At 70.2% G+C, this 55,370-nt stretch carries 48 protein-coding genes and 2 pseudogenes; 28 read left to right on the top strand and 22 right to left on the bottom strand.

The window, feature by feature from the left end:
- Positions 1–63 precede the first annotated feature (63 nt).
- The gene (locus tag ACIRP7_RS41970; protein ID WP_403671151.1) at positions 64–612 is read left to right on the top strand and encodes a TetR/AcrR family transcriptional regulator; all 549 of its coding nucleotides are present in this window, start codon (positions 64–66) and stop codon (positions 610–612) included.
- A gap of 197 nt (positions 613–809) precedes the next feature.
- On the opposite strand, the gene ACIRP7_RS41965 is transcribed toward ACIRP7_RS41970, so the two are convergent.
- The 4 genes and pseudogenes from ACIRP7_RS41965 to ACIRP7_RS41950 all read right to left on the bottom strand — a co-directional run.
- Positions 810–1,007 carry a hypothetical protein gene (locus ACIRP7_RS41965; protein WP_403671149.1) on the bottom strand — a complete coding sequence of 66 codons (198 nt, stop codon included), beginning with the start codon at positions 1,005–1,007 and terminating at the stop codon, positions 810–812.
- A 142-nt stretch (positions 1,008–1,149) separates the two neighbouring features.
- Positions 1,150–2,187 carry a hypothetical protein gene (locus ACIRP7_RS41960; RefSeq protein ID WP_403671146.1) on the bottom strand — a complete coding sequence of 346 codons (1,038 nt, stop codon included), beginning with the start codon at positions 2,185–2,187 and terminating at the stop codon, positions 1,150–1,152.
- 265 nt (positions 2,188–2,452) lie between these two features.
- Positions 2,453–3,271, bottom strand: coding sequence for an SDR family NAD(P)-dependent oxidoreductase (locus ACIRP7_RS41955; protein ID WP_403671143.1), 819 nt, complete (start codon positions 3,269–3,271; stop codon positions 2,453–2,455).
- A gap of 135 nt (positions 3,272–3,406) precedes the next feature.
- Positions 3,407–3,958 (bottom strand): annotated as a pseudogene (locus ACIRP7_RS41950) (oxidoreductase); the annotation flags it as partial.
- A gap of 18 nt (positions 3,959–3,976) precedes the next feature.
- On the opposite strand from ACIRP7_RS41950, the gene ACIRP7_RS41945 reads away from it, so the two are divergent.
- On the top strand, positions 3,977–4,483 hold the full coding sequence (locus tag ACIRP7_RS41945) for a TetR/AcrR family transcriptional regulator (protein WP_403671140.1): 507 nt from the start codon (positions 3,977–3,979) through the stop codon (positions 4,481–4,483).
- Between the two features lie 294 nt (positions 4,484–4,777).
- Here ACIRP7_RS41945 and ACIRP7_RS41940 read toward each other — a convergent pair whose 3' ends face one another.
- Positions 4,778–5,569 (bottom strand): hypothetical protein, encoded by a 792-nt coding sequence (locus tag ACIRP7_RS41940; RefSeq protein WP_403671137.1) that lies wholly within the window; start codon positions 5,567–5,569, stop codon positions 4,778–4,780.
- Positions 5,570–5,824: 255 nt separating this feature from the next.
- Between ACIRP7_RS41940 and ACIRP7_RS41935 the strand changes: the two genes are divergently transcribed.
- Both ACIRP7_RS41935 and ACIRP7_RS41930 read left to right on the top strand, forming a co-directional pair.
- On the top strand, positions 5,825–7,312 hold the full coding sequence (locus ACIRP7_RS41935; RefSeq protein ID WP_403671134.1) for a hypothetical protein: 1,488 nt from the start codon (positions 5,825–5,827) through the stop codon (positions 7,310–7,312).
- Between the two features lie 5 nt (positions 7,313–7,317).
- Entirely contained in the window at positions 7,318–8,256 is a 939-nt protein-coding gene (locus ACIRP7_RS41930) for a YbhN family protein (protein WP_403671156.1), read from the top strand.
- 213 nt (positions 8,257–8,469) lie between these two features.
- On the opposite strand, the gene ACIRP7_RS41925 is transcribed toward ACIRP7_RS41930, so the two are convergent.
- The gene (locus ACIRP7_RS41925) at positions 8,470–9,297 is read right to left on the bottom strand and encodes an ABC transporter permease (RefSeq protein ID WP_403671131.1); all 828 of its coding nucleotides are present in this window, start codon (positions 9,295–9,297) and stop codon (positions 8,470–8,472) included.
- Between the two features lie 293 nt (positions 9,298–9,590).
- On the bottom strand, positions 9,591–10,337 hold the full coding sequence (locus ACIRP7_RS41920) for a response regulator transcription factor (protein ID WP_403671129.1): 747 nt from the start codon (positions 10,335–10,337) through the stop codon (positions 9,591–9,593).
- Between the two features lie 574 nt (positions 10,338–10,911).
- Here ACIRP7_RS41920 and ACIRP7_RS41915 point away from each other — a divergent pair.
- Together ACIRP7_RS41915 and ACIRP7_RS41910 are read left to right on the top strand one after the other, a co-directional pair.
- A complete protein-coding gene (locus ACIRP7_RS41915) occupies positions 10,912–12,228 on the top strand; it encodes a histidine kinase dimerization/phospho-acceptor domain-containing protein (protein WP_403671126.1) in 1,317 nt (438 codons plus the stop codon).
- 370 nt (positions 12,229–12,598) lie between these two features.
- Complete coding sequence (locus ACIRP7_RS41910; protein ID WP_403671123.1) at positions 12,599–14,188, top strand: alkaline phosphatase family protein; 1,590 nt, start codon at positions 12,599–12,601, stop codon at positions 14,186–14,188.
- Positions 14,189–14,590: 402 nt separating this feature from the next.
- Here the strand turns inward: ACIRP7_RS41910 and ACIRP7_RS41905 are convergent, their stop codons facing one another.
- Genes ACIRP7_RS41905 through ACIRP7_RS41895 form a run of 3 tightly spaced genes read right to left on the bottom strand, consistent with a single transcriptional unit; the run spans position 14,591 to position 17,469 of the window.
- The gene (locus ACIRP7_RS41905) at positions 14,591–15,679 is read right to left on the bottom strand and encodes an ABC transporter substrate-binding protein (protein ID WP_403671120.1); all 1,089 of its coding nucleotides are present in this window, start codon (positions 15,677–15,679) and stop codon (positions 14,591–14,593) included.
- 51 nt (positions 15,680–15,730) lie between these two features.
- Positions 15,731–16,612 (bottom strand): ABC transporter permease, encoded by an 882-nt coding sequence (locus ACIRP7_RS41900; protein WP_403671117.1) that lies wholly within the window; start codon positions 16,610–16,612, stop codon positions 15,731–15,733.
- Positions 16,609–17,469 (bottom strand): ABC transporter ATP-binding protein, encoded by an 861-nt coding sequence (locus ACIRP7_RS41895; RefSeq protein WP_403671114.1) that lies wholly within the window; start codon positions 17,467–17,469, stop codon positions 16,609–16,611. Before ACIRP7_RS41895 ends, ACIRP7_RS41900 begins: the two co-directional genes overlap by 4 nt.
- Before the next feature lie 233 nt (positions 17,470–17,702).
- Here ACIRP7_RS41895 and ACIRP7_RS41890 point away from each other — a divergent pair, with 233 nt between their 5' ends.
- Together ACIRP7_RS41890 and ACIRP7_RS41885 are read left to right on the top strand one after the other, a co-directional pair.
- On the top strand, positions 17,703–19,391 hold the full coding sequence (locus ACIRP7_RS41890; protein ID WP_403671111.1) for an ATP-binding protein: 1,689 nt from the start codon (positions 17,703–17,705) through the stop codon (positions 19,389–19,391).
- The gene (locus ACIRP7_RS41885; protein ID WP_403671107.1) at positions 19,388–20,077 is read left to right on the top strand and encodes a response regulator; all 690 of its coding nucleotides are present in this window, start codon (positions 19,388–19,390) and stop codon (positions 20,075–20,077) included. The genes ACIRP7_RS41890 and ACIRP7_RS41885 overlap by 4 nt, the downstream gene beginning before the upstream one ends.
- Positions 20,078–20,113: 36 nt before the next feature.
- Here the strand turns inward: ACIRP7_RS41885 and ACIRP7_RS41880 are convergent, their stop codons facing one another.
- Complete coding sequence (locus ACIRP7_RS41880; RefSeq protein ID WP_403671104.1) at positions 20,114–21,190, bottom strand: sodium-dependent transporter; 1,077 nt, start codon at positions 21,188–21,190, stop codon at positions 20,114–20,116.
- 169 nt (positions 21,191–21,359) lie between these two features.
- Here ACIRP7_RS41880 and ACIRP7_RS41875 point away from each other — a divergent pair, with 169 nt between their 5' ends.
- Both ACIRP7_RS41875 and ACIRP7_RS41870 read left to right on the top strand, forming a co-directional pair.
- Positions 21,360–22,199, top strand: a complete 840-nt coding sequence (locus ACIRP7_RS41875; RefSeq protein ID WP_403671101.1) for a hypothetical protein — start codon at positions 21,360–21,362, stop codon at positions 22,197–22,199.
- A gap of 152 nt (positions 22,200–22,351) precedes the next feature.
- Complete coding sequence (locus tag ACIRP7_RS41870; RefSeq protein WP_403671098.1) at positions 22,352–23,236, top strand: hypothetical protein; 885 nt, start codon at positions 22,352–22,354, stop codon at positions 23,234–23,236.
- A 6-nt stretch (positions 23,237–23,242) separates the two neighbouring features.
- Here ACIRP7_RS41870 and ACIRP7_RS41865 read toward each other — a convergent pair whose 3' ends face one another.
- From ACIRP7_RS41865 to ACIRP7_RS41835, 7 genes are all read right to left on the bottom strand, one after another.
- Entirely contained in the window at positions 23,243–24,619 is a 1,377-nt protein-coding gene (locus ACIRP7_RS41865) for a sensor histidine kinase (RefSeq protein WP_403671095.1), read from the bottom strand.
- Positions 24,616–25,278 (bottom strand): response regulator transcription factor, encoded by a 663-nt coding sequence (locus ACIRP7_RS41860; RefSeq protein WP_403671093.1) that lies wholly within the window; start codon positions 25,276–25,278, stop codon positions 24,616–24,618. Before ACIRP7_RS41860 ends, ACIRP7_RS41865 begins: the two co-directional genes overlap by 4 nt.
- The gene (locus ACIRP7_RS41855) at positions 25,232–25,963 is read right to left on the bottom strand and encodes a phosphatase PAP2 family protein (RefSeq protein ID WP_403671091.1); all 732 of its coding nucleotides are present in this window, start codon (positions 25,961–25,963) and stop codon (positions 25,232–25,234) included. The genes ACIRP7_RS41860 and ACIRP7_RS41855 overlap by 47 nt, the downstream gene beginning before the upstream one ends.
- Positions 25,960–26,565: a phosphatase PAP2 family protein gene (locus tag ACIRP7_RS41850; protein WP_403671089.1), complete on the bottom strand. Its 606-nt coding sequence runs from the start codon at positions 26,563–26,565 to the stop codon at positions 25,960–25,962. The genes ACIRP7_RS41855 and ACIRP7_RS41850 overlap by 4 nt, the downstream gene beginning before the upstream one ends.
- Positions 26,562–27,230 carry a DedA family protein gene (locus ACIRP7_RS41845; RefSeq protein WP_403671086.1) on the bottom strand — a complete coding sequence of 223 codons (669 nt, stop codon included), beginning with the start codon at positions 27,228–27,230 and terminating at the stop codon, positions 26,562–26,564. The genes ACIRP7_RS41850 and ACIRP7_RS41845 overlap by 4 nt, the downstream gene beginning before the upstream one ends.
- 445 nt (positions 27,231–27,675) lie before the next feature.
- Positions 27,676–28,398, bottom strand: coding sequence for a polysaccharide deacetylase family protein (locus tag ACIRP7_RS41840; RefSeq protein WP_403671083.1), 723 nt, complete (start codon positions 28,396–28,398; stop codon positions 27,676–27,678).
- Entirely contained in the window at positions 28,395–29,675 is a 1,281-nt protein-coding gene (locus tag ACIRP7_RS41835) for a glycosyltransferase (protein WP_403671080.1), read from the bottom strand. Before ACIRP7_RS41835 ends, ACIRP7_RS41840 begins: the two co-directional genes overlap by 4 nt.
- Positions 29,676–29,923: 248 nt before the next feature.
- Between ACIRP7_RS41835 and ACIRP7_RS41830 the strand changes: the two genes are divergently transcribed.
- The 3 genes from ACIRP7_RS41830 to ACIRP7_RS41820 all read left to right on the top strand — a co-directional run bounded on the left by ACIRP7_RS41830 (position 29,924) and on the right by ACIRP7_RS41820 (position 32,756).
- The gene (locus ACIRP7_RS41830; protein WP_403671078.1) at positions 29,924–30,349 is read left to right on the top strand and encodes a BlaI/MecI/CopY family transcriptional regulator; all 426 of its coding nucleotides are present in this window, start codon (positions 29,924–29,926) and stop codon (positions 30,347–30,349) included.
- Positions 30,324–31,361, top strand: a complete 1,038-nt coding sequence (locus ACIRP7_RS41825) for a M56 family metallopeptidase (protein WP_403671075.1) — start codon at positions 30,324–30,326, stop codon at positions 31,359–31,361. Before ACIRP7_RS41830 ends, ACIRP7_RS41825 begins: the two co-directional genes overlap by 26 nt.
- Positions 31,362–31,637: 276 nt before the next feature.
- Entirely contained in the window at positions 31,638–32,756 is a 1,119-nt protein-coding gene (locus ACIRP7_RS41820) for a substrate-binding domain-containing protein (protein ID WP_403671073.1), read from the top strand.
- Here ACIRP7_RS41820 and ACIRP7_RS41815 read toward each other — a convergent pair.
- Positions 32,713–33,192 (bottom strand): MarR family winged helix-turn-helix transcriptional regulator, encoded by a 480-nt coding sequence (locus ACIRP7_RS41815; protein WP_403671070.1) that lies wholly within the window; start codon positions 33,190–33,192, stop codon positions 32,713–32,715. The two genes, ACIRP7_RS41820 and ACIRP7_RS41815, sit on opposite strands and share 44 nt — an antisense overlap.
- A 406-nt stretch (positions 33,193–33,598) precedes the next feature.
- Here ACIRP7_RS41815 and urtA point away from each other — a divergent pair, with 406 nt between their 5' ends.
- From urtA to ACIRP7_RS41750, 13 genes are all read left to right on the top strand, one after another.
- The gene (urtA, locus tag ACIRP7_RS41810; RefSeq protein WP_403671067.1) at positions 33,599–34,852 is read left to right on the top strand and encodes an urea ABC transporter substrate-binding protein; all 1,254 of its coding nucleotides are present in this window, start codon (positions 33,599–33,601) and stop codon (positions 34,850–34,852) included.
- A 93-nt stretch (positions 34,853–34,945) separates the two neighbouring features.
- The gene (gene urtB, locus ACIRP7_RS41805; protein ID WP_403671064.1) at positions 34,946–35,833 is read left to right on the top strand and encodes an urea ABC transporter permease subunit UrtB; all 888 of its coding nucleotides are present in this window, start codon (positions 34,946–34,948) and stop codon (positions 35,831–35,833) included.
- Positions 35,830–36,945: an urea ABC transporter permease subunit UrtC gene (gene urtC, locus ACIRP7_RS41800; RefSeq protein ID WP_403671061.1), complete on the top strand. Its 1,116-nt coding sequence runs from the start codon at positions 35,830–35,832 to the stop codon at positions 36,943–36,945. The genes urtB and urtC overlap by 4 nt, the downstream gene beginning before the upstream one ends.
- A complete protein-coding gene (gene urtD, locus ACIRP7_RS41795) occupies positions 36,942–37,724 on the top strand; it encodes an urea ABC transporter ATP-binding protein UrtD (RefSeq protein ID WP_403671058.1) in 783 nt (260 codons plus the stop codon). The genes urtC and urtD overlap by 4 nt, the downstream gene beginning before the upstream one ends.
- Before the next feature lie 5 nt (positions 37,725–37,729).
- Complete coding sequence (urtE, locus tag ACIRP7_RS41790; RefSeq protein WP_403671154.1) at positions 37,730–38,422, top strand: urea ABC transporter ATP-binding subunit UrtE; 693 nt, start codon at positions 37,730–37,732, stop codon at positions 38,420–38,422.
- 682 nt (positions 38,423–39,104) lie between these two features.
- Positions 39,105–40,172 (top strand): ABC transporter substrate-binding protein, encoded by a 1,068-nt coding sequence (locus tag ACIRP7_RS41785; RefSeq protein ID WP_403671055.1) that lies wholly within the window; start codon positions 39,105–39,107, stop codon positions 40,170–40,172.
- Positions 40,173–40,174: 2 nt separating this feature from the next.
- Positions 40,175–41,761 carry a sugar ABC transporter ATP-binding protein gene (locus ACIRP7_RS41780; protein WP_403671052.1) on the top strand — a complete coding sequence of 529 codons (1,587 nt, stop codon included), beginning with the start codon at positions 40,175–40,177 and terminating at the stop codon, positions 41,759–41,761.
- Positions 41,754–42,707, top strand: a complete 954-nt coding sequence (locus tag ACIRP7_RS41775; RefSeq protein ID WP_403671049.1) for an ABC transporter permease — start codon at positions 41,754–41,756, stop codon at positions 42,705–42,707. Before ACIRP7_RS41780 ends, ACIRP7_RS41775 begins: the two co-directional genes overlap by 8 nt.
- Positions 42,704–43,669, top strand: coding sequence for an ABC transporter permease (locus ACIRP7_RS41770; protein ID WP_403671046.1), 966 nt, complete (start codon positions 42,704–42,706; stop codon positions 43,667–43,669). The genes ACIRP7_RS41775 and ACIRP7_RS41770 overlap by 4 nt, the downstream gene beginning before the upstream one ends.
- A complete protein-coding gene (locus ACIRP7_RS41765) occupies positions 43,666–44,985 on the top strand; it encodes a M20 family metallopeptidase (RefSeq protein WP_403671043.1) in 1,320 nt (439 codons plus the stop codon). Before ACIRP7_RS41770 ends, ACIRP7_RS41765 begins: the two co-directional genes overlap by 4 nt.
- Positions 44,976–45,713 (top strand): MBL fold metallo-hydrolase, encoded by a 738-nt coding sequence (locus ACIRP7_RS41760; protein ID WP_403671040.1) that lies wholly within the window; start codon positions 44,976–44,978, stop codon positions 45,711–45,713. The genes ACIRP7_RS41765 and ACIRP7_RS41760 overlap by 10 nt, the downstream gene beginning before the upstream one ends.
- On the top strand, positions 45,710–46,528 hold the full coding sequence (locus ACIRP7_RS41755) for an IclR family transcriptional regulator (protein WP_403671037.1): 819 nt from the start codon (positions 45,710–45,712) through the stop codon (positions 46,526–46,528). Before ACIRP7_RS41760 ends, ACIRP7_RS41755 begins: the two co-directional genes overlap by 4 nt.
- Positions 46,529–46,608: 80 nt before the next feature.
- Complete coding sequence (locus ACIRP7_RS41750; RefSeq protein WP_403671034.1) at positions 46,609–47,895, top strand: hypothetical protein; 1,287 nt, start codon at positions 46,609–46,611, stop codon at positions 47,893–47,895.
- 806 nt (positions 47,896–48,701) lie between these two features.
- Here ACIRP7_RS41750 and ACIRP7_RS41745 read toward each other — a convergent pair.
- Complete coding sequence (locus tag ACIRP7_RS41745; protein ID WP_403671031.1) at positions 48,702–51,725, bottom strand: MGH1-like glycoside hydrolase domain-containing protein; 3,024 nt, start codon at positions 51,723–51,725, stop codon at positions 48,702–48,704.
- A 187-nt stretch (positions 51,726–51,912) separates the two neighbouring features.
- On the opposite strand from ACIRP7_RS41745, the gene ACIRP7_RS41740 reads away from it, so the two are divergent.
- A complete protein-coding gene (locus ACIRP7_RS41740) occupies positions 51,913–52,104 on the top strand; it encodes a hypothetical protein (protein ID WP_403671028.1) in 192 nt (63 codons plus the stop codon).
- Positions 52,105–52,175: 71 nt separating this feature from the next.
- On the opposite strand, the gene ACIRP7_RS41735 is transcribed toward ACIRP7_RS41740, so the two are convergent.
- Complete coding sequence (locus ACIRP7_RS41735) at positions 52,176–53,600, bottom strand: glycoside hydrolase family 43 protein (protein WP_403671025.1); 1,425 nt, start codon at positions 53,598–53,600, stop codon at positions 52,176–52,178.
- Between the two features lie 450 nt (positions 53,601–54,050).
- Here ACIRP7_RS41735 and ACIRP7_RS41730 point away from each other — a divergent pair.
- Positions 54,051–54,958: pseudogene (locus ACIRP7_RS41730) on the top strand (zinc-binding dehydrogenase).
- On the opposite strand, the gene ACIRP7_RS41725 reads toward ACIRP7_RS41730, so the two are convergent.
- A partial coding sequence (locus ACIRP7_RS41725; RefSeq protein WP_403671022.1) for a helix-turn-helix domain-containing protein occupies positions 54,868–55,370 on the bottom strand: 503 nt, incomplete at its 5' end. The pseudogene ACIRP7_RS41730 and the gene ACIRP7_RS41725 overlap by 91 nt on opposite strands.

Raw genomic sequence — 55,370 nt, 5'->3', positions numbered from 1 at the left:
GGAGGGCCGGCCCACTATAATCGGGACAGTTGTCCCGATTGGTCGGAAGCCTGAGGGTCTTTGATGCGTGCTGATGCCGAGCGCAACCGCAAGCGTGTCCTGGAGGTGGCGTTGGAGACGTTCGCCGCCGAGGGGCTGTCGGTGCCGGTGGCGGAGATCGCCCGGCGGGCTGGTGTGGGCACAGGGACGGTCAGCCGGCATTTCCCGACGAAGGACTCGCTGTACGAGGCGATCGTGCTGCGTCTGGTGGCTGAAATCGTCGACCGGGCCCGGCAACTGGCCGCGACCCGTGATCCGGGCGCAGCGTTCTTCGAGTTCTTCGCCCTGATGGTCGAGCACTTCGCGGTCAATCTCGGTCTTGCGCAGGCGATGAGCGGGACAGGCTTCGACGTCCACTCGGTGGCCTTGGCCCCCGAGCACAATCTGCTGGCCGTGGAAGAGGAGCTGCTCGCCGGTGCGCAGAAAGCCGGTGCCGTGCGGCCGGACGTCGTGCATGCCGACGTCAAGGCGCTCATGGTCGGCTGTCTGGCCCGGGAGCAGCAGGGCCCCGACCCGGAGGCGCGCAAGCGCATGATCGACCTGGCGTGCGCGGGGCTGCGCGCCCAGCGGTAGCGGCGTCTGCCGACCGCTTCGAGGATCGGGCCGAGCGGAGCCTGTGCGGCGAAGCTTGACGCCGTGTCCGCTCACACGGTCGGTCGTGTGGGTGGGGGGTCGGTGAGAGGCTGAGTCTTCTCTTGCCGTGAAAGATCCCTGCGCATGCCGGACTTCGCGCCAGGACCAGGCCCTACGCGCCGCAGGCCGACCCTGCCTCAGTACTCCGCCGCCCGGGGGGGATGCGCGACGGCGGTCATGGAAGCGGTGAGTGCGAGGTTCAGTCGCAGGGTCGCGATCAGTGTGTCACCGCGCGGGACGCGGCCCGGGACCCTGGTGTACAGGTCGGTGCGGAGGTGGTCGCCGAAGGCGTGGGCCGACTGCGCGAGAGCCGGTGAGAGCGTGCCGTGAGGCAATGGTTCAGCGGCACGGTGTCGCGCTGGCTCTTGAGGGCGCGAGCAGAACAGGTACGGAGGCGGGCCGCATCGGCCCGCCTCCATACCTGTTCCGTCTGTTCGCCCGTGTCGTCGGCTGCCTGGTCGGCACATGTGGTCGTGGCTACGCGCTCGCGTGCTTGCCGCTGGTCGGGCGGGCAGCGGGGCTGTGGGTGAGGATGCTGCGGAGTTTGGCGGTCTGCTTGTCGATGGCCTGCGGACCGTTGCCGGTGAGCAGCCGCACGGACGGCTCGTAGGCCAGTTTCGGGGCGGAGATGTTGGGGGAGGACGCGACGGCGAAACCGGCTTCCTTGATGGCCACATCGACGAAGTAGGGGAGTCGGGTCGCCTTGCCCGGGACGCGCGGGTAGAGGAACCGCAGCGCGAACCGCTCGCCGATCTTGGGGACGGTCGAGATGGTGGCGGCGAGGAACGGGTTGTCGCTGACGAGGTAGGAGCGGCCCTGTGCGTCGATGCGCTGGCGGGTGGAGATCACCGCCACGGGCGCGTGGCAGATCAACGAGATGGTGACGTCGTTCTCCCGGGCCACGTGGAGGGTTTCGCCGAGCCACGCATCGTCACGGAAGTCGACCATGGGGGCGTGACCGCCCGGGGCGTGAATGAAGTCGAAGTCGGCGAAGGTGAACGGGTCGGCCGCATCGCGGTGGCGCAGGACGAGCTCCTGCAGCGAGTGGAAGGTGCCCTCGGGCAGCTTGTCGAGGCGGCGGATCAGTTCGGGGCGGTACTCGGCGAGCTCCGGTTCGCTGTTGGGCAGTAGTTCGGAGACCGGGATCCGGCCGATGTGCCGCTCCAGCAGCCGGACTTCCTGCTCGCGGCGGGTGACCAGCTCGGGGTGGCGCTGCCGGAAGCTGCTGACGTCGAAGGAGCGGCGGCGCTGCTGCATGCGCAGGGGGAGGGTCTTGGCGCCGGTCTTCTCGATGGAGTGCACGGACAGGGCCATGCCGTTGATGTCGAGTTGCGGGGCGTTGCCGTCGGGGGTGGCGAAGGTGAACTCGTAGTCGTTCTCGAACTCCTTGAGCACCTGAGCCATCTCGACCAGGAAGAACCCGGTCGAGATCGACTTGACCTCGGCCGGCTCGACCAGCGGCAGCTGGCGGCCCGACGAGATGAGGATCAGTGCGCGACGCTTGGTGGTGGGCATGACGGGAGCTCCTTCAGTGGGCCAAGGCGGTGTGGGACGAGTGGGCCCGGTCGGCCCGCTCCTGGGTTGCGCTGCTGTTGGTGGTGCGGGACGAGTTGCCCGGGCTGCCGGACGGGAGGCATCCGAAGGTGCTTCGCTGGGGAAGGAACTGCCGCCTCCCGGTGAGGGGGCCCGGGCGGGTGTGCCGCCCAGGCTCTCTCAGGCGCCGGCGGTACGGGTGCACGCCGTGGAGTGGGCGTGTCATGGCCCGAGGGCCGAAAGTTCTTCACTTGCCTTCCGCGGCCTTGGACACGTGCGCCCACTCGGCCCAGGTCTCCAGGCGCTGCTGGTACACCGCGGGTACCCACTGGGTGGGCTGCTCGCCGAACAACACGCGCAGAGGCGGCTCCTCGGCGTCGACAAGCTGGAGGATCGCACCGCCGACACCCTCGGGGCCGGGCATCTGAGCGGCGGCGCTCATCTCGGTCAGCGACGCGTGCAGGGGGCCGTAGGCGTCCTGGCGGTGCGTGGTGAAGACCGACGAGTTCTTGAAGTCGGTGGCGAAGCCGCCGGGTTCGATCACGGTGACCTTGATGCCGAAGGGCGCGACTTCCTGGGAGAGTGCCTCGCTCAGGCCTTCCAGCGCCCACTTGGAGGCGCTGTAGCCGCCCGCGCCGCCCATGGTGGTCAGCCCCATGACCGAGGAGATCTGGACGATGTGGCCGCTGCCCTGCGCACGCAGGACGGGCAGTACCGCCTGCGTGACGTGGAAGACGCCGAACACGTTGGTCTCCAGCTCGTCGCGCAGTTCCTGCTCGCCGAGTTCCTCCACCGCGCCGACCAGGGCGTAACCGGCGTTGTTCACCACCACGTCCAGCCGGCCGAACCGGTCCTTGGCCGTCGCGACCGCCTCGAACACCTGCGCACGGTCGGTGACGTCCAGACGCAGCGGCAGCACCGCGTCACCGAACCGATCGACCAGGTCGGTCAGTGTTTCGGTGTTGCGGGCGGTGGCCGCGACCTGGTCGCCGCGTTCCAGGGCGGCGAGGGCGAACTCGCGGCCGAAACCGCGCGACGAACCGGTGATGAACCAGACCTTGCTCATGACGTAAACCTCTCCTGGGTATGGACGGCCCACCCCGTAAGCGGGATGGCTATCCCGATTAACTATACGGGACGAGTATCCCGCTTTCGGGTTCGTTGTGGAGGTGGGCGGCGGAAGCGGCCCGCAGCTCCACGGTCAGCGGCCTTGCACTGCCCACGCCGTCCACAGACGGCGGGCGGCCAGCGTGTCGCCGGCCGCGGCCGTGCGGTCCATGAGGGTCGGGGCGCCCTTCGCTCGCCGCGACCGTCGGGGCCGGCGTGGCTCGCGCCCGGAAGGTCCTGCGTCGCCGCGTACAGGGTCGGCAGGGCGCCGTCCTTGTCGTCCTGAGCGAAGAACTTGTTCGTGATCGGCACAATGGGGCGGGCGACCGGATCCTCGCTGTGTGGGTCGCGAGGACGCGAGCGTGACCACCCGGTCCGTGACGTACGGCAGCGGCAGGTCCGTCAGGGCGAAAGGGCCCAGGTGGTTGGTGCCGAACTGCATCTCGAAGCCGTCCCGCGTCTGCTGCGGCAGCGTCATCACACCCGCATTGTTGATCGGCAGGCTCAGCGGGCGGCCCTCCCGGGCGCCCGCGAATTCCCGTACGGAGGACAGGTCCGCCAGGTCCAGGCGGCGCACCTCGGTGCTGCCGCGCACGGAATCCGCCGCCGCCCGGCCGCGTTCCGGGTCCCGTACCGCGACAAGCACACCCTGCGCGAGAAAGGGGTGGGGTCACTGTCGCTGCGTGAGCTGGCCCGGGACATCGGTGTCAGTCACGCGGCGCCGGGGCGCGACTTCAAGGACAAGCAGGCGCTGCTCGACGCCCTGGCGCTCGACGGCTTCGAGCGGCTGACGCAGACCCTCGAAGGCGCAGGCGATCCCACCTCCCGGTCCAGCCTCGCCTCACCGTCCTTGTGCGGGTCTACGTCACCTTCGCCACCGAGAACGCCGTGTTGGTGGAGCTCATGTTCGCCCGCCGGCACAGCCCTGACGCCCCCGAGGAAGTCGTCGGCCTCGCCCATCGGATCGCAGCCCTTCGAGCGGGTCATGGTGGACGCCCAGGGATGTGGCGAGATCATCGAGGGGGACCCCGCCCGTCTCACGCTCGCCGTGTGCGCCGCCCTGCACGGCACCGCCGCGTTCGCGACCCAGGACGCGGCCGACCCGCAGGCGGCACTCGGCGGCATCGAGGACCTGGTGCATCTCCTGCCGCACGGTCTCCAGCCCCGCTGACCTCTCGGAAGCCCTTCGCGCCATCCCGCCAAAACCACGTAGACCCTGAAGCGGGCGTTCTCGACCCTGCAAGTAGCGGCCCGCCGTCGAGGCGGCAGGTGACTGCGAGAATCACAGGCCCCCATTGTGACGTCCGCCGGCTGGACGCGAGGAATCGCAAGTGTCGTCTGATGATCTTCGAGTCCCGCCTCTGTCCGGGGTGGCGTGGGGGTGCGGCGGTCCGTGCGAGGGGGCTGTGGCCGAGGTGTGCCGGGATAACGGCCCGTACAGGAAACGGCCCAGCGCGTCCTTGCCTCATGCCGCGGCGTGCACGCCCCTGTCGCGTTGTGACACGGCGAGGTAGCCGACGAAGCCGATGATCGCGGCCGTCCAGGCGAGGGTGACCGGTGCCAGGCCGAGGTCGAGGCCGCCGCGGGTGTGGGGGAGGGCCATCCAGTCGGCGAGGGAGGCTCCGAGGGGGCGGGTGATGACATAGGCGGTCCAGAAGGCGGTCACCGCGCCGAGGGCCCCGAAGCGGTGGGCCAGGGCGGGTGCGCAGATGGCGGCTGCGAAGAGGGCGACCGAGCCCAGGTAGCCGAAGCCGGCGGTGGCGGTGAGGTCGCCCGTGGCGGTGCCGAGGGCGAAGGTGGCGAGGACGGCCGCCCAGTAGAAAGCCTCGCGGCGCCGGGTCCGGATCGTGTGGATGGAGAGGGTCTGCTCGCTCGCGTACCAGAGGGCGAAGACCGCGGCCAGTACGGCGAGGAACGCAGGCGTCGAGACGGCGTACGGCACGCCGAGGCCGACGTGCAGGACATCGGCGGCCATGGTGCCGAAAACGCTGACCATGACGACGGCGGTCCAGTAGACCCAGGCGACATACCGGCGGAGCGTGAACTGCACGGCCAGGGACGCCACCAGGGCGAGGCCGCCGAGCGCCACCGCCGGGATCGGGCCGAGCGTGCGGGCCAGGAAGTCCGACGCCGTCTCGCCCATGCCGGTGGTCAGCACCTTGATGATCCAGAAATAGACGGTCACCTCCGGCACCTTGTTTGCCAGTTGGCGTACGGGGGTGAGGGGGTGTTCGTCGAGGACGGGCTTTGCGGTCATGATCCGCACGATCGCACCTCGAGCATGAACGCAACCTGAACGGTGCACGGGCAACCGAGGTTGCTCGAGCTCGTCGGCACTACGCCGTTCGGGCCTCTCGCGTGGGCTGCAGCCCGCCATTCCCTCACCTTGGACAGGAGCGAGGGAGACGACTTGTTCTCACCCGTCTCTAACCGACGAGCCGTACGGTGAAGTGGCCTTCTACGAAATGTAGGAGAATATGGCTCCGGGGCGCGTGACGACGAAAGGTGCAAGATGGCCGACGGCTCGAACGTCACGGTGACCGGTGCCTCTCGCACCGGCTTCCCACCGCGGACGGCTTGGCCCCGGCGCCGGTGGGGTGAACCTTGGCTCGCGGCCGTCGCGGGGGCTTTCACGCTCGCCCAGCTCGTCCTCGTACGACCGGATCTCGGTCTCGGCTGGGACGAGACGGTCTACGTCAGTCAGGTCAGCGGCCAGGTTCCCGCCGCCTTCTTCAGCGCGCCCCGCGCCCGCGGCATCTCTCTGCTCGCCGCGCCGATCGCGTCGTGGTCCGACTCCACCGCCCTTCTGAGGGTCTACCTGGCGGTCCTCTCCGGTCTGGGCCTCTACTTCGCCCTGCGCATCTGGCGAGCCCACCTCATGCCGCGCGTCCTGGCGCTGGCGGGTGCCCTGTTCGCCTCCCTGTGGGTGACCCTGTTCTACGGCCCGCAGGCCATGCCCAACTACTGGGTCGCCGTCGGCGCCCTGGCCTGTGTCGGCTGCTTCTTGCGCGTCCGCGCGAACGCGGGGGACCGGTCAGCCTGGTGGGGCGTGTTCGCGGGCGCGGCACTGATGGCATGGATGCGCCCGATGGACGCCGTGTACGTGGTGCTTCCCCTGCTCGCCCTCGCCCTGCGCCGCCCCCGCCTCCTCGCCGTACTGGCCGCCGGCCTGCTGGCCGGCGCCGGTGAGTGGGTGATCGAGGCCTACATGAGCTACGGCGGCCTCGCGCAACGCCTCTCCGACGCCTCCCGCATCCAGGGCGGTCTCGGCCGGCACCTGGCGGTCGTCGACCAGTTGCACAGTCTCGGCGGGCGTACCCTCTGCCGCCCCTGCACCGGACCGGCCCCCAACCCGGTGTTGACCCTGTGGTGGTTCGCGCTGCCCGTCCTCGCCGCGCTCGGCGCGGTCACCGCCGTCCGCGCCCGGCGCGCCCTGCCCGTCCTGCTGCCGCTGGCCTGCGCGGTCACGGCCGCCGTCCCCTACCTGTTCCTCATCGGCTACGCAGCCCCCCGCTTCCTGCTGCCCGCCTACGCCCTGCTCGCCCTCCCCGTCGCCCATGGCCTCTCTCACCTGGTCAGCGCCCCGACTCGGGGGACCGCGCGCACCGTCGCCGTGAGCCTGGTCGCGGCCTGCCTGGCGGCTCATCTGGCCGTGCAGTACGTCGTCCTGGAACACACTCTGCACAGTTCCGCCGCCAACCGTGACAACTGGTCCCGCACCGCCTCAGCCCTCCACACGCTCGGCGTGCGGCCGCCGTGCCTGCTCAGCGGCTACGAGGCCGTGCCCATCGCCTTCTACACCGGTTGTGGCTCGGCACAGACCGACGGCCACGACACCAGCACCACCACGGCCGCACTGGCCCGGGCCGCCCACCGGACCACCGTCGCCGTCCTCGCCCAGCCCGGCGACCGTCCGCCCGCCTACGCGCGCACATGGTCCATGGAGCGGGCCGGCGTCCTCCACGCCTACGTCGCTCCCTTCGTCCGACAGGGGCGGTGACCGTGGTGACCGTGTCCGACAGCGTGGCCCTGCCCGCGGGCAGGCGCCACTACCTCCGGCTGGGGATCACCCTGGCGGCGCTCGTCACCGCCGGCGGCATGCTCGTGGCGCATCGGGCCACCCTCGACAGCGGTACCGACCAGCTGGCCGCCGCCGACGGGGAATGGCTGGTGCTCGCCTGCTTCGCCACCGTCGCCACGTGGGTGTGCGCGGCTGTGGCGCAGCAGGGGGCGGTCATCGAGCGGCTGCCGAAGGGACGGCTGGTGGCCGCTCAGTTCGCGGCGTGCGCCGCCAACCACCTCCTGCCCGCAGGGGCCGGGGCGAGCTTGGTCAACCTGCGGTTTCTGACGCGGTGCGGCCTGTCCACCAGGCGCTCGGCGACCGCGCTGGCTGTGAAGGCGGCGGTCGGCGGGATCGTCCGGTGCATGCTGGGTGTCGTCCTGCTGGTGGCATCACCGGGCGCTGTCCCGCTGTCGGCGCGGGTCCCGCACGTGCTGGTCCTGGCGCCGGTGGCGGCGGCAAGCGTCGTGCTGGCGGTGGTGGCCAGCGGTCGGCTCAGGCGGGCGCTGGGGCGGGCAGTGACCGACGTGCGGGAGGTGCATCGCTCCCGAGGGCGGGCCTGCGCACTGTGGGGCGGCTCGGTCGCGTTCGCGTTGCTGCACGCGGGCGTGGTCGTCGCTGTGGTCCACGCCCTCGGTCTCGCACTGCCCACGAGCCATGTGGTGATGGCCTACCTCGTTGCCAGCGGCGCGGCGGCCCTGCTCCCCACGCCCGGTGGACTGGGGTCGCTGGATGCCGCGCTCGCCTTCGCGCTCACGGCCGCCGGGGCACCGGGGCACACGGCGATCTCGGCGGTCATCGGCTACCGCCTGCTCACCGGATGGCTGCCGATGGCACCGGGACTGCTGGTCCTGGGATTGCTGGCCCGCCGTTCGGCGCTCTGAGCCGGTGGCGGTCTCGCTGCCCCTCTCCCTTGTCAGGTGACCGGCATGATGGGTGACGGTCGACGCGCGAGGCCCCAAAAGTGCAGCTACGGCACCTACCTGCTCACCGTCCGCCATCGAGCCCGGTGGCGGAAGGACCGTCCGCCGGATCAGCAGCACCGCCTTGGCGACGTAGGTGCTCGATGCTCCGACCTTGGGCAAGTCCTGAACGGCTCATGGACGTTTCCTCGGCCGCCTTGCCCTGCGTGGCGAGCCGGTCGGCGCGCCGGGTACCGGGCGGTGCAGGTGGTGGCGGGCGACGAGTTCGAGCGTCACCGCGACCGCGACGGACTGCACTGCCATGAGCGCGATCAGGACGAACAACTGCACCGCCCCGGCCATCACGGGACTCGCCCCTCCCATCAGCATGCCGACGAAAGCACCGGGCAGGGTGACCAACCCCACCGTCCGGGTCTGGTCGAGGCCCGGCAAAAGGGCCTCTGATGCCGCGGCGCGGGCGATCTCCATCCGTGCGTCCCGGTCCAGGAAGCCCAGGGCCATCGCGGCTTCCACCTCCCCGTGGCGCTGGGCCAGTTCGTCCAGGGCACGACGTCCGGCGAGGACGGTCACGGTGAGTGCGCCGCCGATGAGGATGCCCGTGATCGGGATCAGTGCTATGCCTCGCAGCGGGACGAGCCCCGTCATCAGCAGTGCCGCGACGACCGGCACCACACCGGCGGCGATCGGGGCGGCCGTGAGCCACCAGGTGTGGTCGCTGGTGATTCTCCGTCCGGCTGTACGGACCGCCACCCCGAACATGACGCCGAGGAAAGCCAGCAGGCCTGGCACGGACTTGACGGCCCACGCGATGACCACCGAAACGACGGCGAGCTGGGCCGCGGCCCTCAGTCCGGCGACGAGGATCTCCCGGGCTCTGCTCTTGTAGGGGTGCGGATCCAGATGGAACCGCCCCGCGACCGCCGCCGCTCCCAGGAGCAGAGCAGCGAGGAGGACGCCGAGGGTGGTGTTGACCGGTACGAGGGATGCCGCACTCGACGTCACGTTCCCCACCTCAAGGAGCCGCTGCCTGGGCCGGGTGGTGCCGTGCAATCAGCCAGGCCGCGCACCTGTTGCCGACAACGGAGTCTACGTCGACGCTGCGCGGGCCGAGCCCTCGCTCTTCCGGCCGGATGATCAGTGGAAGGCGCTCCCCTCCAGCCAGGCATCGCTTGCGGCCGTGTTCTCGCGCGCGTCGTAGCCGCGCGTGGCCGAGGCGACGGTCTCGGCTCAACCGACGCTCTGCGCGTCACCGTCACGGTCTGGGTGTCCATGCTCGGGCACACGTCAGCCGCTTCTCAATCCACTGGATCCGGCTGCCGTTCCAGCCGGTATCCGTGCCCGCGCAGCGTGGTGATCTCCGGCAGGTGGACAGGACCGCCCCCGGCCTGCACTGCCTCGGTCAGTCTGCGTCGCAGGCCCGCCATCGTCACATCGAGAGTCTTGGTGGGTCCGAACCAGTTCTCGTCCCACACCTCGGCCATCAACGTCTCTCGCGACACCGCCTCGCCGACCCGCTCGGCCAGAACTGCGAGCAGGTCGAACTCCTTGGCCCGCAGGGGGATTTCGACACCGTGCAGCGCGCATCGTCGGGCGGAGAGGTCGACGACCAGATCGCCCAGCCGCACCGGCTCCCGGACCGGGGCAGCCACTGCCTGCCGCCGCAGATGCGCTCGCAGCCGGGCGAGGAGCACGGTCATGCTGAACGGTTTGACGAGATAGTCGTCGGCCCCGGCATCCAGTCCGGCGATGACGTCGATGTCCTCGGTCCGTGCGGTCAGCACGACGATCAACAGATCAGGAAGGCGGCCCCGCAGATCCCGGGCCACGTCCAGGCCGTCCATGTCGGGCAGCCCCAGGTCCAGCAGCAGAACGTCGTACGGTGCCCGCGCGGCCTCGGTCAGCGCTCCCGCCCCCGTACGGCACCATGTCGGCGCGTAGTCGTGGCCGCGCAGGCCGGCTTCCAGATGGCGGCCGATGGTGTCGTCGTCCTCGACGACAAGGACACGGTGGCGGTAGCGGTCTGGTGCGGCGGGCGTGCGCATGGACGACAGCCTAGGAGCGGACAGGGTGGCGAGCCCGTCGTGCGCGCAATGAGTGTTCACAGGTCGCGGAGCTCCTCCACGGCGGGGCGGCGGGTGTTGCGGATGCCGTTGAGGGCCGCGGCGAGGATGGCGGCGACGGCGGCGACGGCGGCAGTGCCGGTGAGTGCGAGGTAGGTGCCGGGGACCGAGAGGCCGGCGGGTGGCGGATCGAGGACGCCGGTCAGGGTTGGACTCGGTGGGCGCCGCGTTGTTCTGCCCGCCGCTGCCGCCTCCGCCTCCGGAGGAGGAACCGGCCGTGGGAGCGGCCGGGGACGTCGTCGAGCCGGAGCCCGAGCCCGAACCCGTCCCGGAACAGCCCGCAGTCACCGCTGCCGCGAAGGCCGGTCCGACGACGCGTACGTCTGTGTGCGTGCTGCCATGACCACTGCCCTCCAGGGGAGTCCTCGGACCGGACGGTCCACAGCGCCAACGCTAGGAAGAGGCCGGTTAACGCCCTGCCCGCTGCGGGTTAGAGGACGGCAAAAGCGTGTGGCGCAGCGCGTCCGCCCAGGTGAACGGCCCGCATGATGGGGTCATGAGACAGCGCGTGGTGCGAGTCGCCCTGACCGCCGCTCTGGTCGCCGTCGTCCTCCTCGCCGTCCCGCTCGCCCTGGCCATCAGGTCGTCCCTGTACGCCGACCAGCGCGACACCCTGGAGCGGTCCGCCCTGGCCGCGGCCGTACGCGTGAGCCCGGACTACACGACCGGCGACCCGGCGGAACTGCCGGGGCCCCCGGCAGGCGGGCGCCTCGGCCTGTACGACCCGCACTCGCGGCTGCGGGCGGGCAGCGGGCCCCGTTCGGGCGACGCCCCGGTCCGTCGCGCCCTGGGCGGAGACGCCGTACGAGGCCACTCGGGCGGCGACCTGGTGGTCACCGTGCCCGTCTCCCACGCCGAGCAGGTGATCGGCGTCGTACGGGCCTCCTCCCCGGCCGACGCGGTGCGCAACAGAGTCCTCGCTGTGTGGGCGGTGCTGCTGGGAGTGGCTGCGCTGGCGCTGGCCGTCGCGGTCGTCGTGGCCCGCCGTCAGGCACGGTCCCTGGCAGCCCCGTTGGAGGATCTGTCCCGCCACTGCCGGGCGGTGACCGAGGGCGACCTGAACGCCCGCGCCGCCCCCAGCAGCATCGCCGAGGTCGACCAGGTCGCCCGTACCCACAACGAGATGCTGCACAGCCTCTCCGAACTCCTGCGCCACGAACGCGACTTCACCGCCAACGCCTCCCACCAGCTGCGCACCCCCCTCACCGGCCTGCAACTCGCCCTGGAGGGGGGCCTCGCCCAGGACGACGACGCCCGGCTGCGACCCGTGCTGGCCGAAGCACTGGCCACCACCCACCGCCTGCACCACACGGTGGAGGAGGTGCTGCGCCTGTCACGCGCCGGGGAGGTGTCCCTCTCCGCCGCCGGGAAGATCACGGTAGGGCAGCTGCTGCGGGAGGCCGAGGAACGCTGGCACGGCCTGTTCGCCCAGGAAGGCAGGCGCCTGGAGTGCGCCTCACGGGACACACCGACCGATGCCATGGTCCCGGGGGCGCCCGTGTCGGAGGTACTCGGCATCCTGCTGGACAACGCCCGCGTGCATGGGCGCGGAACCGTCCGGGTCACCGTGCGGGACCTGGAGGACGTCCTCGCCTTCGACGTGAGCGATGAGGGTGCCGTGGCGGGCGAGTCAACCCGGCTGTTCGACCGGGGGCACACCGGGGGCGGACAGGGAGTGGGCATCGGCCTGGCTCTCGCCCGGGACCTGGCCGTCTCGCTCGGCGGCAGGATCTCCCTGGCCAGTGCTCGCCCCGCCACCTTCACCTTGCTCATTCCCGTCGACCAGGGCGGGGCACAAGAGTCGTCTGGGTGAGATGGCCGTCTTGCGTCGCCCTCTCGGGGGGTGCGCATGCCGAAGTGGCCCGGCGGTGCCGAACTCGAAGCCTGGCCGGAACGGACGCCGGCCTCGTGCGGTTCACGGCGTCCGCCCGGGTGGCGAACGGACCGGGCTGTTCGCCGGGTCTGTGGACGTCCCTCGGTCTTGGCGAAAAGCAGACCTGCTTGATGAAGACACGACCGCTTCTTCCGTGTGCGTTCACACATGCGCCGTTTCCGGTACGCAACGCGCGACTCTGATGGGCCCGGCGCTCGCAAATCGCCTCAAAGACCCGGGAGATACACAGATGTCCAGAAGTTACGTCAGACTCGCAGCCGTTTTCGCTGCTGCCGGAGCCCTGACCGGCGTGACTGCCGTCCAGCCCTCGGCGTTCGCCGCCTCTCACCACCAGGCCCCCGCCAAGCACGTCCTGCTGGTCTCGGTCGACGGGCTGCATCAGGCGGACCTGGCCTGGTACATCTCCCGGAACCCGAACTCGGCGCTGGCCCGGCTGGTCGGAGGCGGCGTGGAGTACACCCACGCCAGGACCACCTCGCCGTCCGACTCCTTCCCCGGCATGGTCGCCCAGGCGACCGGCGGCGGCCCCGGCACCACCGGCGTCTACTACGACGACACCTACAACGCGGCGCTCCTCCCGGCGGGAACCACCCGTTGCAAGGGCGTCAAGCCCGGTGTCGAGGTGGACCTCACCGAGGACCTGGACAAGAACCAGGCCTCCCTCGACGCCGGTCAGGGCCTGGCGGGCCTGCCGGACAGCATCCTGTCGATGACCGGAAACCCCGCGAGCCTGATCAACGCCTCCAAGCTGCCGGTCGACCCCAGGACCTGCAAGCCGGTCTACCCGCACTCCTACCTCAAGGTGAACACCGTCTTCGAGGTGGCCCGCGGCGCGGGCCTGCGCACCGCGTGGTCGGACAAGCACGCGGCGTACGAAATCCTCAACGGGCCCTCGGGCACCGGCGTCCAGGACCTGTTCACGCCCGAGATCAACAGCGACGCCCTCGGTTACCCCGCCGGCGACGACTGGACCAAGGACAACGAAGCGACCGAGCAGTACGACGCCTACAAGGTGAAGGCCGTCCTCAACGAGATCGACGGCTACGATCACAGCCGCGCCCACAAGGTCGGCACCCCGGCGATCTTCGGCCTCAACTTCCAGTCGGTCTCCACCGCGCAGAAGCTGCCCGCCTCCGACGGACTCAAAGGCGGCTACACCGCCAAGAACGTGCCCGGACCGCTGCTGGCGAAGAACCTGGACTTCGTCAACGCGAAGATCGGTGCCCTGACTTCTGAGATCGCCAAGCGGCACCTGGCCGACAACACCACGGTCATCCTGTCCGCCAAGCACGGTCAGTCGCCCACCGACCCCACCGCGCTCAGCCGGATCGACGACGGCCCGCTGCTTGAGGGCCTCAACGCCGCCTGGAAGAAACTCCATCCCTCCGCCGGCGACCTGGTCGCGCACTCCGTGGACGACGACGCGATGCTGCTCTGGCTGAGCGACCGCTCGCAGGCCGCCGCCGAGTTCGCCAAGACCTACCTGCTGGCGCAGAACGGCACCGGCACCGACATCAACGCCGCGCCCAAGGCCTTCACCCGCGGCGGGCTCAGCAAGGTCTACGCCGGGAAGGCCGCGGCCCGCTACTTCCACGTCGAAGCCGGCGACGCCCGTGTCCCGGACGTCTTCGGCCTCGCGCAGTACGGCGTCGTCTACACCGGCGGCACCAAGAAGATCGCCGAGCACGGCGGCGCCCACTCCGACGACCTCGACGTTCCGCTGGTGGTGTCGGGCGCCTCGGTTCCGGACGGCGTGCGCGACTCCGCGAGCGTACAGACCAAGCAGATCGCACCGACGATCCTGAGCCTGCTCGGCCTGAACCCCCGCTCTCTGCAGGCCGTGCGGGAGGAGCACACCACGGTGCTGCCGGTCTGCTGACCAGTCCGGCGCGCCCCGGCCTGACGCGGGCGGGGCGCACCGGCGCGTGGTCGGCAACGACCGAGCAACAGATCAGCCGACCCCGCTCGTCTGGGGGCCACCGAACCTTCGAGAGGACGACCGCTCGGCGGCCAGCAGTGCAGGGAACGCCTCGTGCAGGGCCCTGCGTCAGTCGCAGATCTCTCGGTCCCGACGGCAGGCCGGCGGTCGTGACCGGGGACGCTGTAGGCAGGTCGTGGGGCCGGGCGGGCGTAGGCGGCGCTCGTGGTCGGACGCGCCCGCTCACGGTCCGCGCCGAGCAGTCGGCCATGACGTCGAGGTCGCGGCCATGACTCGCAGCGGGCGTGCGGGGCCGCCCAGGTGGATGTCACCTGGGCGGCCTCGTGCCGGGTGGGAGTGAGTTCAGCCGGTCGGTCCTGCCGGGGCCGTGGTGGTCTTGAAGCCCTCGGTCTTGTTGGCCTGGAGGGCGAAGTCGTTGGTGAACGTCTTGCCGAGGTTCACCGAGCCCTTCACGTTGCCGACCAGTTGCTCCGTGGCCAGAGAGGTCTTCGGACCGCCGGCGGGCATCAGGCCGTCCGGGAGGAACTGGCCCTTGTCCTGGGTCAGGGCCGAGATGTAGTCGGCCTTGGTCACCAGCTGGTTCGACACGTACGAAGCCGGCAGTTTGTTCGCGATGTCGGCCGCGCTGTGCGTGTTGATCCAGTGCATGGTGGCGACGAGCGCGTCGACGACCTTCTGCACGGTGTCCTTGTGCGAGTTCACCCAGTCGGTGCGGGCGAGCACGCTGGCCGCAGGGTAGGCGCCGCCCATCGCCGCTGTTGCGCCCTGCGTGGTGGCCAGGTCGATCGCGGACGTACCCACGCCCTTCTTCTCGATCGCGGCGACCGTCGGCTGTGTCGTCATGACACAGTCGACCTTGCCGTTCTGCAGCGCGGCGATGGCCGTGGAGCCCGCGCCGACCCCGATCCGGTGGAACTGGCTGGTCTTGACGCCCTTCTTGGCGGCCAGGAACTGGGTGAGCGTGTCGGTTCCCGAGCCCAGGTCGGTGACGCCGAGGGTCTTGCCCTTGAAGTCGGCGCCCGAAGTGACGCCCGACTTCTTGGTGCACATCTCGCGCTCGCCCGGCGCGCCGGAGAGTTGGACGACGTCCTCGACCGCCTTGCCCTTCGCCTGGAACTCGATCGTGTGGTTGTACCAGGCGCCCGCCATGTCGACCTGCCCCGAGGCCATGGCTTCCTCGGCGCCGACACCGCCGTCCTGCTCGGTGCTCAGCTGGACGTCGACGCCGTACTTCTTGTAGAAGCCGAGCTGCTGGGCGAGTTGGTACGGCAGGTAGATCTGCTTGTCGAGGCCGCCGGCCATCAGCTTGACGGTCGGTACGGAACCTGAACTGCTGGTCGAGGCGGACGAGCTGCCGGAACAGGCGCTGAGGGCGCTGAGGGCGAGGACGGTGAGGACGGACGCGGCGACGGCGGCGGGTCGTCTGGACATGGCTGGCCACATTCCTTTGCTGAGGTGGAGCAGTGGAGGGGAGAGAGGGGGTCAGAGGGCGTTCGAGGCCTCGGAGGGGGCCGGCGGCCGCCAGGACAGCAGCCGGCGTTCGAGCTTGCCGATCAGCCACTCGGCGCCCAGCACGATGACCGAGATGACGAGCATCGTGGCGAACACGCCGTTGGGGTCGAAGTTGTTCTGCGCGGTCTTGATGACCAGGCCCAGGCCGCTCTGCGCGCCGAGCACCTCGCCGACCAGCGCGCCGACGATGGCGAAACCGAAGGCGCTGTGCAGGCTGGCGATGATCCAGGTCAGCGCGGACGGCACGATGACGTGCCGGATGATCTGCATCTGCGAGGCGCCGAGCACCTTGGCGTTGGCCAGGATGTTGCGGTCGACCTCGCGCACGCCCTGGAAGGCGTTGAAGAAGACGATGAAGAACACCAGTACCGCGGCGAGCAGGATCTTGGGCAGCACGCCGATGCCGAACGCGACGATGAAGATCGAGCCGAGGACGATACGCGGGATCGCGTTGACCATCTTGATGTAGGGGCCGAGCACGTCGGCGAGGAAGCGGCTCTGCCCGAGTGTGACGCCGAAGACCACGCCGGTGATGGCTCCGAGGGCGAAACCGGCGAGCGCCTCCTGGATCGTGGTCCAGATGTTGGCGTAGAAGGACCCGAACTCGGTGCCGTTCTGGAAGAGGTCGACCAGCCGCTTCGCGATGCCGGACGGCTGTCCGAAGAAGAACGGGTCGACGATCCCCCAAGTGGTGAACGCCTGCCAGCCGCCGATGACGAGGACCGCGAGGCCGATACGGCCCGCCCACACCAGGGCGATGCGGCGCCGCAGAGCGCGCTTGGCGGCGGACGCGCCGGAGCCCGGCGTGCCGACCTTGACGGGAGCGGGCGAAACAGCGGACGTCGTGCTCATGGCGTACCTCCTGCGGTGCGTGCGTAGGCGCGCTCCACCTCCTCGCGCAGCGAGTCCCAGATCTGGTGCTGGAGTTCGATGAACCGCGGCTGGAAACGGATCTCCTGGACCGAGCCGCGCGGACGGGGCAGGTCGATGTCGAAGACCGCCTTGACCGAGCCGGGGCTGGACGTCATGACGACGACCCGGTCGGCGAGCGCCACGGCCTCGTCGAGGTCGTGGGTGATGAAGATGACCGACGGACGGATCTGCTCCCACAGACCGAGCAGTTCGGTCGACATGATCGCCTTCGTCTGCACGTCGAGGGCGCCGAACGGCTCGTCCATGATCAGGATCCGGGGTTCGTTGATCAGCGCCGCGGCCATCGCCACGCGCTTGCGCATGCCGCCGGAGAGCTGGTGCGGGTAGCGGTCCTCGAACCCCGACAGACCCACCCGCCGCAGCCAGTCGCGCGCCGAGGCCTGGGCCTGCTGCTTGGGCACCCTGCGGAAGACCGGGCCCATCAGCACATTGCCCAGGACGGTCTTCCAGGGCAGCAGCGCGTCGGCCTGGAACATGAAGCTGACGCCGTCGGTGACGCCGTTCACCTCACGGCCGCCGACCTTGACCGAGCCCTCGCTGGGCCGGTCGAGCCCGGACACCATGCCGAGCGTCGTGGACTTCCCGCAGCCGGTCGGGCCCACCACCGCGCAGAACTGGCCGGGCTCCACAGTGAACGAAACGTCCTGCAGTGCCGTGAACACCTCACCCGCGGGAGTCAGAAATCGTTTGGTGAGTCCGGAAATCTCGACTCGCGCGCTGTCCTGGCCGGCTTTCTCGGCGACCGGGCTCACTGCCACATCGTTTCGCGAAGCCATCTGAGGCTGTCTCCTTCCTGACCTCGGAGGTCGAGGAAGGCAGACGCTAGAGGGCGGCGGGTGTTACGTCGCTGTTTCATCCGTATCTCGCGTTAGCCGTGTTAGCCATGCTTTTGCTCGTTCTGCTCAGCCGGCCGGGGTGGGCAGAAGGCCGGTGCCGGGGGCACAATCACGCCACCACGGGTACGGCACAGGGGCCGCGCCCGGGCCCCGTACGACAGGCAGAGACACCCGTGACACGCACCCGTATCCCGATCGGCCGCGGTGGGAAGGGGAGGCTTTCCGCGCGGATTCTGGCCAACCAGCTGGCCATCCTGGCGCTGACCGGGGTGATCGGTTTCGTGCTGTTCGCCTTCGCGCAGCGAGGCGAGATCGACCGTGCCTACGAGAAGCGGGCCCTGGCCATCGCCGAGACCACGGCCGCGGAACCGCAGATACGCCACGCCATGCAGTACGGGGGCGGCGGCGACGTGGTGCAGACGGTGGCGGAGCGGATCCGCGAGGCGTCGGGCGCGTCGTACGTGGTCGTGCTCGACCTGCGCGGTATCCGCCACTCGCACCCCGACGCGGCGCTGGTCGGTGAACCGACGGGGGACCGGATCGTGGTGCTGGACGGCAGGACACACGTCGGCACCGACCAGGGCGCGACAGGGCGTTCCGCCAACGGCAAGGCTCCGCTGTACGGGCCCACCGGCAAGCTGGTCGGCGAGGTGTCCGCGGGGATCCCCGAGCACTATGTGCTGGGTGAGCTGTGGCGCGAACTGCCCACCTTCGGCCTGTACAGCGCCATCGCCGTCGCACTCGGCTCGACGGCCGCGTTCCTGCTGGCCAGACGGCTCAAGCGGACGACGTTCGGGCTGGAGCTGGAAGAGATCGCCGGGCTGCTGCAGGACCGGGAGGCGATGCTGCACGGAATCCGCGAGGGAGTCGTCGCCTTCGACCCCGACGGCAGGATCACGCTGGTCAACGACGAGGCCCGCGACCTCCTCGGACTCGGCACCGCGCTCGGCAGCACACTGGCGGAAGTCCTGCCTGACGGGCGACTGCGCCGCGCCCTGGACGGCACCCTGACGGGCGGCGACATCAGCGTGCTCACCGACGACCACTGCCTGGTCGTCAACCGGATGCCGGTGGCCCTGCACGGACGGGAACTGGGCGCTGTGGTCACCGTGCGCGACCGCACGGAGATGATCGGTCTGTTGCGCGAGCTGGATTCGGTGCGCGGGCTCACGGACGCGCTGCGCGCACAGCAGCACGAGTTCACCAACCGTATGCACACGGTGGCCGGACTGCTGGACATCGGCGACCACGACGCCGCCTACGAGTTCGCCGTCGACACGGCCGGTGCCGAGCAGGCGCTGACCGAATCCGTACGGGAACGGATCGGCAATCCGCTGCTCGTGGGACTGATCGTCGCCAAGACCACGGTGGCCGCGGAACGCGGGGTGCGGATCGTCCTCAGCGAGGACTCCGCCCTCGGCGAGGACCCGCCGCATCTGCGCAGGCTGTTGACCATTGTCGGCAACCTGTTGGACAATGCGATCGACGCGTCCGCGTCCGCGACAGGACCGGCGCCGCCGGGCGGTGCCGAGGTCTGTCTGTCGCTGATCGAGGCCGTCGACGCAGTGCGGGTGGAGGTGGCCGACACCGGCCCCGGCATCCCGCCCGACACCGCCGACTCCATCTTCGAGGACGGCTGGTCGACCCGCCCGGACCGCGGCACCGCCCGGCGTGGCCTCGGCCTCGCGCTCGTCCACCGGCTGGTGCAGCGGCACGGCGGCACTATCGCCGTCAGTGAAGGGCCCGGCGCCGTCTTCACCGTGATGCTGCCGGTGCCCGATACCGCGCCCGGCCCACGGGGCGCCCTGTTCACGACGGCCTCACCGGTACTGGACGGCGTGGCAGGAGGTGATCGCTGGTGATCCGGACCCTGGTGGTGGACGACGACTTCCGAGTGAGCCGCATCCACTGCGACTACGTGTCCCGCGTCCGAGGCTTCGAGGTGGTCGGCCAGGCGGCGACCGTGGCCGAGGCACTGGCCGCGGTGCGCGACCTCCACCCCGACCTGCTGCTGCTCGACATCTTCCTGCCGGACGGCAGCGGACTGGACGTGCTGCGCCGGCTCAGCGGCGACGAGGGCGGCGACCGCCCCGACGCCATCATGATCACCGCCGACCGGGACATCACCTCGGTACGGATCGCCATGAAGCTCGGCGCCGTCGGATACCTGGTCAAGCCCTTCGGTGCGCCCGACCTCGCCGAGCGGCTCACCGCCTACCGGGAGCTCCAGCACCGTATGGACGCCCTGGGTACGGTCCCGGAGACCGACCAGGCTGACGTGGACGCTCTGTTCAGCGCCGCCCGGCCGCCGGCCGTGCCGCGCGTCCCTGCGAAGGGCCACTCCGCGCCGACGCTTGCCCTGCTGCACCAGACCCTGCGCGGCGCGCACGACGCTCTGTCGGCTGCGGAGGCCGCCGAACGCACCGGCGTCTCCCGCGCCACGGCTCAGCGTTATCTCTCCTACCTGGTCAAGGAGGGCATGGTCCGGCTCGAACTCCGCTACGGGGCCACCGGCCGCCCCGAGCACCTCTACCGCGTCAGGCACTGAGCGGACGCTTTTCGATCCCGTCACCGGGGGCGGTGTTCACGGTGACGCAGGGCAGGGCGGGTGCCGATGACCCTCTGTCCGCACGACCCGGCTCGCGGCTGTCTTCTGCAGCAGCCCGTAGGCGAGCACCGGCAGGAGCAGGTGTGGTTTGTCGGGCAGCGTGGTGGTGATCAGGACGGCGCTCGCGCTGCTGTTGTTCATGCCGCAGGCGAGGGTCAGCGAGGAGGAGGCGGGGCCGTCCAGGTGCAGGAGCCGCGCGGCGGCCCGGCCCAAGAGGAAGGACAACAGGCAGACGAGCGCGGCCACGGCCAGGGCCGCGGCGAACAGAAGGGGGCGTGGGTGCGCGAGGAATGAGCCCAGGGCGCCACTGGCGTTCACATATGTCAGGACGAGCGATCCGGCCACCGCCACGGGCACGGTCACGCGCACGGCCCGGCTGAGCCACGCCGTCGGCAGCGCGAGTCGGAACAGGATGCCGACGGCACAGGGGAGGACCACGGTGACGAGGGCGAAGCCGCCGTTGGCCGTGCGGCCGGCCGTTGCGAGTGTGTCCGCGTAGCCGCCGCTCAGGAGCGGCACCAAGGTGGTGATGACCAGCGGGACGGTGAGCGGGCTGAGGAGCGTGGAGGCGAGGACGAGTCCCACCATGGTCGGTTGGTCGCCGTCACCCTTGCCGGTCCAGACGGTGGCTCCGGCGGCCACAGGCATCGCCACGACAAGGATCATCGCGGTGATCAGTCCGCTGCCGCCGTCGCTGTCCGGGGTGCGGTGCAGTCCGAACGCGACGACGGGGATGACCAGGAGCGGGATCGCGAGGTGGAGGACCAGCCCGGCCACCAGGGCGGTCGGCTTGCGGAGCAGGCGGCCCAGTTCGCGGACCGGTACCTGGAGTCCGGCGGCGAAGAGCACCAGCGACAGCAGCAGCGGGCCGGTGCTCAGGGGCAGGCCGGTGACGGTGCCGATCGGCCCGATGTGGTCGCGACGCAGCCACAGGCCGGGGCCGGGCAGGAGGAGGGCGGCGACGTAGGACAGCACGACAGCCCGGCCGAGCCGACGGCGCAGCCAGGCCGTCACCCGGTCGGCAGGCGGTGGGGAGGCAGTCGGACAATTCAAGGCGGCCTTCTTCCATGGCGACGGACGGGACGGGGCGGAACGCCGCTATGCAGGTGCCGTGATCATGAGTCGTCATGGCACTCATAGTGCTCGGGCGAGGCGAAGGGGGCAGCCTGTGCCGCACGGCAGTCAGGATGCGCTCAGGTTTCCCGTGGCACGGTCGGGCCGCATGACATACGAGACCTCACAGACGCCCCCGCCCTCGGAGGCCGACCCCCAGGTGTCGCCCTCCGGTCGCCGACTGGGCTGGAACAAGGTGCCCGAAGTCACCGTCTACTTCTGGGTCATCAAGGTGCTGTGCACGACGGTCGGCGAGACCGCGGCCGACCTGCTCAACGAGAAGGCGGGTCTCGGCCTGACCGGTGTGTCGGTCCTGATGAGCGCGCTGCTGGCGGTAGTCCTGGTCGTGCAGTTCCGCACCACCGCCCATCGCGCGGGTGTGTACTGGCTCGCCGTCGCCCTGATCAGCGTCGTCGGCACGCTGATCAGCGACAATCTCACCGACAACATGGGCGTACCGCTGGAGACCAGCACCACCGTCTTCGCGATCATCCTCACGATTGTCTTCGTGGTCTGGTACCGGCGTGAGCGGACGCTGTCCATCCACCACATCGACACCACGAGCCGCGAGGCCTACTACTGGCTCGCCGTCCTGTTCACCTTCGCCCTCGGCACCGCGGCCGGTGACCTGGTCTCCGAGCGCATGAACCTGGGCTACTGGCTCTCCGCGGTCCTGTGCGGCCTGGCCATCGCCGCGGTCGCCCTCGCCCACTTCAAGCTCGGCCTGGACGCGGTGTGGAGCTTCTGGATCACCTACGTCCTCACCCGCCCACTGGGCGCGTCCATCGGCGACTACCTCTCCCAGCCCACCGGTGACGGCGGCCTGGGCCTGGGCACCGTCATCACCAGTGCGCTGTTCCTCACGGTCATCCTCGGCCTGGTCATCTACCTCTCGGTGACCCGAAAGGACGTGGCGCAGCCGCAGCACACCGCCCGACACGCGGCCTGAGCAGGCGCGCGGCAGTCGTTCAGGATGCGTTCAGGGTGGAGCTGCCAGGGTCGATTCCGGCGATCACTCTTCGGAGTCATCTGATCGCACAGGGTGCTTGTTCGCGTCGCGGGCGGGCGCCCTGCTGTTCGACCGCATGGGAGCCCCCCACCTTGCAGAAACCGGAAATGCTCACCGACCTCGACGTGGCGAGCACGACGAAGTCGGTCATGAAGAAACTCCCCGAGGTCACCCTGGCGTTCTGGATCATGAAGATTGCCGCGACCACCCTCGGCGAGACGGCCGGCGACCTCTTCGCACAGACCCTGAAACTCGGCTACTTCCTCACCACGATCGCCCTGTTCATGCTCTTCGTGGTGACACTGGTCGTCCAGCTCAGGGCCAGTCACTACAACCCGTTCTTCTACTGGACCGTGATCCTGTCGACCAGCATGGCCGGCACCACGATGTCCGACTTCATGAACCGCGACGCCAGCACCAAGTTCCTCTCCGGCGGAGCCACTTCGCTCGGCTGGGGCCCGCAGGGTCTCGGCCTGGGCTATCCCACCGGGGCGGCGATCCTCGTCTCGATCCTGCTGGTCGTCTTCGCCGTCTGGAAGGCGACCGGGATGACCTTCCAGATCCGCGACATCGTCACCTTCCGCGGCGAGGCCCTGTTCTGGTCGGCGATCCTCGTCTCCAACACCCTCGGCACCTCCATGGGCGACTTCCTCTCCGACAGCTCCGGCCTCGGTTACGCCGGCGGTGCGCTGCTCGTGACGGGCGCACTGGCCGTCCTCGTCCTGCTGATGAAGGTGCCGGTCGTGCCGAACGTGCTGCTGTTCTGGGTCGCCTTCGTCCTCACCCGGCCCCTGGGAGCCACCGCCGGTGACCTCCTGACCAAGCCGGTCACCAAGGGCGGCCTGGACCTCGGCACCGCGGGATCTTCCGCCGTGCTGCTGGCCGTTCTGGTCGGGCTGATGGCGTACGCGCAGGTGCAGAAGCGCAGAACACCGCAGATGACGGAGCGGGAGCCGGTCGCCCGGCGGGCCGGCTGAGTCACGTCATCCGGCGGGCAGGTCGACCAGGAATCGTGCTCCGGGTGTGTGCTCGGGGTCGTGGGAGACCTCGCCGCCGACGGCGCGGGCCAGGCGTCGCGCGAGCGGTAGTCCCAGGCCCGCCCCGTCGTGCCCGTCGCCCGAGTCCGCGCGTCGGCCGGGCTGGAAGAGATCGTCGAGGAACTCCTCCGGTACGCCAGGACCGTCGTCCGTGACGTCGATGCGGACGCCGCCGGGCAACTGCCTCGCGGACACGGTCACCGTGGAGCCGGCGTAGCGAACGGCATTGGCCAGCAGCGGGCTGACGATGCGTTCGAGAAGAGCGGAAGCGACGCCCGCTTCCATCTGCTGGTCCGGCACGTCGACGACGGTCTTCAGCTGCTTCCGTGCGTCGAGGTCCTCGACCAGCCGACGCAGCACGGGAGCGACAGCGGTGGTACCGACGGCCGTGGTGGTGTTCTGCGCGCTTTCGCGGGCGTCGTTCAACAGCGTGTCGCAGATGGTGCGCATGGACTGGGCGGCCTCCGCGATCACCTCGTGGGTGGCGTCGGTCTCGGCGGCCGAGCGCGGGCGGGCCCGCCACCAGTCGAGCTCGACGACGATCCGGGTGAGCGGAGTGCGCAGTTCGTGGGACAACTCCCCGGTCAGCTGCTGCTCGTGACGCAGTACGGTGCGGATGCGGTCCAGCAGTGCGTCCAACGAGGTGCCCAGGCGGGCCAGTTCGGCCGGCTGGTCCGCGGCGCCGAAACGCTGGTCGGAACCGACTGCGCTCCACTGGGTGGCCTGGTCGGTCATGGTGCGCACGGGGCGCAGTGCCCGTCCGACGGCCAGCCGCGTCAGCGCGTAGGTGCACGCGAGCATGACAGCGTCCAGGATCAGCGAGCCCGACAGCAGGGTGTCGGCGGAGCTGCGGTAGGGGGCGAGATCCGTGGCCGTGATGACGGTGGCGGTGCTGCGGAGGCCGGACATGGGTTGGGAACACAGGCGGATGAAACGGGGGTTGTCGGTTTGCATGGTCGCGCAGACCGGGCTGCCCCGCGCGGCGAGCCGGTCGGCGGCCTGGGTGAGCGCACTGTCGGCCGTGGCGGACGGCGGTTTCTCCAGCAGGCGTGTCCCGGCGTAGATCCACACGTTCGCGTCGAGCAGGCTGTCGTTGACGGTCTCCAGGACCCGCACTCGGGGCCCGCTGGTGTCGACGGTGGTGGCGACGGCGGCGGCGCGGTTGCGTAGTTCGTCGTCAGCCTGGTGCTGCAGGTGCCGGTCCATCGCGCTGTTGAACACGACGGTCAGCACGGTCATCAGGAGCGCGGCGGTGGTCAGGGCCACGAGCGAGAGCCGACCGCGCAGCGTGCGGGGCGCCAGACGGCGCGCGAGCCGGTTCATGACAGCCGGTGCCCGATCCCGCGTGTCGTGGTGAGGCGGAGGCCGCTGCCCGCTTCGCGCAGCTTGCGGCGCAGTCGGCTCAGATACTGGTCCAGGGTGTTGTCGCTGACCTGGGCGCCGTCCGGCCAGGCGGCCCTGACCAGGTCGCGGCGGGACACGAGGGTCCCGCCTGGCGCCATGAGCGTGGCCAGCAGACGGAACTCCGTGGGAGACAGGTCGATGTGGACGTCGCCGACCTGCGCGCTGTGCCGGGTCGCGTCCAGGACCAGGTCTCCGGCGGTGGCCACCGCCGCGGGTGCGGCCCGTTTGAGTGCGGCCCTCAGCCGGGCGACGAGTTCGGCGAGATGGAACGGCTTGGGCAGGTAGTCGTCGGCTCCGGCGGAGAACCCGGACAGCCGGTCGGTGAGGTGATGGCGGGCCGTCAGGAAGATGATCGGGGCGGCGAACCCGCCCGCGCGCAGCGCCTGGCAGACGTCCCGGCCGTCCGCGTCGGGCAGCCCGACGTCCAGGACGACGGCCGCGATGTCGTCGGTGGCCAGCCGCAGGGCGGTGGCGCCGTCGGCGGCGGGCACGGGGTCGAAGTCCTCGTCGAGCAGGCCGCGACGCAGCACGTCACGCAGGGCGTGATCGTCCTCGACGACCAGGATCTTGTGGCGCATGGCCCTCCGTTGGATGGTCCGGCGCACGGAGCGTGCCGGAGACGAACGACGCGGGCAGCCACCGGATCATCGCGTACAGGCAGACTCCGAGCCATCCGGTGGCGAACAGCCAGCCGCCGATGACGTCGGTGAACCAGTGCACGCCGAGATAGACCCGGGAAAGGCCCACCAGCACGCCCCAGCACCCGATGACGACCCGGAGTGGGGTGGCGCCGCGCGGGGCGCGCAGTGAGACCGCGACGATCAGCAGACCGGCAGTGAGGGCCGCTGTGGTGGCGTGTCCCGAGGGGAACGCCCAACCGCTCGCGGACGTCGCCCAGTCGGCACGGGCGGGACGCGGCCGCTGGACGACTTCCATCACCCCGTAGCGCAGCGCCTGACCGGTTCCCAGACAGGCAAGGGCCAGTGCGGCGGCCCCCATCCGTCGCCGCACGGTTCGTCCCGCGACCATGCCGGCCAACACGGTGAGGACGTAAGGGACGGCACCGCTGCCGGTATCGGTCACCCCTCGGGCCAGAGCTCCGGCGACGTCCGGCCGATGGGCGAGCGACCAGGCCAGGAAACCTTCGTCCGACCACAGCTGAGCGCCGTCCTGGCCGAGCACCACTATCGTGAGGACGCCGAACGCCACCCAAGCGCCGAGACCGACCGTCCCGGCCAGGTCGGCGGCGTCGCGCCGATTCATGAGGCGCCCAGCAGTCGGCGCAGGCGGCCGGTGCCGATCCACCGGTCCACCGATCGCGACCACCGTCGCAGCACGAGCATCGACATCAGTGCGACGAGGCCACCCACCAGCACGCCGACCACGACGTCGTGCGGATAGTGCGCGCCGACCCACACCCGTGAGACCGCCATCGCAAGGGCCGCCACTGCCGCGACCGCCCCCAGCCGACGCGAGACGAAGAGCAGCGCCACGGCAGCGGCGGCGGCGATCGCCGCGTGGTTGCTGGGGAAGGACCAGTCGCCGGGCGCCGGACACTCCTCCAGCGTCTTCACTCGTAGGCTCTGGCACGGCCGGTCCTCGCGCACGGCCAGCTTCACCAAAGCATCCACCCCATACGCGACGACCACGACCACCGGTACGGCCAGCGCCCTCACCGCAGCCGCATCCCCGCCCCGTCGAGCGAACCACCAGCCCACTAGCGCGAGCACGGCGAACACCGCGAGCCCGTACGTCGACCAGAACGACACCGCTGAGTCCAGCCAGGCCGGCGCATGCCGGGCCAGACGCACCACATCCAGATACGCGGAGCCGTCTACAGACGACCCGTCGAAGGCCAAGATCACCTGCGTCCTCCCTCGGAACGGCCATCCCGCCGAGCCCTGTACACCTCGGCAGCCAGGGGGATCAGCGACACGAAAATGATCAACGCCACCAGGGGGAGCAGGTAACGGTCGACGTTCGGGATCGACGACCCCAGCGCGTACCCCGCGAGGGTGAGTCCGAGGCTCCACACGAGCCCGCCGATGATCTGCCACAACGTGAACGTCCGCACCGGTACCTCCAGCGCGCCGGCCATCGGATTGAGTACGGTCCGCACCACCGGCACGAAACGGGCCAGCGTGATCGCTTTCGCGTGTCCGTATCGCTCCAGTAGTTCCTCGGCGCGTTTCGCACCCTCGTGCAGACGCTGCGAGCGGCTACGGGCCAGCAGCGCTCCACCCGTCTTCCGGCCGAGCAGATAGCCGCACTGCGCCCCGGCCAGGGCGCCTGCCGCCGCCGCGACCAGGAGCGGTCCCAGCGACAGGTGCACACTCGACTGCGCCGAGCCCGTGCTCAGCAGACCGGCCGTGAAGAGCAGCGAGTCGCCCGGCAAGAAGAAGCCGACCAGCAGCCCTGTCTCGGCGAACATCACCACCCCGACGCCCAGCACGCCGAACGCCGCCAGCAGCGAATGAGCGTCCAGCACGTTCACGGCCAGCTGTGACGCCGGATGGATCGGTGTGGTCATGGCGAGGATGCCTTTCCGGTGACCGGGTGTCTGCGATTGGTCCATCCGCGTGTACGTGGCCTGGATGGAACGGCACTCGGCGAGCTTACATCTACAAGATGTAGTAGATGTTCTGTGGGTGACCGGATGCAAACTTCGCGAGCCGCACCGGCCAGGGCGCCTCCAACTGGAGGACCATCTCCTCCGGCCCCGCAGTGCTCGCCCCGCACGCCTCGGCCGAGTACGACGTCCAACCCGCGGGAGGGTTCCGCGCCCTACCTCATCGCCGCCACCGGCACCCGGACGACGATCACCACGGCCCACATCCCGGCTGCTCCTTCCGTGATCCAGTGGCGAGGGCACCAGGCGGGCGTACCCGCACGGGCACTCCTGGCGAAGCCGCGGCCGCTGCCGGCGAGGCGTGTGACCGAGCCCCCGTGCCCCGACCGTTGCGCATTCGTGCTGGTCAGCCGTGGTCGCGCAGCGGGCCGACGCCGTAACCCCGTTCCTGACAGGTGTCGAGGATCCGGGGCAGCGCGCCCAGCGTCGAGCGCCAGGCGCCGGGGGCGGAGGTGCAGTCCGAGTCGTGGAGCAGGATCGTGCCGCCGCCGTCCAGGTCGGCGGTGACGGTGCGGTGGACGGAGTGCGGGGTGGCGCGTGCCGTCCAGTCCTCCCCCCAGCAGGTCCACAGCACCGGGGTCAGGTCGAGGCGGCGGGCCGCGAGGTGGGCCGCGGTGGACATGACGCCGTACGGGGGCCGGAAGAGCATGGGCTGCTGTCCGGTGATCGCGGCGACGGTGTCGCGGGCCCGGCGGAAGTCGTCATAGGTGGCGCGCGGGCCACGCAGCAGCAGGGGGCGGTGCAGCCAGCCGTGGACGGCGACCTCGTGACCGGCCGCCGCGATCTCGCGGACCAGGCCGGGGGAGCGGTGTGCCTCGCCGCCGAGCAGGAAGAACGTGGCGTGCACTCCGCGCCCGGCGAGCAGCCGTAGAAAGTGCGGGGTGGAGCGGGGGTCGGGGCCGTCGTCGAAGGTCAGGGCGATGTGGTTCATGCGGCCGCGGCCCGAGAGGCGGGGCATGAGGCGGTTGCGCAGCGGTCCGAAGGTGGAGACGACGGGTGCGGCGTGGGCGGCGGCGAGGACGGGTACGGCGGCGAGGGCCGCCGTGCGCAGCGTCGGGGCGATGTTCACGAGTGGTCGTCTTCCGGCGGGGAGGTGTGCTCCGGTGGGAAGCCGTCCGGGTCGAGGCGGTGGCTGATGGCGTGGATGAGGTCGGGACCGTCGTAGGTCGTCGCCACCCCGGTGGCGACGGCGCCGGCCCACACGACGGACGCGAGGACGGCCGTGGCGGCGAGCCGGCGCGTCGTACGGTGCCGGTGTGCAACCGGGCGAAAACCCCGGTCGGGGACTCCGGAACGGTGCACGCGCGCAATCTCGGCCGTCGGGCAGCCGTCGGGGGACTGAGCGAACAGGGCGAATCCCGTTGCCCGTTGCCGACGTCCGAGCGGGCCGTCGATCAGCTCGCACAGCACCGCCTTGAGGTCGGCCGGGTCGCGTATCCACACCGCCGCACCGGCCTCGTCCAAGGCGGCGGCGTTGGTCAGCCCGTGCCCGGGTATGCAGCGGTAACTGGCCACGGGCAGGCCGCAGGCGAATGCCTCCAGCGAGGTGAGCCCGCCCGCGTTCTGGACGAGGACATCGGCGGCGTGCATCAGGGAGGGCATGTCGTCGACCCAGCCGAAGGCATGGTCGATGCCGTCGGCGCGCAGCTGCTCGACCAGGGCCTCGTTGCGGCCACAGACGACGACCGGGACAGCGGCGCCGCAGTCACGCAGCTCCCGGGCCACCGTACGGACCGGGCCCACCCCCCAGGACCCGGCGACCAGCAGAGCCAGCGGGGCGTGGGACGGCAGCCCGAACCTCTCCCGGGCGCGGCCACGCCCCCGTTCATCGCAGGGTCGGAAACGGGGGTCCGTGACCGGCCCGCGCACGCGTACGTCCCGGGCCCCGGCCGTGCGCGCCTGGGCGGCGGGCACGGCGTGAGCGGCGAGGTGGACGTCCACACCCGGCGCGACCCACAGCGGATGCACCGAGAAGTCGGTCAGATAGGTGAGGACCGGCACGGCCAGCCGACCGTCCAGGCGCAGGTTGCCCAGGACTCGGCTGGCCCCGGGGTAGGTGGAGACGACGGCGTCGGTGCCCGGCGGCAGGGCGCGCAGTACCCGGTCCTGTGCCGTGCGCAGCAGCGCCCGCGCCACCGGGCCGCCGCCCCCGGCCCGCTCGGTGCTGGAGTAGATCCGCTGGTAGGCCCAGGGGGCTCGCACCAGTATCCGGTGATAGCCCTCCTGGACGGTGCGGCCCAGGTGGGCGGGGAGCAGGTCCAGCAGATCGAGGCGGTCCACGGTGTAGCCCTGCGCGGCGAGACGGCGGGCGAGCTCGGCGGCGGCACCGTCGTGACCGGCTCCCACGCTCGCTGAGACGATCGCGACCCGTCCCGCGCCGGGCGTCGCGGCGGGCTGCGGAGGAGGGGCGCCCGTGAGTGTGTGTCTGGGCGCCGTGCTCGCGCGGTGGGGCATGGGTTTCCTCCGCAGGGACGGGAGCGGCGGAACTCTACGAGTTGTAGTAGTTCGCGGTTCGAAGCCCGGAGCATACCTCCTACAACTAGTAGGAGAAGGCTGGGTAGTCTGTGCGGACGGTCGGCGAACGGAGGCATCCGGTGGAGGAGCAAGAGGACGGTGGCGCCCGCGGGGCGTCCGGCAGGCGAGGCCGCGGCGAACTGGAGAGCGATGTCCTCGCCGCGCTCTGGGCCGCCGACGGCCCCCTGACCGCCGGCCAGGTCCGGGAGGCGCTGCCGGGCGACCTGGCCTACACGACCGTCCTGACCATCCTGTCCCGGCTGTACGACAAGGAGATGCTCGTCCGGCACCGCGAGGGCCGCGGCTACGCCTACGAGCCGGCGCGGGACGAGGCGTCGCACACCGCCCAGCGGATGCGGTCGCTGCTCGAGGGAGGTTCCGACCGCGAGGCGGTCCTGGCCCGCTTCGTCTCGGAACTGTCCGAGCAGGACGAGCACGTATTGCATCAGCTCCTGTCCGGGCACGACGCTCGCACCGGAGATGATCGCTCGGCAGAGAGGGCGTAAAGCCGTGCTGTTCAGCGTCTACGTCCCCTTCGCGGTCACGGCTGTGCTCGCCGTGCTCGCGCCCCGACTGGCCCCCCTGCTGCCCCCGCGTCCCGCCGCCTGGGCGCTGGCCTGCGCCGCGCTCGTGACGGCGATCGGCTGGGCGGGCGCACTCGCCTTGCTCGCCTTCACCGGCGTGGCACAGATTCCGGAAGTTGCGGAGGAGGGCCGCTGGTCGGTGGCCGCCCTGCAAGCCGAGGATCCCGTCTACCTCGTCGTCGCGGGAGGCAGTGCCCTGATGCTGGCCGTGGGCGTCGCCTCGCTGGGCGTGGCCGCCGGGGGGCAGGTCCAGCTCTTCGTCCGGGCGCGACGGGAGCGCGCCCGGCTGCCGGAGGAGACGGAGCTGGTCGTGGTCGACGACGACGTCCCGATGGCCTTCGCGTTGCCCGGGTCGCCGGGCCGGATCGTGGTCTCCCGGGGAATGCTGCGCTGTCTCACAGACCGCGAGCGCGAGGCCCTCCTCGCACACGAGCGGGCTCACCTGCGCTGCCGTCATCACCTCTTCCAGGTCCTGTGGCGGCTCACGGCGGCCTTGAACCCGCTGCTGCGGCCGCTGGCCGTCGCGGGCGGCTTCGTCCTGGAACGCTGGGCCGACGAGGAGGCCGCGCAGCGCGTCGGCGACCGCAAGATCGTCGCGCACGCCGTCGGGCGCGCCGCGCTGGCATCCGCCGGTGCCTCATTCCCGGCCGCACTGGCCGCGACCGGCGGGGCGGTGCCGCAGCGGGTGCGCGCCCTGCTGGCCCCGCCGCTCCCGCGCCGGAGCCTGCCCCTGGTCGCGGGCGGCCTCCTGCTCGCCGTGTGCTGCGCCAGCCTCGCCAACGCCGCATCCGACAGCGATCAGATGGTGGACAGCGCGCAGTGCGCGGCGTACGCCGCCACGGCGAGCGCGCCGCCGACCGGAGAATACCGGCACGAGCCCGACTTCTGCTTCGAGGAACTCGATCGCCGGAAACTTCAGGAGCACCGCCCGTAACGAGGCGGCCGGACCTGTCGGCTACGCGTATTCAGGTCGCGAGCAGTCCGCGGCCGAACCAGTCCTTGCTGTCGCGGACGCCGGCCAGGACGAAGGAGTAGCCGCCGCCTGTGGGAGAGCCGCCGCACGTCCTGCCGGCAGCAGCGGCACACCAGGCCCATGTCGAGGTTGCTCCGCGCCCCGCCACGGTGAAGGGCTTTCCCCTGCATCCCTACGAATCGGTCTCAATCCGGGTCAGTGCTTGGGTGTTGATGGTGCTGGGGCGATCATGTGGCCATGCACCGGCCGCTCAGCCTCCACCTCCCCGAGTGGTTCACGGCCGACGACTCGACCCTGAACGTTGCGCTCGTCTACCCGATGCAGGGGCCTGCCGGAATCTTCGGCCCGGCCTGCGAGGCATGCGCGCGGCTGGCCGCCGAGGAGGTCAACAAGGCGGGCGGGGTGCTGGGCAAGGAACTGCGGCTGCTGGAGGTGGACGGCGGGGCCGACCCGCACAAGGTCGCCGATGAGGTCGATGCCCTGGTGGCGACGGGTGTGGTGCACGGTGTGACCGGCTGGCACATCTCCTCGGTCCGGCAGGCGCTGGCACCGCGCATCGCCCACCGCGTGCCGTACGTCTACACCGCCCTGTACGAAGGCGGGGAGCACACCGACGGCGTCTTCATGACCAGCGAGACCCCCGACTGGCAGCTGCTGCCCGCCATGCGCCTCTTGGCCGAGACGCGGCAGGTGCGGCGGTGGTTCGTCGTCGGCAACAACTACGTCTGGCCCCGGCACACCGCCCGGGCCGCCCGTCGTTACGCCCGCGCCTGCGGGGGCGGCCAGGTCTGTGGCGAGGCGTACCTCCCGCTGGGCGCGGAGGACTTCCATGAGGTGCTGCGGCGCATCGAACACACGGATGCGGACGGCGTGCTGATGCTGCTGGTCGGCAGTGACGCGGTGCGCTTCAACCGGGCCTTCGCCGCCTCCGGCCTCGATCAGCGGTGTCTCAGGCTGAGCACGCTGATGGACGAGAACATGCTGATGGCCAGCGGCCCGGAGGCGACCGGTGACCTGTTCAGCACGGCGGGCTTCTTCGCCTCGCTGGCCAACCAGGACACCTTGGACTTCCACGGCCAGTATGCCGGCCGCTTCGGATTCGAGGCCCCCGCTCCCGGCAGCCTCGGCGAGTCCTGTTACGAGGGGGTACTGCTGCTTGCCTCGCTCATCGAGCGGGCCCGCACGCTGGACGTCTCAGCGATTTCGGCCGCCGCCGAGACCGTCTCCTACGAAGGGCCGCGCGGCCTGCTCCGCCTCCATGACCGGCATGTCCGCCAGCGCATCTATCTGGCGGAGGCGGACGGGCTCGACTTCAACGTCCTCGTCCAACTGCGCTCTCCGTACGATGTGTTGTGACTCTGGCCAGACCGGTGTCCCGGCTCTCCAGGGCCTCGGCCAGTCGTGCGAGCGGGCCGGCCAGCTCTTCGTCCGCCAGTAGTTGCTGCAGGTCCCCCCAGCCCGAACGCACTTCACGAACCAGGAGCTGCCAGCGTTGCTTGCCCCGTGGGGTGAGGTGGGCCAGGATGCGGCGCCGGTCGGCGGGGTCGACGCGGCGGAAGACCAGGTTCTGGTCGACGAGTTGGTCGACCAGTTTGGTGAGGCTCGGTGCCGGCAGGAACGCGTGGTCCGCCAGGGCCGTCATGTTGTGGCCCTGTCCGTCGGACAGCAGGTCGAGCACTCGCCACGCCTCCACGGAGCAGTCGAACTCGTCCAGTACGGACTGCACTTGGCGTACGGCGAGACGTTCGGCCCGTGTCAGCAGGTAGAGCAGTTCCTGGGGCTGCCTCGCCATCGTGCTCCTCCGCTCGTACCGTCGGCCGGTGCCCAGAGCCTACCTGTGATCGCCCAGCCCTTGACAAGGGGAACCGGGAAAACTGATCCTTTCCACAGGAAGCATTAATTGCCGCCATCGCGATGCCGTCAAGCAGGCATCTCCAGTGGCGGCTTCTGTGTTTTACCTCGAAATTTCACTTCCGCTGGAAACCATTCTTCAATTGCGGGGAAACGCACCGGAAACAGTTTCCTCGCAGGCTGTGGTCGCACTTCAGCGACCAGCCCGGACGCCACCCCGGAACGGCTGGGGAACCCGTGCGTCAACGCCGCCGCTTCTGAAGCGTGTCCCATCCATTCCCTCCCGAGGCTCTCCCCGAGCCATTCCGCTCTCTTTCACAGTGCCCTTCGGGGCAAGGAGGTTGTGCATGTCCGGGCTCAGCATCAGCAGACGCGGTCTTCTGGCCGGCATATCGGCCATCGGCGCGTCCGCCACCCTCAGCGCCTGCGGCGCCAAGACCGGCAGTGACACGTCGTCGGGCTCCGCCGCCACGGCGGACACGTCCGGCGACACCGTCAAGGTCGGCCTGCTGAACTCCCTGTCGGGCACGATGGCCATCAGCGAGGTCACAGTCCACAACTCCCTGCTGCTCGCGATCAAGGAGATCAACGCCGCCGGCGGTGTCCTGGGCAAGAAGCTCAAGCCGATCAGCCAGGACGGCGCCTCCGACTGGCCCACCTTCGCCGAGAAGGCCGAGGCTCTGATCACCGACGACAAGGTCGTCGCCACCTTCGGCTGCTGGACCTCCGCCAGTCGCAAGGCCGTCAAGCCGGTCTTCGAGCGGTACAAGTCGCTGCTCTTCTACCCCGTCCAGTACGAGGGCCTGGAGCAGTCGCCGTACATCTTCTACATCGGCGCGACCACCAACCAGCAGATCGTCCCCGCCCTCGACTACCTCAAGAAGCAGGGCCTGACCAAGCTGTACCTGGTCGGCAGCGACTACGTCTTCCCGCGCACCGCCAACAAGATCATCAAGGCGTACGCGAAGGCCAACGGCATGGAGGTCGTGGGCGAGGACTACGCGCCGCTCGGCTCCACGGAGTTCGGCACCATCGTCAACAAGGTCAAGGACTCCGGCGCGGACGCCGTCTTCAACACCCTCAACGGTGACAGCAACGTGGCCTTCTTCAAGGAGTACAAGTCCTCGGGGCTGACCGCGAAGAGCATGCCGGTGCTCTCGGTCTCCATCGCCGAGGAGGAGGTCAAGAGCATCGGCACCCAGTACCTGGAGGGCCAGCTGACCGCCTGGAACTACTACGAGACCACCCCGGGCGCGGCCAACACCAAGTTCGTGGCCGCCTACCAGGCGGCGTACGGCAAGGACAAGCCGACCTCCGACCCGATGGAGGCCGCCTACATCTCCCTCTACCTGTGGAAGGAGATGGTCGAGAAGGCCGGCTCCTTCGACGTGGCGAAGGTGAAGGCCGCCTCGGACGGCATCGAACTCGCCGCCCCCGAGGGCAAGGTCACCGTCGACGGTGTCACCCAGCACGTCTACAAGACCGCCCGGATCGGCAAGGTCGGCTCCGACGGCCTGATCACCGAGGTGTGGAACTCCGGCAAGCCGATCAAGCCGGACCCGTACCTCAAGGGCTACTCCTGGGCCTCCGGCCTCTCCTGAGCCACACCCCCACCGGTGAACCCGGCCCCTTCACGGGGCCGGGTCACGGCGATGGCAAGCCCGCACTCCCGTCCCCGACCCGGAGCCGACCTCATGACGGTCATCCTCAACCAGTCCTTCACCGGCATCAGCATCGGTGCCGTCCTCCTGCTCATCGCGCTCGGCCTCACCCTGACCTTCGGTCAGATGGGCGTGATCAACATGGCGCACGGCGAGTTCATCATGGCCGGCGCCTACACGACGTACGTCCTGCAGAAATCCATCAGCAGCGCCGGCCTCTCACTGCTCGTCGCGCTGCCGGTCGCCTTCCTCGTCGCCGGCGCCATGGGCGCGCTTCTGGAGTGGCTGCTCATCCGACGCCTCTACACCCGGCCCCTGGACACCCTGCTGGTCACCTGGGGCGTCTCGCTGATGCTGCAGCAACTCGCCCGTGACGTCTTCGGCGCCCCCAACGTGCAGACCGCGGCCCCAGACCTGCTCACCGGCAACATCTCCCTGGGCGGCGGCGTCACCTTCGCCAGCAGCCGGCTGTTCATCCTCGGCCTCGCCCTGCTGAGCGTCCTCGCCCTCACGCTGATCCTGAAGCTCACCCCGCTCGGCCGCCGTATCCGGGCCGTCGTCCAGAACCGCGACCTCGCCGAGGTATCGGGTATCGCCACCGGCCGGGTCGACCGCGTGACCTTCTTCATCGGCTCGGGCCTCGCCGGAGTGGCCGGCGTCGCGCTCACCCTGGTCGGCCCGATCGGCCCGACGATGGGCACCAACTACATCGTCGACGCCTTCCTCGTCGTCGTGGTGGGCGGCATCGGCCAGCTCAAGGGCAGTGTGATCACCGCCTTCGCACTCGGCGTGCTCCAGTCGGTCCTCGAGTACTCGACGACGGTCAGCGTGGCCAAGGTCATCGTGCTCGTGGCGATCGTCGCCTTCCTCCAGTGGCGACCCCAGGGCCTGTACACACTGCGCACCCGGAGCCTGGCATGACGACGACAACGACAGCCCCCGTCACGACGCACCCCGTCCCGCTGCTGGAACGCCTCCGCGTCCCCAGCGGCTTCGTCATGGGTGCCGTCCTCCTTCTCGGTGTCGCACCGCTGGTCCTCTCCGACTTCCGGCTCTCCCTCCTCGCGAAGTACCTGTGCTACGCGATCGTGGCCGTCGGTGTCAGCCTGGCCTGGGGGCGGGGCGGGCTCATGGTGCTGGGCCAAGGCGTCTTCTTCGGCCTGGGCGGCTACGCCATGGCCATGCACCTCAAGCTCACCGACGCCGCCGCGACGGGCGAGACCCTCCCGGACTTCATGCAGCTCTACGGCACCGGCGACGCTCTGCCCTGGTGGTGGAAACCCTTCGCCAACCCGGCCTTCGCGCTCGCCATGACCGTGCTGCTGCCCATGGCGGTCGCCGCCGTCCTCGGCTTCTTCGTCTTCCAACGCCGGGTGAAGGGCGCGTACTTCGCGATCCTGAGCCAGGCGCTGGCCGCCGCCCTGTCCATCTGGCTCATCGGGCAGCAGGCCACCACCGGCGGCACCAACGGCCTCACCGGCATACAGGGCTTTTTCGGCTACTCGCTGGACGACCCCGTCAACCAGCGCATGGTGTACTTCGTCATCGCGGCCGTCCTGCTCCTGCTGATGGCTCTGGCCCGCCAGCTGTTCGTCAGCCGCTACGGCGAACTCCTCGTCGCCGTACGGGACTCGGAGGAGCGGGTGCGCTTCCTCGGGTACAACCCGGCCAACATCAAGCTCATCGCGTACGTCGTCGCGGCCGGCATGGCGGGACTGGCGGGTGCCCTCTTCGTCCCGGCGGTCGGCATCATCTCCCCGGCGCTGATCGGGGTCGTACCGTCCATCGGGTTCGTCATCGGTGCCGCGGTGGGCGGTCGTGCCTCGCTGGTGGGCGCGGTGCTCGGAGCGATCGCCGTGGCCTGGGCGCAGAGCACGCTCTCGGACGAGTTCCCCGCCGCGTGGACCTATCTCCAGGGCCTGCTGTTCGTCGTGGCGGTCGGCTTCCTGCCCGGCGGCCTCGCCTCCCTGAGCGCCGTCCTTCGCAGGCGCCGTCCCCGTACCGGTACTCGTACGACTGGAGAGACAGCATGAGCGGCGAGGGACTGACCGTCCGCGACCTGCGGGTGACGTTCGACGGATTCACCGCCGTCGACGGCGTCGACCTGGACATCCGCCCCGGCGACCTGCGCTTCCTCATAGGCCCGAACGGTGCCGGCAAGACCACCCTGGTCGACGCGGTCACCGGCCTGGTGAAGGCCACCGGATCGGTCCGCTTCGGCGACGAGGACCTGTTGGGCCAACCCGTGCAGAGGATCGCCCGCATGGGCATCGGCCGGACGTTCCAGACGGCCACCGTCTTCGAGGAACTGACCGTCCTGCAGAACCTCGACATCGCCATCGGCGCCGGGCGGGGAACGTGGACGATGCTGCGGCGCCGCAAGCACATTCCCGAGCAGGTCGCGGAGGCTCTCGAGATCACAGGACTGGCCGAGCTGCGCGATCGCCCGGCAGGCGTCCTCGCCCACGGGCAGAAGCAGTGGCTGGAGATCGGCATGCTGCTGGTCCAGGACGTGAAGCTGCTGCTGCTCGACGAGCCCGTCGCCGGCATGAGCCACGACGAACGCGAGGCCACCGGTGACCTGTTGCGGCGGGTGAGTGAGGACCGCACGGTCGTCGTCATCGAGCACGACATGGACTTCATGCGCTCCTTCGCCCGCAGCGTCAGCGTCCTGCACGCCGGCAAGGTCCTCAGCGAGGGCACCGTCGCCGAGGTCCAGGCCGACCCTCGCGTCCAGGAGGTCTACCTCGGGCGCGCCTCCGTGCCCGAATCCGCCCCCGCCACTCCCGTGGCCGTCGCCGAGGAGGCGTGAGACCCGTGCTGGAACTCAGCAACGTGCAGGCCGGATACGACCGCACCACGGTGCTGCACAGCGTCAGCGTCTCGGTCCCGAAGGACGGCGTCGCCACCGTCCTGGGCCACAACGGCGCAGGCAAGAGCACCCTGTTGCGCGCCGCCATGGGCCTGATCAAGCCGAAGGGCGGCAGCATCCTGCTCGACGGGGAGGACATCACCCGCCTCGCCCCGCACCAACGCGTCGCCCGTGGCATGGCCTACGTCCCCCAGGGTCAGCAGTCCTTCCCTCACCTGACCACCACCGAGAACCTCCAACTCGTCGCCGACGGCCGTGCGGACGGCAAGGACGCGACAGCCGAGGCCCTGGACCTCTTCCCCGTTCTGCGCGAGCTGTCCGGCCGCCGCGCCGGACTGCTCTCCGGCGGTCAGCGCCAGCAACTCGCCATCGCCCGTGCCCTGATCACCCGCCCGAGGCTCCTCCTCCTCGACGAGCCCACGGAGGGTATCCAGCCCTCCGTCGTCGCCGAGATCGAGGAGACGATCCTCGCCCTGACCAGGCGCGGCGGCCTCTCCGTCCTTCTTGTTGAACAGCACGTCGGCTTCGCCATGCGTGCGGCCCAGCACTACTACGTGCTCGAGGCGGGCCGCGTCACGTCCTCCGGCGAGGGCGGAACGGGAGCCGAGCAGACCGTACGGGCCGCACTCAGCGTGTGACACCCGGTCCGGCCGGTGGATGCCGACTTCGAGCCCCATGAGGGCCGCGACCCTCGAGGCGTCGGTGCCCAGGGTCAGCACGTGCGAGGCCGGCGCGACGGCGAGCAGACCGGCGCCGATCGCGACCAGCAGGGGCAGGAGTATGCCCAGCAGTGAGCCGAAGGCGACATAGGAGGATGTCGGCGGCGATCAGCCCGATCGCCTCGATGTTCCGCGTCTCGCCCTCGGCCGCGGGGCTGATGGCCTGGCAGCCGAGTTGCACCTGCAGATCCGCGTCACGCGCGGCCTGGGCGGTGTCGATGACCTGGGTGACACGGCGGCGGTATCCGGTCGGCCGCGTCGAACGGCACCGTCACGTAGGCAGTCCTGCCGTCCGACGTTGTGAAGCTGACGAGGTTCGGCGTTCGTCCAGGCACTCATACCCGGTGACCAACCGTCGTCGCAGCCCTCCGAGCGGCCATGTTGTGCAATGCGAAATTTAGTGTTGCAGACGTGGTGTCATGCCGCGCGCACCTCCTACATTGCCGTCTCAACACAACGGTCCTCATCGGGCAAAGCGCCCCCCACCGGCCGGAACACCGCTGTTCCGGCGCCGCGGGCCTCGCGAAAGACCGCTCCCGACCTCACCAACACCCGGCCACTCGGTCTGGCCGGCGTCTCCCGAACGAACTGAGGAGCTTCCATGAACGCAGGTTCTGTACGCGGTGCGGTGGCAGTCGCAGCGTCCTTGTGTGCGCTGGCCGGTATCAGCGCGTGCGACGTCCAGTCCGACAGCGCCACCGCCAAGAGCGGCACGAGTGCCTCCGCGGTGACGGCCAAGGACCTCAAGGTCGGCTGGTCGACCATCTACCTGACCCCGTCGTGGATGCAGCAGACCCTGAAGATGATGGAAGGCGACGTCACCAAGCTGAAGTCGGCCGGCAAGGTGAGCGCGTTCAAGACCTTCAACGCCAACGGCGACACCTCGCAGCAGATCGCGCAGATCCGCGCCATGATCCAGCAGAAGTACGACGTGATCATCGTCGACGCGGGTTCCTCGACGGCGCTGAACCCGGCGCTCGAACAGGCAGTCGCGGCCGGCATCACCGTCGTGGGCTTCGACTCCCTGCCGACCAGCACGAAGGTCATCAGAGTCGGCACCGACCAGAAGGCGTGGGGCTCGATGATGGCCACCTGGCTGGCGGACAAGCTGAAGGGCAAGGGCAGCGTCATCGCCATGAACGGCCCGGCCGGCGTGGCCGTCAGCGAGGACCGCTGGGCCGGTGCCGCGGCGGTCTTCAAGAAATACCCGAACATCAAGATCGTCAGCAATGTGCACAGCGAGTACAACCTCGCCCCGGCCGCCCAGGCCTTCGCGTCCGCCTACTCGGCGCACCCGGACATCGACGGTGTCTTCTCGCAGGGCGGCGCCCTGTCGGCAGCCGCGCTGCAGACGCTGGTCAAGCAGGACAAGAAGCTCGTCCCCATCACGGGCGAGAACTACAACGGCTTCCTGAAGATGTGGAGTTCCCACCGGAAGGACGGCTTCTCGTCCCTCGCCACCGCCCAGCCCAACTACCTCGCGGTCATCGCCCTGGAAGCGGCGGTCGCCAAGCGGGAGGGCGTGTCCGTCCCGCAGGACATCACCGTCCCGCTCCCCGAGATCACCGACAAGAACCTGGCCGACTACGTGAAGCCGGACCAGCCGGACGACTCGTACCCGATCAACGACCTGCCGCAGTCCGAGATCGACAAGCTCATCGGAAAGTGACCATGGCGCCGTTGCTGAGCGTGGAAGAGCTGTCCAAGTCGTTCGCCGGGAACCAGGTGCTGCGGGAGGTGAGCTTCACCGTCGAGCCCGGAGAGGTACTGGCGCTCGTCGGTGAGAACGGGGCCGGCAAGTCCACCGTGCTCTCCCTCGTCACCGGGCTGCTGACGCCCGACTCCGGCCGGGTCGTCCACGACGGCGCTCCCGTCACCCGGGCGTGGTCTCCCCACCGCGCCCGGGCCGCCGGGATCGGCTCCGTCCACCAGGAGTTGACCCTCAGCCCGCACCAGAGCGTCGCGGAGAACATCTTCCTCGGCGCCTGGCCCAGCCGGCGCGGTCTGGTGCGGGCCCGTGACCTCGCGGCGCGGGCCCAGCCCCTGCTGGAGCGTGTCGGCCTGGACGTCGACCCGCGCACCCGGGCCGGTCGCCTGTCGCTCGGCCGTCAGCAACTGGTCGAACTGGCCAAGGCGCTGGCCGGCGAACCGCGCCTGCTGATCCTCGACGAGGCGACCTCGGCACTCGACGAGGAACAGGTCGGCGCCGTCTTCCGGGTCGTACGTGAACTGCGCGAACGCGGCGGCTCGGTGATATTCGTCAGCCACCGCATGGCCGAACTCTTCGCCGTCAGCGACCGGTTGACCGTACTGAAGGACGGCGCGGTGATGGCGACACGGGAACGGGAACTGACCGACCACGACGACATCGTGCGGCTGATGGTGGGGCGTGAACTCTCGGCCCTCTTCCCGGCGAAGGCGGCCGGGCCCACCGGTGAGCCTCTGCTCCGGGCCCGCGACCTCACCGTCGCCCGCGCGTGCTCCGGCGTCGACCTGGACCTGGTGCCCGGCCGGATCCTCGGCCTCGGCGGACTCCAGGGCCAGGGCCAACGCGAGGTGCTGCGCGCCCTGTTCGGCCTGGCCCGCCACACCGGACAGGTCACGCTCGACGGGCGGTCGGTACGGCTGCGGTCGCCGCGTGACGCGATCCGCCACGGCATCGCCTACGTCCCCGAGGACCGCAAGACCGAGGGCGTGCACACTGCGCGCAGCGTCCGCGACAACCTCGCCCTGCCCAGCCTGCGCACCCTCGCCCCGGGGCGCCGCCTCACCACCGTCGACCGAGCCGCCGAGACCCGGCTGGTCGGTGAACTGACCGAGCGGTTGCAGGTCAAGGCCACCTCCCCGGCGCAGGAGGCCCGCCGTCTGTCGGGCGGCAACCAGCAGAAGGTGGCGCTGGCCAAGTGGCTGCCGACCGGGCCCCGTGTCCTGCTGCTCGCCGAACCCACGCGGGGCATCGACATCGGCACCAAACGCGAGATCTACCACCTGCTGCGCCGCCTCGCCGACGACGGCCTGGCCGTGCTGGTCACCTCGGGAGACACCATGGAACTGGTCGGCCTCTGTGACGAGGTCGCGGTGCTGTACGAGGGCACGATCGTGGACCGCCTGACGGGCCCGGCCCTGACGGAGGAACGCCTGGTACGGGCCTCGGTGATGGGCACGGCCGCGAACGTGCCGCCGGACCCGGACCCGGGCCTCGACCCGGTTTCGGATTCGGACCCGAAGACAGAGCCCGGGAGTGTGGCCCATGCGTGAACGGATCACGTCTGCCGCCCGGGGAAACACCGACCTCGTGGGACTGCTCGTCCTCCTGCTGGCGGTGCTCGTGGCCTACCAGCACTACGACTCCAGCCTGTTCAGCCCCGCCTCCGTCACTATCCTGTCCGCGCAGTTCCTGCCGCTGATCCTGGCCGCCGCCGGGCAGACGACCGTGATGCTCCTCGGGGGCATCGACCTCTCGCTGGGCGCCGTACTCGGGCTTGCCATGGCCGTGTTCGCCACGTACGACGCGCACAGCGCGGGCGGCGTGGTGGCCGCGGCTGTCGCCGCCCTGTGCGCGGCCGTCGCGGCCGGTGCGGTCAACGGGACACTTGTGGCGTACGCCGGTCTGCCCCCGATCGTCGTGACGCTCGCCGCGTCGTTCCTGTGGAGCGGCGTCACGCTGATCGTCCTGCCGCAGCCCGGGGGGCATGTCCCGGGCGGGCTGGTGAACGCGTACAACAACGGGTGGAACGGCCTCGCGGTACCCGCCTTGGCCGTCGCCCTCGTGCTGGCCGCATGGAAGGTGCTGCGCACCACCCGGCACGGGCTCGCCCTCTACGCCGTCGGCGGCAACGAACACGGCGCCTACGCCAGCGGTCTGCACACCCGCGGTACGAAGATCGCCGGATACGGGCTGGCGGGCGCGTTCACCGGACTCGCCGGAATCGGACTGGCCGTGCAGACCGGCTCGGCGGATCCCACCATCGGCACGCCTTACACGCTCAACTCGATCGCCGCGTGCGTACTCGGCGGCATCAGCTTCTTCGGCGGGGTCGGCCGGATGCGCGGCACCGTCCTGGGCGCGCTGGTCATCGGTCTGCTCACCAACCTGCTGCTGTTCACCGGGATCTCGCCCTTCTACCAGCTCATCGTGCAAGGAGTGATCCTCGTGGTGGCGCTCGCCCTGAAGACGTACCTCACTCGGGAGGCCGCCGTATGACCGGCGTGACGGGCACGATCCGCACGGATGCGGTCGTCGCGCTGCGCGGCAGCCGCGCGGCCTGGGCGTTCGGCGTCCTCGCGGTCACCTGGCTCGCGGCGATCCTGTTCGCGGACGGCTTCGACAGCGTCTCCAACGTCCGCTACCTGGTGCAGACGGCGTCGTTCCTGGGCATCGTCGCGGTCGGCCAGACCCTCGTCGTGATCATGAGCGGCATCGACCTGTCGGTGTCCGGCGTGGTCGCCCTGTCCGCGGTCGTCTGCGCCAAGGTCGCCTCCGGTACGGGCGGCGGCGCGAGCGGAATCATGGCGGCACTGGCGCTGAGCGTGCTGGTGGGCGCCGTGAACGCGGGCGGTGTGGTGTGGCTGCGGGTGCCGCCGATGGTGATGACACTCGCCACGGGCACCATCCTGTCCGGCGCCCTGCTCGTGTACACCGACGGCTCACCCAGTTCGGCCCACCTGCCCCTGCTCGACTCGCTGTCCAACGGCCGACTGCTGGGGGTGCCTTGGGCGTTCGTGCTGTGGCTGGTCGCCACGGCCGTCGCCGGCTGGCTGCTGCACCTGTCCCGCACCGGCCGGTACGCGTTCGCGCTCGGCGCCGGCGAGGACGCGGCCCGCGCCTCCGGAGTGCCGCTCGGCGCGACGGCGTTCACCGCGTACGTGTCCTGCGCGCTGCTCGCCGGAGTGGCCGGACTGGTGCTGCTCGGCTTCACCGGAACCAGCTCGCTGACGATGGGCAATCCGTACCAACTCCTGTCCATCGCCTCCGTCGTGCTCGGCGGCACCTCCATCCTCGGTGGCCGGGGCCACCTCCTCGGCACGGTCGGCGGCGCCCTGCTGCTCACCCTGCTGACCGCGCTGCTGATCTCCTGGAACCTCTCGGAGGGCGTGCGCCAGGTCGTCCTCGGCGTGCTGATCATCGGCCTGCTCCTTGTCTACGCGAGGGAGCGCAGGACATGACGTCCCCGGCGTCCCAAGACGCGACCGACGCCGTACGGGACCTCGTCCGCGATCTCGTGCGCATCCCCAGCGTGAACCCCCGGGGCGCGCCGGGCGACGGGGGAGAGACGGCGGTGGCCGCCCATGTACGGGACTGGCTGGGCCGGCACGGCGTACGGGCAGAGGTGCACGAGGTGCTGCCGGGACGGTGCAACGTGGTGGCCGTCGTTCCCGGCCGGGACCCGGCGGTGGTGCTCCTCGAATCGCACCTCGACACGGTCGAGACGGACGGAATGACGGTCCCGCCCCACGACGGCGAGGTCCGCGGCGGCCGGCTGTACGGGCGGGGTGCCTGCGACGCCAAGGGGCCGCTCGCCGCGTTCATGCTGGCCGCCGCCGAACTCGCCCGTGGCGGGCCGCCGCCGCTCACGGTCGTCCTGGCCGGGGTGTGCGACGAGGAACACGCCTACCGGGGTGTCCTGCACCTGCTCGAAACGCTGGCCGACCGCCGTGTCGTCGGCGCGCTGGTCGGCGAGCCCACCGGGTTGGTGCCGGCCACCGCCCACAAGGGCGTCGTGCGCTACACCGTTCGCACCACGGGCCGGCCGGGGCACAGTTCGCGGCCCGAGGAGGCGGTCAACGCGATCTTGTCGATGGCCCCGGTCATCGCCCACCTCGCCGCCACGCGCCCGGCCGTGGCACCGCACCCGCTCCTGGGGCCCGCCACCCGTTCGATCACCCGTGTCCGTGGCGGCACGGGTCCCAACACCATCCCCGGCAGCTGTGAGATGGACATCGATCGCCGTACGCTCCCCGGCGAGGACCCGGAGTCCGTCTGGGAGCAGGACCGCGACGAACTGACCGCCCTGGGCACCGAGGTGGACCCTCCGTTCACGGTCGACCCGGCCCTGGACACCCCGCCCGACACCCCTGTGGTCACCGCACTGTGCGATGCCCTCGCCGCCCACGGCCGTCCCCGCGACATCCAGGGCATGCCTTTCGGTACGGACGCCAGCAAACTGGCCCGGGCCGGGATGCCGTCGGTGGTGTTCGGACCCGGCTCGGTGACGGATGCCCACGCGGCGGCCGAATCGGTGGACCTGGCGGAGGTGGAACTGGCCGCGCGGATCGTGGTGGCCGCGATCCGCGAGACGGGGAAGCGGCTCCACGAGAGTTCATTCTCCTCCGTGGACGTCCCGCCGCCGACGCGAGCCCGCAAAGATCCCTCCGCGGACGACGCCCGGCCGCGCGCGGCCGCCGACAAGCCGTCGCAGGAGCGAGCCCGCAAGGTCTCCCACGCAGATATCCCGCCGCAGTGGCGGCGGCCATGCAACTGACCGACCACGTCCGTCTCCTCGCCAGCGGCGCCGCCGGGTTCGATCTCACCGACCCGCTGGACTGCCACGTCTACCTCGTGCGCGGCAGTCGCCGCAGTGTCCTCATCGACGCCGGCGCCGGCCGCTCCGCGCTCAGCATCCTGCGGAAAGCGGGCAGCACGGGCACCCAGCCGGACCACCTCCTGCTCACCCACGGCCACGCCGACCACGCGGGAGGAGCCGCCGCCCTCGCCGAGGAACTGCCCGGACTGCGCGTGCTGGCCGGGGCCGCGGCGGTGCGCTGGATCGCCGCGGGCGACGAGCGGGGCCTCAGCGTGGACAGGGGCAAGGCTGCCGGGGTCTACCCGGCCGACTACGCCTTCCGGCCCTGCCCCCGCGTCGAACCCCTCACCGACGGCATGCAAATCGATCTGGGCGGCGGAGTTGTCGTCCGGGCCGTCGCCACCCCCGGCCATGCCGACGGCCACACCTGCTACCACCTGCGGACCCCGGCCTACCAGGCACTCTTCTCCGGAGACTGCGTCTTCACCGGAGGACGCATCTCGTTGCAGAATCTGCATGACTGCCGCGTGCCCGCGTACGCCGACAGTCTGCTGCGGCTGGCCGCGCTCGACGTCGACGCGCTCTTCCCCGGCCACCACGAGGTCTCACTCGCCCGGGCCGGGAGGCACCTGGCCACCGCCCGCGACGCCGTCGCCCGCGGCCTGCTGCCGAGGAGTACGACATGACCGCACCGGTCCACCGCAACCAGGCCACCTCGCTGCGCCGCGCCCTCACCGTCCTCGAGTACATCCGCGATCACGCCGGCACCGGCCGGGGCATGTCACTGACCCGGATCGCGGAGGATCTCGGCATCAACAAGAGCACGGTGCTGCGTCTCGCCTCACCTCTCATGGAGTCCGACCTGCTGGTCCGCGACCGCGAGACCGGTTGGTTCCGGCTCGGCCACGGCACCCTGCGGCTCGGCCAGGCCTACCTGTCCTCACTCGACCTGCGGACCGTCGCAGCCGAACCGCTGCGGCTGCTCCAGCACATGGTGGGGGAGACCTGCCACCTCGTCGTCTACGAACCGCCGGACGTCGTCTACATCGACAAGGTGGAGAACGAGACCAACGTCCGCATGGGCTCCCGCATCGGCAGCCGCGTCCCCGCCTACCGCACCGCCGTCGGCAAGGCCATCCTCGCCTGGCAGGGCGAGGAGGCGTTCCGCGTAGTGGTGGCCGCCGGAATGCCGCCGGTCACCGCGCACACGGTCACCGACGCCGAACGACTGCGCCTCGAACTCGACCGGGTCCGGCGCCGGGGTTACGCGATCGACGACCGGGAGAACGAACCGGAGGTACGGTGCGTCGCCGCACCGGTCTTCGACCACACCGACGCGCCGGTCGGCGCACTGAGCGTCTCCGGCCTCACCACCCGGATGACCCCCGCCCGGGTCCGTGAAGTCGGCCCCATGGTCGTCCGCATCGGCATGGAAATCTCCCACGTCCTCGGCTCCTCCCGCGGACGGGACCGCGACCAGCACAAGGCTACCGACCACTGAAGGCCTTACGGCCGACCGCCCCCTTGGCCCCCGCCCTCCGCCCCTGCCCTCCGCCCCGGAAAGCGACAGGATCGATCCCCATGCACCCCAGCCCACGGACGTCCCCGGTGCGCTCGACACCCCCGGCCGTTCCGGCGCCCCCGTCGACGTCCTCCGTCTACACCTTCGTCGAAGACCTCCGCGCGGAGGGCACGGACGCCGTCCTCGACCGGGTCCTCGGCACATACGACTGCGACACCCTCACCGTCGCCGCCGCCTATCACCGCGCCCGCGACGTCACTCCGCACGGTCCCACCCGGGTCACCCTTCGGCAGGACGGCACCCACTTCCCGCCGCCGGCCGACCTCTTCGACGGAGTGGGCCTGAAGCCGCCGGTGCAGCCCGGCGCCGAGCGGGAGCCACTGCGCGAACTGCGCCTGCGTACGGCGGAACGCGGCGCCGCCCTGCACGGCTGGACCGTCTTCCTGCACAACACCACGCTGGGCCTCGCCCGCCCCGACGTCACCCAGGAGAACTGCTTCGGCGACCGCGCCGCCCCGGCCGATCTGTGTCCCGCCAACCCGGACGTACGGGAGTACGCCGTCGCGCTCGCCCGTTCCGTGGCCCGGCAGGGGATGGACGCGGTGGTGTCCGAGTCACTGCACTTCGGCTCCTTCGGCCACGGCTACCACCACGAACGCAGCTTCGTACCGCTCGGCCCCGTGGAGGAGTTCCTGCTCGGCCTGTGCTTCTGCCCATCCTGCATCGAGCGCGCCGACAGCGCGGGAGTGGACTCCGCCGCGGCCCGCGCCGAGGCCACGCGCACCGTCGGTCGGCTGCTCGACGGCGCCGACCCGCTGCCGAACGCCCTCGTGCTCGGGGAACTCGCCGACCTGGCCGGGGAGTTCGTCGCCGCGTATGTACGTACTCGCTGCGACACCGTCACCTCACTCGCCGCTGCCGTGGCCGACGCCGTGGCGAGCGAGGGATCTCGGCTGGTCTTCCTCGATCTGACCGGCGCGGTCAAGGGGTATGCGGACGGCCTGCCGACCGGCGCGCTCGCGGCCGAAGAGGCCTGGCGGATCGGTGTCGACCCCGCGGCGGTCGGGGCCGTCGTCCCCGCCTACGCCATCCTCGCCTACGCCCGCGACCCGGCCCGCGTCGCGGCCGACACCGCCGCCTACCGGGCCGCCCTACCGGACACCTGCACCCTGCGGACCGTACTGCGCCCCGGGGCACCGGACACCGCGTCCGCCGACGCGCTCGCGGAGAAGACGGCAGCGGCCACCGGTCCCGGACATGCGGACGCCGTGGACTTCTACCACTACGGTCTGCTCCCGTACCCCGTGCTGGACCGCATCCCCACAGCACTCAAGGCGCGCGGCTGACGCCACGACGCGACGGGTCGGCTGCGGACCCGGCAGGCGGACGGCCCGTCGGACGACCGGCGTACGTCCGTCATCGGCTCCCCAGCCCCGGCGACCGCCGATTTCCAACCGGGTGGGTCCCGCTCCGTTGAGGCCGGAGGGCGGCCCCCTGACACGTTTTGGGGCTCCAGGTACCCCATGGGTCTCCGCGGGCGCGCTCCCACGCGCCCGCAACGGGCTGGGACTCCCTCCTGCCGAGCAGCTCACCTCAGCAATGGGTGCCGGCGGGCGAGGCACCCTCGCGGATCGATCCGCTGCGCGAAGCGTACGACCGGGCAAGCCCGCCGGACGGAAGCGCAGATGGCCGAACCGGCCCAGGGCGAGGAGCGTGGACCGCCCTGCCGCGAACACCTTCGACGTCCACCCGGTACTGCATCTCGCCCGCGCTTTTCATGGCGTGGCCACACCGTTGGTCCGTAAAGACACGGGCGGGTCGCAGGTCTGAGGGCTACTGCGGCTCCGCTGCTCGCGCGTTCGGTTTCTCGTGGGTCCCGCGCCGTGCGGGGGCATGTCGGCGACTCCGACCTGTGGCGGGGCAGGTGATCAAGGTGCTGTCGGCCTCTGTCCCGGCACCCAGTGGCCCGAGCCGGCGGGATCGACTCCGTGCCTCCCTGAGGCCGTCTGACGCCTGCGCGCTCGGGACGCGAGGATGAGAGCCGGCTCGGCACCTGCCCGGAAGTAACGGGATGTGCCCCCATGGCGACAGCGCCGACCGGGACCCGGAATTCCGGAGCCCGGCCGACGGTCGTACCGTGGCGGACGGGCGGTCAGGAGTTGAACGGTGTGGATCCGTCGGCCGCGGCGATGCGCCACAGGTGGTCGGCCGTGCCGTTGTCGTCCCACTGCACAACCTGGGCCCCGGTTGCGGTGGACATGTCCTGGATGCCCAGAGCCATACCGCTGTTCTTGTTGATGATCTTGCAGTAGCCGCCGCCCGCGTCCACCACGGACCAGAGGTGGTCGGCGGTGAGCGTGTCACCCCACTGCAGTGCGGTGGCGCCGGCGGTCCTGGAGGCGTCCTTGATGCCGAGCACCTGGCCGCTGTTGGCGTTGAAGATCTTGTAGTAGCCGTTCTCGGCGGGAACGATCTTCCACTGGTGGTTGGCCGTGGCGTCGGCCGTCTGCTGCTGGGCGGCGCCTCCCGCGGCGATCGACGAGCCGGAGATGCCGAGCTCCAGGTTGCTGTTCTTGTTGACGATCTTCACGGCCGGTGTCTCCGGGTACCAGGACTCCAGCTCGGTGACGCCGACGAACTTGCCGGCCTGGGGGGTGAGGACGACCCGGAACTGGGAGGTCGTGATCGTCGGGAAGGTCACCTCGTTGGCGTTGTTCGCGGCCGGGTTGGCAGGGCTCTTGGTCTGGTTCGGGACGTTCACCCACGAGCCGTTGCTGAGGTACTGGACGGTGTAGCTCGCCGGGACGCGGATGTTCGCGCCGTCGTCGTAGGTGTAGAACTTCACCTCGTTGATCTTCCGAGGGGCGCCGAAGTCGACGCCGAGGTGGTCGGTGGCGTTCGGCGAGCCGGAGTTGGTCCATCGGTCGTCGGGGATCTTGTCGTAGCGGATCCAGCCGTCGGTGGCCCGCAGCGGGGCGTCGAAGGTGGTGGGCTTGCAGGTCTGCCCGCTGTGGCAGTGCGGACCGTTGGAGACGGTGTTGGTGTAGGAGGCGAAGGCCTTCGGGTAGGGCTGGGTGATGGTCCGGCCGAGCCAGTCCTGCTCGGCGGTCAGCGGGTTGGCCGCCACGTTCATCAGCCGGGTGGCCGGTGCCGGGGTGACGGGGGCGGCCACGTTCACGGTGGTGTTGGCGAGCGTCGACGACTGCTGGATGCGCTGGCCGTCCTGGAAGATCTGCAGGCCGCTCCCCTTGCCGTAGTGCGTGCCGTCACGGTCCCAGCGGATCGAGTAGGTGTGTCCGTGGTAGGGCAGGGACTCCACCGCGAACCAGTCCCAGCCTGAGGGGACCAGCGGCTTCAGCACCAGCGTGTTGTTGGCCTGCGGCTTGATGCCCAGCAGACCGGTGAGCACCAGGTCGTTGAAGCTGGAGTGGTTGTAGTTCTCGCTGAAGTTGAAGCCGTCGTAGATCCACTGGCCGGTGTCGCCGTCGGCGGCCTCGGCGATGTAGGGCTTGCCGTCCTTGTGCTGGAGGTCGGCGAACTGCGCCAGCATCGTCTGGTAGTCGGCCTTGGTGACGTAGCTCTGCGCCGGGTAGTCCTGGAGCAGGTTCGCCATGCCGGTCAGGACCTGGCTCGTCTGGTACGGCCAGCTCGGGCCGTTCCAGTGGCAGCAGTTGGCGTCGTCACGCTGCTGCGTGGCGGGGATCGCCTGGTAGTCGAAGTACGGGTTCGCCGTGATCCGGTCGAGTTCGGCGAAGCTGGTGCCCTTGGCGAACTTCAGCGTGTTGGCGCCGGCCTTCATCGGGACCTGCACGGTGACGGACTGCGACTCCGAGAACTTCTGCCAGGCCCCGGTGGGCGCGTAGCTGACCGTGATCGGGTTGGCGGTGTCGTCGTTCACGATGAGCTTGTGGGTCGACGTGCCGGTGGTGCCGTTGGCGTAGTGCACGGTCACCGGGTACGTCCCGGCGCCGGGCGCGTTCACGGTGAAGGTGACGTAGCTGTCGTCGAAGTCGATCTGCCCGACGTACTGCCCGTTGGAGGCGGTCGACGAGCTGAACAGGTTGGCGTGGTTGCGGGTGGCCTGCTCCGCCTCGAAGTCGTGCACCCGCTCCAGCGTCGTGGGTCCGAATGGCGCCTTGAACCGCTTGGAGTCGGTCAGGTACTTCCACGCCGACGAGTACTGCGCGTCGGGCAGGTTGAACGCCCACGGGGCGTAGCCCATCAGCTCCCGCCAGGTCGTCCTCGTCTGCTTCAGGGTGCCGTTGCTGGTGTCCGTGTTGTAGACCTGCATGAAGAAGTTGCGCTGCGGGTCCCACAGCGAGTTCTGCACGGCCGACTTGAGCTGCGCGGCCTTGGCGTCGTAATCGTTCGCGGTCGCCGTGTCGCCGTTCAGCGTGGCGATCTTGCTGATGGCCTGGGCGGCGCTGAACATGTACGCGTTGATCGTGGGCCGGTAGCCGCGGCCGCCGCCGAACCAGTCGCTGCTGTGCATCGACGTCTCGGTGTACTCCGTGGCGTCGGACAGCGGGGTCTGGTGGTACAGGTCGCTGGTGGACTGCGTGCCGTTCACCGTGACGTCGGTGTTGAAGTTCGAGTCCCACCGCTTGTACAGCGCGATGAGGTGGGGGAGCGCGGACTTGATCTGGGTGGCGTCCCCCGTGACGAGATAACGCTGGTACGCGGCGCTCGTGATCCACTCGCTGAAGTTGCGGGCGCCCGAGTTGCCGGCCCCGCGCAGCCAGAAGTCCAGGTAGTCACCGGCGTAGTCCCGGTTGCGCAGCCAGCGCCCGTCCAGCAGGTGGTAGCCGGCCGCGTCCGGAAGCGCGGTGTACGGGTTCCCGGCGTAGCCGATCGGCACGTCGTACTCGGTCGACACATAACCCGTACCCGGCACCGTGTAGCGGAGCGCACGCTTGTAGGTGCTCCACCGGTAGTAGTAGACATCGTCGATGTCGTTGTCGGGGGTGTCGAGGAACGGGATGTTGTCCTTGTACCACTGCGGCTCGTCGAGCTGGTTGGCGGCGAGGATCGCGTCCTTGTCGAGCGCGATCGCGTTGGGGTCGTCGGCCGCCTGGGCGGGGGTCGCCCCGGGTCCGCCGGTCAACAGGGCCATGGACAGCGTCGAGCCGCACAGGGCGGCCACCAGGCGGGTACCGGGTCTGGGTCGATGACGCATAGAGGTGTCCTCCATTGGGCACTCATGCGAGATATCCGCCGTTCGAGATATCGAAAGGCGTTCGAAATGCTGCCAGACGGTAATGACGGACGGGAGAGCAAGTCAATAGATCTGGCACGACGAGCCGACAGATCCGCACAGGCCGACGAGAGCGCCGAGCACCAGGGTGTTGACGGCGCCTCTTCCCGTGGCGTACCCGGGGCTGCTCGGCATGCTGCGGGGTCTGTACCCGGCACTGGAGGAGGCGGCCATCAACATGGGCGCCTCCCGGTGGCACAGCCTGCGGACGCTGATACTGCCGCTGGTGGCCCCCGGTCTGGTCGCGCCGTTCCTGCTGCACCGATGCGGTTGCCCGGCCGACAATGCCGGGCACCGTTGAGCCCGTTGTGCGACCAAGAGGGAGGGGATGCCGGCGCTCTCCCCCGGAGGCGCCGGCATGCCGGTCTCAGGTCAGTTCGTCACGCGGAAGGTGGCGTCGCTCCGCCCCGTCGCGGTGGTGATCGGGTCGAGCTTGAGTTCGTACGCGTAGTGGCGGATGTACCGGTCGGGGTAGTTGTACGACTGGAACGACGACCAGCTCGAGTCGGCGAGCCCGGCGACCTGGCGGAAGCTGGCGTCCGCGGCGAACCCGGCGGTGCCGTCGTTGTAGACGAGCTGGAAGTCGAACGCGGAGTGCCGCAGGAAGTGTCCGGGGAAGTTCACCGACTCGAAGGAGACGGTGCCGGAGCCCGCCAGGCCGGGCCGCAGCCGGAACTGCGCGTCCGGGTCGGTGATGTTCTGATCGATGCGCACGTCGAAGTTGGTGTGCCGTACGTACCGGTCCTGGAAGTTGTACGACTGGAGCCGGTTGGCCGCGGTGTTGGGCCAGCGTGCGAGCACACGGCTCTCCTCGGCGGCCGTCAGGTTCATGATCCAGCCGTGGCGCTTTTTCGTGCCGCCCATGTCGTAGCTTCCCGACGCCGGCTTCTGGTAGGTCGCGGGATTGGACGGGTCGGTCGTCACGACCGGCATGTAACCGCCGCTGGTGGCGTACTGGTCGAGGTAGAGCGCCCACTTGTTGGTGCCGTTGAACTTCATCCACATCGGGCCCTCGACCATCGAACCGGTCAGACCGATGCCGGAGAGGTTGCCCAGGTTCGTCCACGTCCCCAGGATCGAGTTGCTGCCCTCGAGGGTGATCTGCCCGTCGCCGGAGGCCCGCACGTAACGGTAGTTACCCACTCCGGAGGGCATCTCGATGATCTGGGTGTCGATGATTTCCTGGCTGCCGGGGCGGTCGATGTAGAGCTGCGGGGTGCTGATGGTGCGGAAGTCGCTGGTGCGGGCGTAGAAGATGCGGTGCTTCGTTGCGCCGTTGAGGGGCACGTTCGTGGCCCAGTACAGGACGTAGTCGTTGGTCTCGGGGTCCCAGATCGCCTCGGGCGCCCAGGCGTTGCGTCCGTCGGGGATCGCGCCGGCGACGTTGAGCAGCCACGGCTGCGACCAGGTGACCAGGTCTGTCGACTCCCACACCACCAGGTTGCGGCTGCCGTCGTTGATGGACTGACTCCACGTCTGCCCGCAGCTGATGCACAGGTCGGTGGCGATGATCCAGTACTTGCTGCCGTCGGGGGACCTCACGAATGCGGGGTCACGCACCCCCTTCGTGCCGACCGTGGAGCGCAGGACCATGCCGCCGCCGTTGAGGTCGTTCCAGTGCAGACCGTCCGTGCTGTGCGAGAGGTACATCTGCTGGTTGGTCGACCCCTCACCGGTGAAGTGCACCATCAGGTAGCCGGGGTCGGCGGCGGCTGCCGGTGTGATCAGGGACTGGGAGGTGAAGAAGAGGCCGACGGCGACCAGTATCGCCGCGACCCGGGTGAGAACCCTTGCCATGTGCGTTTCCTGTCTTTCTGCGGGTGCCGGAACGGGGTGAAAGCGGAGTGTCAGGCGCGTGACCACTGGAGTCGGCGGACGGCCTGTTCCACACCGGCAGATGCGGGAGCAATGCTCATGACAGAGACATCCTTGTGTGGCGCCGCGGAGCGGGAGCGGAGGCGAGTCGGCAGGTCCGGCGAGCACGCCCTTTGTTCGAAATGCCGGACGCTGTTCGTAATTTGGCGAAAAGTTAGGGTGCGGTAAGAGCGGGTGTCAAGAGGGAGAGCCGAGAGGAGCAGTGTTGGTCCGCTGTCCAGGGTCGCCGAGCGCGTGCTGCTGGTGTTCGCCGGTGAGGTGACGTGGCTCGACGAGACCGACGCGGCCGTCGTCGAGTTCGTCGTACGGCGCGTCACGGATGCTCCGATGTCGAGCACGACCTTGCCCGACAGTGTGGCGGCGGAAAAGCCCCTGGTGGGGAGCCGGCGGGATGCTCACCACGAGATCAAGGACCTGCCGGTGCCGGTACGCAAGCCCGGCTGGGTGCGGATCAGGGTGAAGGCGTTCGGCGTCTACGAGTCCGAGGTCACGACCCGCAAGGGAGAGTCGGACGCGGTGGTCACCTATCCGCGGGTTCCCGGCATCGAGGGCGTCGGCGTGGTCGATGAGGCCGGCCGCTCGTACGACGGCGCGTACGCCCAGTACGTCACCGTCCCCGCGGCACAGGTCATCCCGTTCGAGACCACCCTGCCGTGGGACGTGGTCGGCGCGCGCCCGAGATGTTCCAGACCGCCTACGGATCCCTGACCCGCGGCCTGGACCTCAAGGCCGGACAGACGCTGCTGATCCGCGGCGGCACCTCCACGGTCGGGCTGAGCGCGGCGGCGATGGTCAAGGACATCGGCGCCACCGTCATCTCCACCACGCGTCACGCCGGGCGTGCCGACGAACTGCGGGCCATGGGCGTCGACCATCCGATCGTGGACGACGGACACATCGCCGAGAAGGTTCAGGGCCTCGCACCGCAGGGCGTGGACGCCGCGCTGGAACTGGTGGGCTGCACAGCCCTGCCGGACACCTTCGGATGCGTGCGCGTGCACAACACCGTCTGCTTCACCGGCGCCCTGGGCGGCGGGTGGGCCATCCCCGACTTCTCCCCGTTCATGATCCCCAGCGGGGTGCGGCTGACCAGCTACGCGGGCGAGGCCGCCGACCTCCCGGCCGACGTCTTCGCCCATCAACTCCAGGCCATCGCGGAGCGACGCCTCAAGGTCCCGGTCGCGAAGGTCTACCACGGCCTGGAGCAGGTCCGGGACGCCCAGGCCGCCCGCGAATCCGGCACCACGCCGGGCAAGCACGTCGTCGTCCTGGACGACTGAGAACTGATCGCGGGAAGCGACAAGGTCATCGCCGCGAGACCGCCGCCGTCAAGGGTCGTCCTCGCTTCGCGGGCCGCGTAGGCGGCCGGGGTGAGGCCGGTGCGGTCGCGGAAGAAGCGGCCGAAGTTCGCGGGGTCGGTGAAGCCGAGGTGGGCGGCCACCGTCCGGGCATCCCACCGGGCGGCTTCCAGCAGGCGCCGGGCTTCCAGGAGGCGCCGGTCGTCGATGAGTTCGCGTACTCCCTTGCCGGTGGCGTCTTGGGCGGTGCGGCTGAGGGTGCGGACCGAGCAGCCGAGCAGCTCGGCGTAGTCCGCGGCGTGGTGCAGTTCGCGAAAGTGCAGCTCCAGGGCGTCGAGGAAGCGTCCGTACCTGTCGGCGCGGCCGGTGCCGGCCGCGGCCGTGCCGTCGAGGG

Source organism: Streptomyces sp. NPDC102270 (assembly GCF_044766405.1).
Classification (GTDB): domain Bacteria; phylum Actinomycetota; class Actinomycetes; order Streptomycetales; family Streptomycetaceae; genus Streptomyces.
The sequence above is the reverse complement of the archived record's forward strand: the minus strand, read 5'-3'. Positions and strand labels throughout refer to the sequence as shown.

Excerpts from the sequence above, each read along its gene's own strand:
- ACIRP7_RS41970 (WP_403671151.1), top strand. The coding sequence starts at position 64 with ATGCGTGCTGATGCCGAGCGCAACCGCAAGCGTGTCCTGGAGGTGGCG.
- ACIRP7_RS41960 (WP_403671146.1), bottom strand. The coding sequence starts at position 2,187 with ATGCCCACCACCAAGCGTCGCGCACTGATCCTCATCTCGTCGGGCCGC.
- ACIRP7_RS41955 (WP_403671143.1), bottom strand. The coding sequence starts at position 3,271 with ATGAGCAAGGTCTGGTTCATCACCGGTTCGTCGCGCGGTTTCGGCCGC.
- ACIRP7_RS41940 (WP_403671137.1), bottom strand. The coding sequence starts at position 5,569 with ATGACCGCAAAGCCCGTCCTCGACGAACACCCCCTCACCCCCGTACGC.
- ACIRP7_RS41935 (WP_403671134.1), top strand. The coding sequence starts at position 5,825 with ATGGCCGACGGCTCGAACGTCACGGTGACCGGTGCCTCTCGCACCGGC.
- ACIRP7_RS41920 (WP_403671129.1), bottom strand. The coding sequence starts at position 10,337 with ATGCGCACGCCCGCCGCACCAGACCGCTACCGCCACCGTGTCCTTGTC.
- ACIRP7_RS41915 (WP_403671126.1), top strand. The coding sequence starts at position 10,912 with ATGAGACAGCGCGTGGTGCGAGTCGCCCTGACCGCCGCTCTGGTCGCC.
- ACIRP7_RS41905 (WP_403671120.1), bottom strand. The coding sequence starts at position 15,679 with ATGTCCAGACGACCCGCCGCCGTCGCCGCGTCCGTCCTCACCGTCCTC.
- ACIRP7_RS41900 (WP_403671117.1), bottom strand. The coding sequence starts at position 16,612 with ATGAGCACGACGTCCGCTGTTTCGCCCGCTCCCGTCAAGGTCGGCACG.
- ACIRP7_RS41895 (WP_403671114.1), bottom strand. The coding sequence starts at position 17,469 with ATGGCTTCGCGAAACGATGTGGCAGTGAGCCCGGTCGCCGAGAAAGCC.
- ACIRP7_RS41875 (WP_403671101.1), top strand. The coding sequence starts at position 21,360 with ATGACATACGAGACCTCACAGACGCCCCCGCCCTCGGAGGCCGACCCC.
- ACIRP7_RS41865 (WP_403671095.1), bottom strand. The coding sequence starts at position 24,619 with ATGAACCGGCTCGCGCGCCGTCTGGCGCCCCGCACGCTGCGCGGTCGG.
- ACIRP7_RS41860 (WP_403671093.1), bottom strand. The coding sequence starts at position 25,278 with ATGCGCCACAAGATCCTGGTCGTCGAGGACGATCACGCCCTGCGTGAC.
- ACIRP7_RS41855 (WP_403671091.1), bottom strand. The coding sequence starts at position 25,963 with ATGAATCGGCGCGACGCCGCCGACCTGGCCGGGACGGTCGGTCTCGGC.
- ACIRP7_RS41845 (WP_403671086.1), bottom strand. The coding sequence starts at position 27,230 with ATGACCACACCGATCCATCCGGCGTCACAGCTGGCCGTGAACGTGCTG.
- ACIRP7_RS41825 (WP_403671075.1), top strand. The coding sequence starts at position 30,324 with ATGATCGCTCGGCAGAGAGGGCGTAAAGCCGTGCTGTTCAGCGTCTAC.
- ACIRP7_RS41820 (WP_403671073.1), top strand. The coding sequence starts at position 31,638 with ATGCACCGGCCGCTCAGCCTCCACCTCCCCGAGTGGTTCACGGCCGAC.
- ACIRP7_RS41815 (WP_403671070.1), bottom strand. The coding sequence starts at position 33,192 with ATGGCGAGGCAGCCCCAGGAACTGCTCTACCTGCTGACACGGGCCGAA.
- urtA (WP_403671067.1), top strand. The coding sequence starts at position 33,599 with ATGTCCGGGCTCAGCATCAGCAGACGCGGTCTTCTGGCCGGCATATCG.
- urtB (WP_403671064.1), top strand. The coding sequence starts at position 34,946 with ATGACGGTCATCCTCAACCAGTCCTTCACCGGCATCAGCATCGGTGCC.
- urtC (WP_403671061.1), top strand. The coding sequence starts at position 35,830 with ATGACGACGACAACGACAGCCCCCGTCACGACGCACCCCGTCCCGCTG.
- urtD (WP_403671058.1), top strand. The coding sequence starts at position 36,942 with ATGAGCGGCGAGGGACTGACCGTCCGCGACCTGCGGGTGACGTTCGAC.
- ACIRP7_RS41785 (WP_403671055.1), top strand. The coding sequence starts at position 39,105 with ATGAACGCAGGTTCTGTACGCGGTGCGGTGGCAGTCGCAGCGTCCTTG.
- ACIRP7_RS41780 (WP_403671052.1), top strand. The coding sequence starts at position 40,175 with ATGGCGCCGTTGCTGAGCGTGGAAGAGCTGTCCAAGTCGTTCGCCGGG.
- ACIRP7_RS41775 (WP_403671049.1), top strand. The coding sequence starts at position 41,754 with ATGCGTGAACGGATCACGTCTGCCGCCCGGGGAAACACCGACCTCGTG.
- ACIRP7_RS41770 (WP_403671046.1), top strand. The coding sequence starts at position 42,704 with ATGACCGGCGTGACGGGCACGATCCGCACGGATGCGGTCGTCGCGCTG.
- ACIRP7_RS41765 (WP_403671043.1), top strand. The coding sequence starts at position 43,666 with ATGACGTCCCCGGCGTCCCAAGACGCGACCGACGCCGTACGGGACCTC.
- ACIRP7_RS41760 (WP_403671040.1), top strand. The coding sequence starts at position 44,976 with ATGCAACTGACCGACCACGTCCGTCTCCTCGCCAGCGGCGCCGCCGGG.
- ACIRP7_RS41755 (WP_403671037.1), top strand. The coding sequence starts at position 45,710 with ATGACCGCACCGGTCCACCGCAACCAGGCCACCTCGCTGCGCCGCGCC.
- ACIRP7_RS41750 (WP_403671034.1), top strand. The coding sequence starts at position 46,609 with ATGCACCCCAGCCCACGGACGTCCCCGGTGCGCTCGACACCCCCGGCC.
- ACIRP7_RS41745 (WP_403671031.1), bottom strand. The coding sequence starts at position 51,725 with ATGCGTCATCGACCCAGACCCGGTACCCGCCTGGTGGCCGCCCTGTGC.
- ACIRP7_RS41735 (WP_403671025.1), bottom strand. The coding sequence starts at position 53,600 with ATGGCAAGGGTTCTCACCCGGGTCGCGGCGATACTGGTCGCCGTCGGC.